The sequence below is a fragment of the Collinsella sp. BG-O-102 genome, assembly GCF_023656745.1.
Classification (GTDB): Bacteria; Actinomycetota; Coriobacteriia; order Coriobacteriales; family Coriobacteriaceae; genus Collinsella.
In genome coordinates this window covers 57,218-99,730 of the sequence record NZ_JAMOKO010000010.1, presented here as the reverse complement: position 1 = coordinate 99,730, position 42,513 = coordinate 57,218, and the positions used below count along the sequence as shown (strand labels likewise).

Sequence of the window (42,513 nt, the reverse complement as noted above, 5' to 3'; positions counted from 1 at the left end):
CTACGGGGCAGGGGCTGACGGCCGTCCGGGGCGGTCGGCCAGCGACCACCGGTACGGCTCAATCGTATAGCCGTGCAACGGAAAAGAGCCGCCCTTTCGGACGACTCAAACTGTAATGGGGCTTTTTTAGCTGCCCCAAGCTGGATCAAAGGATGATTTTTCTGGGACGGGGATTTAATAATCATTAGGTACTCAATGATTATTAAATCCCCGTCCCAGAAAAATCATCCACACCGTCCCAAAAAGACTGACTTGGCACCGCGCCACGAAAACGGACCATCTACTACGTTCGACCGGCATGGGTCGACTATACAGGTGTTTTTAGAAAATCGGCAAGCCGTCTACCTGCGGTTTTAATTTCGCGAATTTCGGAATGATTGAGGGTAGTCGACTGAATGTAGTAGATAGGCCCCTTTCGTGGCGACCGGCCCGATTCAAGGCTCAAGATGGCCAGCTTCGGCTGGCCATCCTCAAAGTTGCGGTGGAATAGTTCCTGGAAGAGGCATCTAAACCGGAAAACAGGAACTATTTCACCGCAACTGAAGGGGGCGGGGCGGTATGACCGGTCTAGCGCAGGGAGCGCAGGCCGCCGGCATCCTTGTCGAGCACCGTAAAGCGCACGGCATCCAGGTGCTCCAAGATGCTGATGGCGCGTTTGCGCGACACGCCCAGGGCCTCGCGCAGCACGCTCGTGGTGGCAGCGCCGCCGGCTGCCTCAATGGCGGCGGCGACGAGCTCACGCGCATGGGCCTCGGCGGCAGCGGACAGGGCAACGTCGCGCTCGACCTTAACGATCGAACGGTTAAGCGAAAGCTCGCGCAGGGCACGCGTCATGGTGTCGCGGCCGAGCTGCAGCTGTTCGCCCACCTCGGGAAGCGCCGGTGCATCCAGGCCGGCCTCGTCAAGCAGCGCGACGATCTGCTCGCAAGCCTCTCGCACCACACGTGCCGCCGCGGCGGCCGAATGCGGATCGAATACCTCGGCGCCCTCGGCGGCGCACACGCCACGCGAGCAGCCCTCGGCAATCAGAGCCGCGGCAACGGCTTCATCAGCGGCAGGCCACGCAGCATGGGCAACGGCGCCGGGCGTAAAGCCCGTCTCCTTGGGAGCCGCCGCATGCATGGCTGACAGGGTAGCCGCCAGTGCATCCATCGCGGCGTCGAGCACGGAAGCATCTGCATACAGCGAGCCATCCGAGCCAGCAAGCGCGCGAGCAGCGCCCCTCGCCACCAACTCGCGCAACGCCGCCTCAGCCTCACCGGCAACAAGATCGAGCGCCGCGGTAACATCGGCAGCCGCAACCGGCAGCGCTTGCAGCGCCAGCCACGCATCCACAGCGCCCTCAACATCTCCGGCCTCGAGCGCCGCATACAGCGCACGCTCCCCTTCGGCAAGCTCGCGAGAGCGACGGCAGCGAGAAAGCAGCACGCGCCCGCCGCCAATAAGCATCACGGGCGAATAGGACAGCACCACGGCATGATCCCCGGCACGTAGCGGCAGCGAGTTATCCAAGCGCACCTGAACAATACGGGTTTCGCCCACCGCCATGGGGGCCTCGCCCTCCATGAACATGATGCGACCGACGACCTCGGCCGTACCCGCCATCACGTGCACACGCGCACCCGACTCGAGAACACGCGGCTTGGCTCCCTCGCGACCCAAATACGTAAACGTCATCATAAAGCGCATCGTCTGGCCAAAGCGACCCTCCACGCCGAGCATCTCACCGCGATCGAGCGCAGCAACGCCGTCACCAACCAGGTTGAGCGCCACACGCTGACCGGGCAGCGCCCGTTGCGTGTCGCCATGCACTTGGATCCCGCGTACGCGGCAGGCCGTGCGCGACGGCAGCGCGACGAGCTCATCGCCCACCGCAACCGGCGCATCATGCAGCGTTCCCGTCACGACGGTGCCGGCACCCTTGATCGTAAAGCAGCGGTCGATGGGCAGACGCGGTGCGGCATCGGTGAGCTCGGCACGGGCTCGGCAGGCACCCCAGCAAGCGGCAACCTGCTCGTCGAGCGCAGCCAGCAGGTCATCGATTCCCGCGCCGGTCTTGGACGACACAGGCACCATCGGCGCGTCCGCAAACACGGTATCCGAAAGAAAATCGTCCACGTCGAGCTCGGCCAGCTCAATCATTTCGCTATCGGCCAGGTCGCACATCGTCAGCGCGACCACCATATGCGTGACGCCCAGCAGCTCCAGCACATGCACGTGCTCGCGGGTCTGCGGCATAACGCCCTCGACGGCCGAAACCACCAGCACGGCCACGTCGATACCCGTGGCGCCCTGCACCATGGCGCGCAAGTAATGCGCGTGGCCCGGCACGTCGACCAGGCCAACGATCTTGCCACTCGGCAGCGCCAGCTCGCCAAAGCCCAGCTCCACGGTCATACCGCGACGGCGCTCAACCTCCAGACGGTCGGGATTCTTGCCGGTCAGAGCCTCAATCAGTGCCGACTTACCGTGGTCGACGTGGCCCGCCGTGCCAACGATAACGGGACACTCCACCAGCGCCTGAACCTCACTCATCGTGCAACCGCCTTCTCGACGCACGTTACGAGCGTCGATGCCGCCGTCTCGATATCGCGGTCGCCCACGAGCGTGCGCACATCAAATAGGATGCGATCGTGCGAAGTGCGCGTAACGACCGGCGTGTCGAGATCTTGGACGAGCGAGCGCTTGAGCGCGTCGACGGACAGGCGCCCGTCGACCGGGCAGACGGCCACGCACATCGTGGGCAGCTCGACGGTAGGCAGCGAGCCGCCGCCGGGAGTCGACGACTCCTCGACGATCTCCACCTGAACGGCGCACGGGCAACCCGCCTTATCGAGGCCCGCCACCATCAGATCGCGCAACTTGCGTGCGCGACGCTCCAGATGGGCCTGCGGAAGCGTGAGCATATTGAGCACCGGTACCTCGCGATGGGCCACATCCGCCCCATCCATGTAAATGCGCAGCGTGCCCACGAGCGCCGCCAGCGCGAGCTTGTCCGGGCGCAGGGCACGCATAAGCGGATGCGACCCGCAAGCCTGGACCAGATCGCGACGACCCATGATGATGCCCGCCTGTGCTGCACCGAGCAGTTTATCGCCCGAGCACGACACCAGATCGAGCCCCGCCGAAACCGAAGCCGGCGTGGTTTCTTCGCCGCCGCGCACCAAGATATCGTCGGGCAACAGCGCGCCCGAGCCCTGGTCCTCGTAGAACAGCAGGCCATGCTTGTGAGCAAGCGCCGCAAGCTCTCGAGAGCCCACCTCCTCGTGAAAGCCCTCGATGCGATAGTTGGAAGGATGGACCTTAAGGATCATCGCCGTATCGGGCGTGATGGCTTGCTCATAATCTGTCAGGTGCGTGCGGTTGGTAGCGCCGACCTCGACGAGTTTGGCGCCCGAAGCCGCCATGACATCGGGAATGCGAAAGCTGCCGCCGATCTCGACAAGCTCGCCGCGGCTGACGATGACCTCCTTGCCTGCGGCATGGGTCGCCAGCACCAGCAGCACCGCGGCGGCGTTGTTGTTGACCACAAGCGCGTCCTCGGCACCGGTGAGAGAGCGAATCAGCTGTGCAGCGTGCTCCTTGCGCGACCCGCGCGAGCAGGTGTCCACGCTGTACTCGAGCGTGCTGTACCCGCGCGCAACCTCGGCCACGGCCTTGGCCGCCGACTCCGCGAGCGGGGCGCGGCCCAAGTTGGTATGGATAACCACACCCGTGGCGTTGACGGCGGGACGCAGGCTTGGCAGCGCGGAGCGATGCGCACGCCACTCGATGGCCGAAGCCAGATCGCGCTTAGAGCGCGGGGCGGCGCCGGCGCGAATGGCGGCGCGCTCCTCGTCGAGCTCGGCCGTGACGGCGGCATGCACCACCGCGTCGCAGGTCTCCCCCGCCGCCTTCACCACCGGCCACTCGGCAAGCAGCTCGTTGACGGAGGGAATGGCGCGCAAGCGGGCGCGCACCTCATCGGACATGTTCTGGCTATCGCTCATGTGCGGCCTTTCAAAACCAAAGGTGAATCAATCGTTCGAACGTCAAACTATCAGCCAATTCGATCGGCTGAGTCAATCAATCGTTATTATCCTCGTGCTCCGTGATCTTTTCCACGCGAACGGCGTTTTCCTGGGTGAGCGCGGCACCCGTCAACGGGTCCCAGCGCAGCGGTGTGTGGTCGAGCGGCCCGACGCCCAGGGCCTGAGCGCCACCGGCATCGGCGTCAAACGAACGCCCACCGGGGGCGGCCGAGGTGAAGATGCACGCCGGATGCAGATACGGCGTCGTCTCCACGCGCACGCGGTCGCGGCCCATGTCGCTCACAAGCTCGACGACCTCACCATCGGCGATACCCATGCGAGCGGCGACATCGGCATTCATCTGCACGGCATCCAGGTCCGACCCAGCCTCGGCGGCACCGGCCGCCGCGAGTCTGCGCGAGGTATGTGACTCAAAGGGTCGATTGCCGCTAATGAGGCGAAACATCCCCGGGCTGGGCTCCACCATCGGCGCAATCCAGCCTGGCACGCGCCCCAGGCCGGCTCGCTCCCATACGTCACTTGCCAGCGCAATCTTGCCGCCGGCGAGCGGAATCACCGGCTCGCCCGTGCGCGTCGGCAGCGCCACGCCGGTGTCGGCCCAGCCGTGCTCCTTGAACTCGTCCAGATCGATCCCAAAAGGCGCCACCTGGGCAGCCGCCAGATCGTCAGACGTAAACTGGAAGTACTCGCCCACGCCACACGCCTGCGCCAGACCGGTAAAAATCTCCCGACCGGGACGCGTGTCGTCATGCTGCACAGGCAGCACGGCGTTGCGGTAGAACACGCGCGCATCGTTAGCGCCCACGACCGTGCCTACACCGCGGTCGGCCTCCAGATACGTCACGTCGGGCAGCACGAAGTCGGAAGCGCGCGCCGTCTCGGACCAGCGAATGTCAATCGTCACGAGCAAGTCGAGCTGCTGCAAAATACCCAACCAAGCCTGTGCATTGCCATAGCCCGCACCAGGGTTACTGGCATAGACGATGAGCCCACGCAAATCGCCGGCAAGAATCGACTGACCGATGGTCGTGCACAGGCCGCGCACCGAATCGACCAGTGGATAACGCTCGGACCCCAGCTTGGGCCTGCGCGGCACCGGCGGCGTCGCAAAGCGTGCGGGATCGAGATCGCCCAACACAAGCGGCGTGGGCGGATTGAGCGCACCGCCCTCATGCCCGATGCAGCCCAGCAGCACATCGACCAAGCAAATAGCGCGCGCGGTCTGGGTGCTATTGGCATACGCGATACCGATGCCGCCATGAAAGCCCGCATCCACCACGGCGGCAGGCGCGGCGGCAGCTAGATCGCGCGCCGTGGCGACAATCTCTGCGGCCGGCACGTCGCACATCGACTCGGCCCACTCGGGCGTCCAAGCACGGGCCGCCTGCGCCAGCTCGTCAAAACCCGTGGTATAGCGATCCACGAACTCGTGGTCGTACAAGTCCTCGGCAATCAGCACGTGGGCGATGCCCAGCAGCAAGGCCAGGTCACAGCCCGGGCGCACGCGCAGCCAGCGATCGGCAATAGCAGCCGAGCCGCTGCGCCGGGGGTCGACCACGATGATCTTCGCCCCGCGCCGGCGCGCATCGTTGAGCGCATCGACGGCCCCCATCGTCGACGAATCGACGATGGAACGCCCCAGGTACATGATGCAATCGGTATGCGCCAGATCGGAGGCGGGACTATAGCCCAGGCTGTGCTCCCAACCGGTAAGTCGGCTTACCTCGCAGGCGCCATCGGCACCGTACACGTTAGGCGAGCCCAGCGCATGCATAAGGCGATAGGCCCAGTAGCGATCGAACGAGGGAACGCCGAGCGTCATGCCCAGCGCACGAGCCCCATGCTCGTCAACAATCCCCAAAAGACGATCGGCAATCTGGGCAAACGCCTCGTCCCACGAAATCACATCGAACCCCGAGCCATCAGCTCGTCGGCGCATGGGGTGCAAAATCCGGTCGCGCTCGTCAAACGGCATTGCCAGGCGATGGCGCCCGCGGGCGCACAGGGCACGCGCCGCGCACGGATGTCCCGGCACCGGCAACTCGGCCACCACGTGACCGTCCTCAACGCGTGCCGCAAAGGCGCAATCGGCATAGCATCCCCCGCATGTCGTCACCACGGAGCGACCGTCATGCATAGTTCTCGATGCCATCTCGATTATTCCTTCCAGCTCAGGGGCTCAACCCCACCGCACCACAGCTCTGCCACCAGCTGCCGCGACGCAAAGCCCGCAGCATCTACCGCAGCAAGACACGAAGAGCCTCCCAAAAGGCAAACGCCCCTCGGGAGGCCCGTACGTCATTTCGGCTTATTACGCCTCGGACTTCTTGGCATAGATAAACCAGTAGCCGAGCGCGACCAGAACCGCGCCGCCCACGATGTTGCCCAGCGTGGCAGCGGACAGGTTAAACGCAATGCCCGCAGCGTTGAGCGCATCGGCGCCGGCGACCTTGGCGCCATAGCCGCACGCGTGCATCACGGCACCCATGGGCAAAAAGTACATGTTGGCAACGCAGTGCTCAAAACCGCAGGCCACAAAGGCGGCGATGGGCAGCAAAATGCCCACAACCTTATCGACCACGGTCTTGCCAGCGGTACCGATCCACACGGCCAGGCACACAAAGATGTTGCACAGGATGCCGCGGAAGAAGATCGTCACCCAGTCGACCGTCACCTTGCCAGCGGCGACACTCACCATGGAATTGGCGACCGCCTCGCCGTTGAGCTTGTAAATGCCGGCCATGTACACCAAAAAGACGATGAACAGGGCACCGACAAAATTACCAAGCCACACGACGACCCAAGCCTTGAGCATCTGGACCAGGGTGATCTTTTTGCTCTTGAGCGCGCAGACCATAAGTGAATTACCGGTGAACAGCTCGGCGCCGCACACCAGCACGAGCACCAGGCCCAGGCAAAAGCACAGGCCGCCCACGACACGCTGGGCGCCCCAGCCCAGCGTGCTGTCGCTCAAAAACACCGTAAAGAACAGGCCGCCGAAGGCGATAAACGCACCGGCGAACATTGCCAACAGAAAGGCCTTGGCGACCGGCAGGTTAGCCTTGGTCACGCCGGCGGTCTCGGTCTTGGCCTCGATCGCGGCGGGCGCCAGGCAATCGGGAGCGGGGTACTCCACCTTGGAATCTGCCATGTCAATCACTTCTTTCCTATTCAGCAGAGGCAAGCGCTGCTATAGCTCCTGCCCCAAGCGAACAAAGTGGGAAAAGTCGTTGGCGGCCACGGCGTCGTACACGGCGTCGACGGCGTCAAAGACCTCCGGGGACATGGGGTTATAGAACTCCGTATCACCCGGCTGAATCCCTATGAAGACGATATCTTCGCACGATTGCTCAATCTCTTCGATCAGAATCGACAAAGGGAGCGAATGCGTGGTGAACATCGACTTGCGGGCCACGTCGCGTTTGTCGAGCAGGCGGATGGCGCCGACGGGCAGCGCCATGTCAGCGGCATCGACCAACACCAGGCGCGGCGGACGCTCGCGCTTGACCTCGATGATGTCATCCTCGGGCGTTTGGCCGCCGTCGATGGTGTACCAACCGGCGATGGGTGAGTCCTCCATCTTTTTGGAGAGCACGGGGCCGGCGGCATCGTCGGCACGTAGCACGCTTCCCGCCGTGAGCACGATACCCGCAAACGGGGCGCCGTTCACACGACCATCCACAACGCGACCCATTACTGCAACCTTCCCGTCAGATACACACCCGACACATCGCGCACGCGCTCAACCAGATCGCGAAACTTCATTAAGAACGCGACCTGCTGGGCATGCAGGCCAAAGTCGTTATCGAACACCGAGATGCCGGCCTTGGCCGACCCACGAAAACCGCGTTCGTCGAGCAGCGCATCGCAGGCCTCGAGCAGCGACGGCACCGCCGCCTTGTCGAGCTGGCACTCGCCAAAGGAGCGGATGGCCTCAAACTTGGTTTTGGCCTCCCCCTCCGGCAGCGCGTCGACGAGCGAATAGAAGACATCCACCGGCACCGACAGGCGCGGCTCAAAGCAGTCGAGCACGCCAGTGTGGTGGCCCACGGCGAGCGTGTAGTACAGCACGTCGCAGGCCTCCTGGGGAACGTCTTCTTCGGTCTCCACAAACTTACGCGTGAGCTCGTAGAAGACCACCTGGTCGGGCGCATGGCCCAGGCAGGGGTCGGCGACGCCCTCGGCGGCCTCGTCGCTTGCGCGCGAGGCATCGCCAAAGGAGCCGCCGAGCATGCCGGGGCCCGCAAAGTAACCAGAGCGGTCCGTGAGCTCCATCTAGCGACCTCCGGCCAGCACCAGATCCTGCAGCGCCGAGTACACCTCGACGCGGCGCGGATCGTCCTGCTTGTCGATGAGCAGCGCCATGGCACCGCGGATATCGCCCTTGGGCGCGCCCTCGAGCGTATCCATAAACTCGTTGGCCAGGTCGCGGCCGTAACGGTAGCCGCTCATGGCGCGAGCCTCGCGCTCGATGGCAACGCGCAGCTTGTACGGCACGCCGGGGTGCAGGATATCGGCCTGCTCGCCGGCGGCCTCCACCTTGGTCTCGGCATGGAGCTTTTGGTCCAGCAGACCGAGCGCCATGGCAAAGCCGTAGATGGTCTGCGCGGGGCTGGGCGGGCAGCCGGGGATGTAGACATCGACCGGCAGAATCTTATCCGTGCCGCCCCAGACGCAGTAGTTGTCGTAGAAGATGCCGCCGGTGCAGCCGCACGCGCCATAGGACACCACGATCTTGGGATCGGGTGCGGCCTCAAAGGCGCGCAGGGCCGGCATGCGCATGGCACGCGTCACGGCACCGGTGTACAGCAGCACATCGGCGTGACGGGGCGACGGGACGACCTTAATACCAAAACGCTCGACATCGAAGACGGGCGTGATGGAACCGAAGATCTCGATCTCGCAGCCGTTGCAGCCGCCACAGTCAACACGGTAGACGTACACCGAGCGCTTGATCTTCTTAAGAAGGGTCGCCTTGGCCTTCTCGATGCTCTCGTCGAGCTCGATCTTGGTCGGGCGGTACTGAAGCCGCTCGGGCAAAAGCGTGGGTTCGGCCATGGTTACTCCTCCTTCGTATCAAAATCCATGATGATGCCCTCGACCGGTGCAGGACCGGCGGGAATCTCGGGCGCATCGGGGTTGAGCTCGCGGTCGATATAATCCGGGTTCACGCCGTGGCCGCCCAGATACTCCATGCCGGGGCCCTGGGGCTCGCCGGACGCAAGCGTCTCGTTGGCAGCCATGCCAGCAGCGTTGCCGGTCTTTACGGCCGAGGCGGCGCGCAGGGCGTCGAGCTCGCGCTTGCACTCCTGGCACATACCGACGGTACGGGCAGCCTGCTCGGCCTCCATGCCGCCGGCCTTTTGCAGCAGGCGCTTAGCGTAGTCGATCTCCTTGTGCGGGGCAAACGGCTTGCCGCAACGCGAGCAGTGCTCGAGCGTATAGACGCTCTTGCTGGTGAGGTCGTCCTTGCTCATGACGGCCAGCTCAAACTCCTCGGTGAGCTTGATGGCCTCCATGGGGCAGGCCTCCTCGCAGCGGCCGCAGAAGATGCAGCGACCGTAGTCGATCGACCAGGTGATGGTATCGGCCGCAAGGTCGGTGTCCATGCGAATGGCATCGGCCGGGCACGCCACGCCGCAGGCACCGCAGGCGATGCAGAGCTCGGCGTTGTGCTCGGGCTTGCCGCGCATGTCCTTGTTGGTGGGGAACGGCGCAAACGGGTACTTGACCGTCGCGTCGCCGGCCTTGGCGTTGACCTTCCAAAGCTTCAGCATATTAGAGCGCCTCCTCATCGAGCGGAGCGGCCATGGTGCCCTCGCCCGCAAGCGGCGACTTGTCGCGCCAGACGTTCTCGAACTGCTCCTTGTCGAGCACGTGGTCGCGCTTGGCGGCGACATCGGTCACCGTCACGCGGTCGGTGCAGGAGTAGCACGGGTCGAGCGAGCCGACGATCAGCGCCGCGTCGCCCACGGTGTTGCCGCGGAACATGTAGCGCAAGACCGGCCAGTTGCTGTACGTGGCGGCCTTGGCGCGCCAGCGGTAGCACTTCTGGTTGTTGCCGAGCATGGCCCAGTGCACGTCCTCGCCGCGCGGCGCCTCGGTGGCGCCGATGGCGTACTTGTGCGGGGTGTACTCCCAATCCGTGGTGAGGATGGGGCCCGACGGGCAGTTCTCGAGCATGGTCTCGATCATGTCGATCGAATCGTAGACCTCCTGGATGCGAACGGCGGTACGGCCGAAGGCATCGCAGGTGTCGGCCGTGGCGGCGTGCATCTTTTGAACGTCCGGATCGGCGTAGCCGTCGAAGGGATGGTCAAAACGCACGTCGCGGGCATAGCCCGAGCCACGCATGAGCGGACCGACCGGCGAGAAGTCGCGTGCGATCTTGCGGTCCAAGATGCCGATGCCACTCGTACGCTCAATAAAGTTGGGCGTGGAGAGCAAGACGTCGACGAGCTCCTGAACCTCGGAGCGCAGCTGGTGGATGGTCGTGAGCGTGGAGAGCTTCTGCTCGGCCAAAATGTCGCGACGCACGCCGCCGATCACGTTGAGGCCGTAGGTCTTGCGGTGACCGGAGAGCTTCTCGGCCAGGTCCATGGACTTCTCGCGGACGCGGAAGAACTGCTGGAAGCCGGAGTCGAAGCCTGTGTAGTGCGACGCCAGGCCGATGTTGAGCAGATGCGAGTGCAGGCGCTCGACCTCGAGCATGATAGCGCGGATGTACTGGGCGCGCGGCGGGACATGAATGCCCTGGGCGCGCTCGACGGCCTCGGCATAGGCCACCGAGTGGGCGCAGCCGCAGATGCCGCAGATGCGGTCGGCGAGGAACGTCACGGCGTCATAGTTCAGGCGCGTCTCGGCGACCTTCTCCATGCCGCGGTGCACGTAGAACAGACGGTAGTCGGCGTCGACGATCGTCTCGCCCTCGACGAACAGGCGGAAGTGGCCGGGCTCATCGGAGGTAATGTGCAGCGGGCCCATGGGGACGAGCGTGGTCTCCTTGCCCTTAGTGTCGGCCAAAAACTCGTAATTTTCCATGTCGCTCGCGGGAGCGGGACGGAAGCGGTAGTCCATGGAGTCCTTGCGCAGCGGGTACAGGCCGCTGGGCCAATCGTCGGGAAGCACCAGGCGGCGACGGTCGGGCAGACCCTCGGGAATCAGGCCGAACATGTCGCGAAGCTCGCGCTCGCCCCAAACGCAGGCGGGGACGAACGGCGTCACGGACGGGAACGTCATCTTGGCGGGATCGACCTCGGTACGCACGGTCACCCAGCCGGGGTCCTCCCCCTCCATGGAGATGACGTAGTACACGGCGTAACGGCCGCACAGACTGCGCTCATCGTTGCCGATGATCACGGGAATCCAGCCGTAGCGCTCGTAATACAGGTAGTGGACGGCCTCGGGCAGCTTGTCCTGCTTGACGGTAATCGTCAGCTGGTCCTCGCACTGCCACTCGACCTTCTCGATGCAGCCCGGAACGGCGCGGCGCAGGGCCTCGACATGGCTCTCGCAGCGACGGGCATACACCTTGTTCTCAGTTTCAATCATTCGTTACTCCACCTCGCTCTGAGCGGTCTCGGTACCGAACACAGCGCGGTACATCGGCGTCGCGTGAAGTTCCTCGGTGCTCTGCTCGAGCACGATGCCGGTCGCGGTCTCCACACCGTGCACGAGAGGCAGCGGGGTGGCGATGCCAAACCACAAGATCATGACAGCCAGGATGATTTCGGGGATAAGCATGAGCGCCGGGGCCTCATGCTTGCCCATGCCCTGGGGCGCATGGCCGAATACCGACTTGAGCGCGATGCGGGTGAGCGCGGAGATGGCCACGGTAAGACCGAGGGCGACCACGACGACCAGCCACATGGGACCGGCGGTAACACCGGCGACAAAAGTCAGGAACTCGGAGATAAACATGCCAAAGGGCGGGAAGGCACCAAGACCGAGCAGCGCCAGGACGGCGAGCGCGGCGGTTGCGGGGGCAACCTCGACGACGCCCTGGATCTTGGCCAGGCTACGCGTGCCAAAGGCGTGCTGGATGTTGCCGGACACGCAGAAGGCAAGCGTCTTGGTAAAGCCGTGGAACACGCAGTGCAGCAGGGCCGCGGCGATACCCAGCGGGCCGCCGATACCCAGGCACAGGGCGATAACGCCCACGTTCTCCACAGACGAATACGCAAAGCGGCGCTTGAGGTCGTCCTGGCGGAACATAGAAAGTGCCGCCACCAAAATGGACAGCGTGCCGAAGATCAACAGCAAAAGCTGCGGATACTCGGCGCCCACGGCCTGGATAGTAAAGCCGTAGAAGCGCATGATCACAAGCATGGCGCACTTAAGCAGCACGCCCGAGAGCAGGGCCGAGACAGGGCTCGGGGCCTGGGAGTGGGCATCGGGCAGCCAAGTGTGCATGGGGAACAGGCCGGCCTTGGTGCCAAAGCCGATCACGATAAACGCAAAGGCGAGGCGCATGAGCGTCGGGTCGAACTGGTCGGCATACGGCAGCACGCACGACAGGAATGCGGCCTCGTGGGCGTTGGGAATCACGTCGGCGGCGTTGGCGTAGATCAGCAGCGTACCGAACAGGCCGAAGGCCACGCCGGCGGTGCAGACCATCGCATACTTCCAAGAAGCCTCGAGGGCCGTCTTGTTCTTGTAGATACCCACCAGGAACACGGTGGAAAGCGTGGTTGCTTCCACGGCGGCCCACGTGAGGATCATGTTGTTGGACAGGCACGCGAGCAGCATGGTAAACACGAACAGACTAAACAGTGCAAAATACTGCTTGGCGCGCTCGGCGGGCATGGAGCCCTCCTCGATATCGGCCTTTACATAGGGCAGCGAGAACAGCCCCGTAAGAAAACCGATAAAGCCGATGAGCAGCACAAAGATGGCGCCCAGCGAATCGAGGTGGAACCACAGGCCAAGAGCGCTCGCGGTTTCGCCGCTCATAAGGACGTCACCGGCCGTCATAATCGACAGCACCAGGACGGCTGCGACGGAGACCAGGTTGAGACCGGCAAACACGTTATAGGACGTGTTCTTGGGCAAAAACGCCATAACCAGCGAGAACACCAAAGGAGTCGCGAGCAGGGCGAGAATCAACGTTTCCATGGACTACCCCCTCAGCTCGGACAGGTCGCGCGCATCGAGCGAGTGGGAGTCGTCCCAAATGCGACGCACGACGATGGACATGATGATGACGGCAAAGATGGCGTCGGTGGCGATACCGATCTCGATGATCTCGGGAGCGGTGGGGGCCAAAAGCGCGAGCGTCACGTGGCTGCCGTTTTCCATAAGGCAGTAACCAAAGATCTGCTTCATGATGTTGCGCTGCGAGATGATGCAGGTGAGGCCCACAAAGAAGTGAGCGAAGCTAATAGCGAGCGCAGGCGTTGCGACCTCGGCCGTGGGAAGGCTGATCTGCGTCACGACGGCAAAGCAAATCGCGACCTCCACGGCGATGATGCAGATGGCCCACGCGGGCTTAAGGCCGGCCTTGAGTGATGCGTCGCTCGGCTCGCCCATCTTCTTGTATGCGCGGTTGAGGATATAAGGGACCAGGACGACCTTGGTGATAAAGGCAGATCCGGCCCACATAAGCAGCTCCTGCGCACCGGTGGTGGCACCGAGCGTAGCGAGCAGCCCCACGAGCACCAGCGACTGCACCGCATACCAGTTGATGGCATGTTTGATGTTCTTGGAGACGACCACCATGGTGGACGTGACGATCAGAAGGCCGCCAAGGATGTTGACGATCGAATAACCCATGTCGTTCTACCTCCTAACCGATCCAGCTGGCCGAAAGCGGGCCGCTGACGATGACCATGATGATGAGCACGATGAACACGAACGCCATCGCACGGGGGAGCGGGGCTCCCGCAGCGACCTCTTCGCTCGGCTCGCCGGGCAGGCAATAGCCCATCCACTTGAGGAACCAGGCGAAGGTGGCGACGGTCTCGGCGACCATGATGCACACGAGCACCAGGATCGCGACGTTGCCGGCACCTACAGAAAAGCCGCCGGCGATGATCTGGAACTTCGAGAAGAACGTGTTCATGGGCGGCACGCCGGCAATAGCGAGTGCCGCGACACCGAAGCCCACGCCTGAGATCGGGTACTTCTTTACGATGCCGCGAAGCTTGGGCAGCATACGCGTGCCGAGCGTAAAGGAGAACGAACCGGCGATCAGGAAGAACAGCGTCTTGGCGAAAGCGTGGTTAAAGATGTGGCAGACGGCGCCATCGAAGGCCAGCTGGCTGCCAAAGACCGAAAGGCCCAGACCAAAGAACACATAGGAGAGCTGGGCGATCGTGGAGAAGGCCAGCAGACGCTTCATGTCCTTTTGCGGCAGGTACATAAGGAAGCCAAAGAGCATGGTGACCATGGCGTCGATAATGGCGACCCAACCCACAATCTCGGGGATCTCGCCGGCAGAGACGAGTGCACGCGCGAACACGCACACGCCGACCTTAACCATCGAGGCGCCATGCAGGTAGGCCGAAACAGGCGTCGGCGCCTCCATGGCCGAAGGCAGCCACATGTACATGGGAACCTGTGCGGACTTGGCCCAGGCCGCAAACAGCACGAGCAAAAGGACGATAGCCTTGAGCTTGGCGTCGAGGCCGGCAATCGCGGTAATGGCGAAGGTACCGGTATGGGCAAACACGATGGCGGCGCCCAGATACAGGCCGAGCGCACCGATATGCGTAATGATCAGAGCCTTCATGCCGGCCTTCTTGGCCGTAGGCGTCATGTAGTAGCTAATGAGGCCCCAAGAGCACGCACCCGTGATCTCAAAGAACACGAGCTGGCCCAAAAGGGTCGAGCTGTACACGAGACCGGCCATGGCGCCGATGAAGGTCGCGAGGTACGCGTAGAAGCGACGACGCGGTGCGTCGGGATGCTCACGGTTATTCTCGCTCATATAGGGAATCGAATAGATCACGACAAGCAGGCCGATACCCACAAAGGCGGGCGCGAGCAGCGTGCTCATGCGATCGAAGGTGAATCCCATGACGAGGGTCTGCCCAAACGAGATCAGGGGGACCTGCGTGTCGGGCATGCCGGCGCCAGCGAAATTCGCGGCGAGGGCGATGGTGCAGACCGTCGAGACGGCGGCACCCAAAACGCTGAACCACTTGGCGTACGGACGGGGGAACAGGGCGACGAGCACCGAGGCCACCATCGGGGCCGCGATAGCGACCAAGCCGAGAAGGGACAGACTGACTGCAAATGACATTGTTTCTCCCTTCTCCTACACGCCGACGACCACGAAGACAAACGCCAGAACGGCGATGCCCACGACGGCCCAGGTCTGATTGCCAAGCACCTTAAAACGCGAGCGCGAGCAGGAGTTCTCGATCACGCCGCATACGACAAAATCGATCAGGCACTTCACCAGGAAGATGACTGCACCCAGAACAGCGGCGGCGCCCACGGTCGCGGGCTCGCCCCAGGGGACGAAGATCGCGCAGAACCAGGCGACGACCAGGACCTGCTTCATGGACATGGCGAGCTTGGCCATCGCAAGCGACGGGCCGGAAAGCTCGGCGAGCGGGCCCTCCTGAAGCTCCTGCTCGGCCTCGGCCTGATCAAACGGCAGCTTGCCGAGTTCCATGTAGCAGGCAATCGCAAAGGCGATGCCGGCGAGGATCACGGCGACCGGCGCGTCGATGGCGCCCGTCATGATGTGCTGACCCATGGTGGCGATGTCGGTGGAACCGCACACCAGGGCGGCGGCAAACAGCGCCAACAGCATGGACGGCTCGATGAGCACGCTCATGAGCAGCTCGCGGACGCCGCCGATACCGGCGTAGGCGTTGGACGAATCCACGCCGCAGAGGGCGAAGAAGAAGCGGGCGAGCGCCAGGCTGTACATGATGGTGATGGCGTCACCAAAGACCGGGATGGGGCTTTGCGCCGTAAAGAGCGGCAGGCCCATCGCGAGCATAAAGGCGACGGCGAAGAACAGCGGCGGCATAATGCGCAGCGCAAAGCTCGCGTCCTCGCTCTGGGACTCGGGGCGCGCAAAGAGCTTGGCCAGGTCGCGATAGTCCTGCATGATGCTGGGGCCGCGACGGTTGTGCATCTTGGCGCGGATCACGCGGCCGAGACCGGAGAAGAACGGCGCGACGGCCATGACGACCACGCCCTGCAGAACGGCAAGTACGATGTTGTTCATGCTCTCCCCTCCTTAACCCATTTGCACGGCGAGCACGAGGAACACCACGAGTGCCGCGACGATGTAGCAGATATAGATGCTGTAGTTGCCACCCTCGAGCTTAGTCGCGAGGTCGGCGAGCTTCTCGACACCCTTATGCGGGGCATCGACGAGAACCTTGTCGGGTACGGGCTCCACAGCCTCGGCCACACCGGTGAGCTTCTGGAAGAAGTGCGCGATGGACCAGCAGACGGCCGTGCAGCGGTCGCGCAGCGTGTAGAGCGGCTGCATAAACCAGGACACCTCGGAGGCAAAGGTCGTGGCCACGACGGGCATATGCTCGTTGGGAGCATAGCCACATGCCCACGGCTGGGACTTCTGCACCTTGCCGACGGTCTTGAGCTTGCGATAACCGCAGGCAAGGCCGACGAGCACCACGAGCGCAATGGCAATCGCGGGCGTGGAGGTGGCAGCGCCGGAGTACTGGTTCATGAGCTCCATGCCCTCGGCGGCAAACACGCCACCGTACGGATGCAGCACGGACGCGGCGACATCGACCAGCACGGGCGCGATCACGGGAGCGCCAATGCCCAGCACGACGCAGATGGCCGCGAGCAGGCCCTGCGCAAACACCATGGGGGCGGGAACCTCCTTGGCATTAGCCGCGGCCTCGGAGCGGGGCGCGGAGGCAAAGGAGACGCCATAGGCCTTGACGAAGCACGTGACGGCCAGCGCGCCGGTAATGGCAAGTGCGACGGCAGCGAACACGGCCACGATCATGACGGCCTTGTCACCCTGCATGGCGGCGTTAAAGAGCGACTGGTAGGTAAACCACTCGGACACAAAGCCGTTGAAGGGCGGAATGGCCGAAATGGCAAGCGCGCCAACGAGGAAGCAGATGGCCGTTGCCGGCATACGACGGAACAGGCCGCCCATCTTCTCCATATTGCGCGTACCCGTGGAGTACAGCAGCGCACCGGCGCCCAAGAACAGCTCGCCCTTAAACATCGCGTGGTTAAACGTGTGGTAGAGGGCGGCCATCAGGGCTAGGACGGCGATGCCGACCGAGTTGAGCGCCATGGCGGCCATGGAGGCGCCGACGCCGAGCAGAATGATGCCGATGTTCTCGACGGAGTGATAGGCCAGCAGGCGCTTGATGTCATGCTCCTGCAGGGCGAAGGCCACGCCGAGGACCGACGAGATCGCACCGAAGACCATGACCATAAGGCCCCACCAGACCTGAACGCCCGAGGCGGAGAGCAGGTCGAGACCCACCTTGAGGATACCGAAGATACCGATCTTGATCATGCCGCCGGACATGAGGGCCGACACGTTGGACGGCGCCTCGGGATGCGCCTTGGGCAGCCAGCCGTGCAGCGGGATGATACCGGCCTTGGCGCCAAAGCCAAAGAAGGCGAGCACGAAGCAAACGGATGCGACCGCGGGGCTAAACTGCGTGGCGCGGAAATCCGCAAAGGCAAACGAGCCGCCGGCGAAGTTGGTCATGGTGAGGAAGCTCGCCATGATGAGCACAAAGCCCACGTGCGCGATCACAAAGTAGAGCCAACCGCCATGGATGGAGTTCTCGTTCTCCTCGATCACGACCAGGAAGTACGAGGTCAGCGACATGAGCTCAAAGGCGACCAGGAACCAAAACACGTTGTCGGCGGTGATGACGAGCATCATGGACGCCACGAAGGTGTTAAAGAAGAAGCCGGCGCGGCCCTTTTTGCCCGGGTACTCATCAAAGTAGTTGAGACCGTAGATCGAACCGGCAAACGCGAGCACCGAGATGAGCGCCACGAACAGGCCGGACAGCTGATTGAGCAGCAGCTGGAAATGGGCAAACGGGAAGAACACGATGGTGTCGACCGACGTGACATCGCCCAGCACGGCCTGGATACCGGCCACAAACGAAAGCACCGCGGCGACGGCGCCGATAAGGCAGCCGGCGGTCTTGGCGGCGTTATCGGCCTTGATCAGCAGAACCGAGGCGAGCGCACCGATGCACGAGACGGCAAGCGATGCGATAAACAGCGTCATGCTATCCATTGTTTACGCTCCCTTCTGCTTTCTCGGACAGGCCCTGGGCCACAGCGGTAACGTCGACGACCGGACCGTTTTCGATCGAGCGCAGGCGCTTGGCCTCGTCGAGCTCGCGATCGGCCGCGCCACCCATGACGGTCAGCGCCTTGGTAGGGCACGCCGCCACACAATGCGGGCCGTCCGGATCGAATGCGCACAGGTCGCACTTGACAGCGCAGGTGTACTGACCAGGAGCCCACGTAAGCAGGCTGCTCAGGGACTTAGGATACGAAGGCGTCGGGTCGCACATGCCTGCGACACCGGCGATAGACGTGCCATCGGGATGGATGGCTCCGAAGGGGCACGCGATGGCGCACAGCCTGCACCCGATGCACTCCTGCTCCTTGACGTGGATGCGGTCGCCATCGTGCTCGATGGCATTCACCGGGCAGACCTCGGCGCAGGGGGCACCCTCGCAATGGTGGCAGGCAAGGGCGGCCGAAATACCGCCGGTCTTCACGAGCGCCAGGCGCGGCGTATCCTGAAGACCCTGCATCCGGTGGGCGTCGGCACAGGCGGACTGACATGTTCCGCAGCCGATGCACCTCTCCGGGTTGATGTCGATGAAGCGGTTCATCCCCACTTCCTTTCAAAATAACGGGCCGGACTCCCGAACGTACGGGACGCCCGGCCCAAAAAGCCAACGAGAACGGGACTACACGATTTGGTTCACGTGCGTCTCGTCGTCGAACTTGGCGGCACCGGGCTCAACGTCCTGGGGAGCGGCGGCGTCCACCAGAGCCTGCTTGAGCTCGGTGTACTGACGCTCGACCTCGCCCTCGGCCCAGACCTGGTCGGCGATAGCGTCGACCTGGCAGGCGGAGAACTTGTCCTCGGGCGTGTGCGAGACCGGGTCGACCTTGTGAATGGTCAGCTCGTTGCACTTGCCGATCCACCACTGATAGGTCATGTAGACCGTGCCCTTGTTGATGCGATCGCTCACGTCGGCACGGCTATATACCTGGCCGCGGCGGCTGTGAATCGAGACGATGTCGCCATTCTTGATGCCGCGCGCCTGGGCGTCCGCGGGATTCATGCGGACAAAACCGGGCTCGTCGGCAAGCAGCGCCAGCGTCTTGCAGTTGCCGGTCATCGAGCGGCAGCTGTAGTGGCCGACCTCGCGGACGGTGCACAGGATGAGCGGGTACTCATCGTCGGGAAGCTCGGAGGGCGCCTCCCAATCGTGCGCCATCAGGTTGGCGCGGCCGTCCTTGGTGGTGAACTTGCCACCAGCGAACATGTCGGGCGTACCGTGGTCGTTCACATCGGTGCTCTTGACGGGCCACTGGGCGTAGCCGCCCTCGGGAGCCATCTTCTCGTAGGTCGCGCCCACAAAGTTGGGGCACAGGCTAATGCACTCGTTCCAAATCTGCTCGGTGTTGTCGTAGTGCATGGGATAGCCCATACGCGTGGACAGGTCCGCGAAGATCTCCCAGTCGTGACGGCACTCGCCCTTGGGCGGAACGGCCGCGTCAAAGTGCTGGAAGCTACGGTCTGATGCAGTAAAGACACCCTCGTGCTCGCCCCAAGAGGTAGCGGGCAGGATGACGTCGGCGAGCATGGTCGTCTGCGTCATAAAGATGTCCTGGCAAATGAACAGATCCAGCTCGGAGAGCGTCTTGCGCATGCCGGCCGAATCGGGCTCGGTCTGCACCGGGTCCTCGCCGTAGTTGTAGAAGCAGTGCACCTTGCCCTCGTCGACCAGGTGGCCCAGGTCGGTGAGCTTGTAGCCCTCCTCGAGCGGGAGCTTTTCCTCGGGCACGCCCCAAGCCTTGGCAAACTTGGCACGCACAGCCGGGTCGGTGACTTTCTGGTAGCCAGGATACAGGTTGGGCAGCATGCCCATATCGCAGGAGCCCTGGACGTTGTTCTGGCCACGCACGGGCGCGAGGCCGGAGTTGGGTTTGCCGATCTGGCCGGCAACGCAGGCGATGGAGGCGATGGTGTGCACCGTCTTCAGGTTCTGCTTCTGCTGGCATACGCCCATGCCCCAGCCAATGATGGCAGAGGGCTTCGCCGTGGCGTACATCTCGGCAGCTTGGTGGATCAACGCAGGCTCGACGCCCGTGATGTCCTGTACGGATTCGGGAGTGTAGTTCTTGATGGTCTCCCACCACTCGTCAAAGCCGTTCGTGTGCTCGGCGACGAATTCCTTGTCGTAGAGGCCATCGTTGACCAAGCAGTTGGCAAAGGCGTTGAGGAACGCAACGTTGCAACCGTTCTTGATCGGAAGGTAGAGATCGGCGATACGCGCAGTTTCGATATGGCGCGGATCGGCGACGATGATCTTGCAACCCTTTTCTTTGGCTCGCACGATACGCCTTGCGACGATGGGGTGCGAATCGGCAGGGTTATAGCCGAAGAGGAAAATGCAGCCCGCATCCTCCATACCGGGGATGGAGCATGACATGCAACCTGAACCAACCGTGTCCATCAGACCGAGGACAGTAGGGCCGTGTCAAGTACGGGCGCAGTTGTCCACGCTGTGGGTGCCGATGCACGCACGCGTAAACTTCTGCATGACGTAGTTCGCCTCATTGCCGCCGCCTCGCGAAGAGCCGGTGGTCATGACAGCGTTAGGACCATATTCGTCAATTATGGCCTGCATCTTAGATGCGGTGAAATCCAGTGCCTCGTCCCAGCTTACGCGCTCAAGATCCGCGCCCTTAGTGCGGCGGATCATCGGGTGCAGTACGCGAGGAGTCAAGATCTTGGTGTCGTTGATGAAGTCGTAGCCGCTCATGCCCTTAAGGCACAGCTCGCTCTGGTTGGTGATGCCGTTGAGCGGTTCGGTGCCCACGACCTGGCCGTTTTGGACCAAGAGGTTAAACTGGCAACCGGCGCCGCAATACGGGCAGATCACTTTATGCTTCTCCATGACACCCTCCTTCCTTTCTCTGCTACCGAATACTCGGTACTTATTTGACAATCATTGGGCCTGTCGCCCGACGCTTACGCCTCGTTTTCGATGGTGGCGCGGGCACGCTCGGCAGTCAGTTCCGCCAGGCGCTCCTCGTCTACCAGGGTGAGGCCCTTGGTCGGGCACGCCTCGGCACACGCCGGACCGCCGGGACGGTCCACGCACAGGTCGCACTTGAGCACGAAGCTCTTGGTCTGCGAACCCACGCGCACGTCGCCCATCAAGACGGGGACCTGCGTGGTCGCCACGCTCACGGCGCCAAAGGGGCAGGCCATGACGCAGCTCTTGCAGCCGATGCAGTTGTCCTCGTTGACGCCGATGCGATGTTTCTTTGGATCAAAGAACAAGGCGCCCGTGGGACAAGCCTTGGCGCACGGGGCATCCTCGCAGTGATGGCAAGCCACCGGTGCGGAAATCTCGTACGTACGCGTCACGCGCAGGCGCGGCGCGGCGATGTTGCCGGGAATATCGTGTGCCTCGATGCACGCCGCCATGCAGGTTTGGCACCCAATGCAGCGCGAAGAATCGGCTACGACTCGTTTATTGCCCATGTTGTTCACTCCCTCCTGAATCCCATGCCGGAGAGACCCTGTCGACGTTGACCCAAGCCGCCCGTGGCCTGGCATCGACGTATCGAGTGCATGCGGCGAAACAGGCACTTCGATAGAATTCCTCCAACGATATACAGGTTAAATATACGCAGTTGCAGGGGGCAAACTTGAGCATAGGCCCTGCAATACGGGTGTATTGCAGGGGTTTTGGCAGGTTGGAATTATTCTCTAGAAGCTATAAAGGTGAGTGTATTACATGCGTACATCCAAGGGAGATTTCACGCTCGTTTATAAAGGATGTAATACGTTTGATATATATTTCGCGCTCATTAACTTGAGTGAAATAAAGTAGTGGTTATAAGATTGGTTATTAGCTAATGCTGTATTTGACCATTCATATTGCACGCTCATTAAGGGGGGCCAGTGATGTCATCGACTCAAAAAAGAGCCATCCTGCAGGTGCGCATTCGCGAGGAAGACAAGCAGCATGCCGAGCGTCTCTACGACGCCATGGGCACATCGCTCGCCGAGGCCGTTCGCCTTTTTGTCGCGCAAAGCATTTTGATGCGCAAGCTCCCCTTTCAGCCGGTCGCCGTGCGCTCAAAGGACGGCACCGCCGCCTATGGATCGCTAAAAGCATATGGTGACCCCAATCGCCGCGCCGAGGAGCGCAATGCCTGGATTGAATACCTTGCTACAGAAAGCGACGATTCGGTTTTGGGTCCCGAGGAAGTAGATATCCATGAGTAGCACCATCATCGACGAGACCGTCATCCTACGCTACCTGCTTAACGACGACGAGGTCTTGTCACCGCGCGCCGCCAAGGTCATCGCCACGCGCACCGCTCGCGTCTACCCCGAGATCATCACTCGCGTCGCCGTTACGCTGCGTGACGTCTACAAGGTCCCGCGTGTGGAGATTGCGACGGCCATGACCAAGCTGCTCGATGACGTCATGGTCGACGAGCCCACCGTTGTCTCCCTTGCCGTCAAACTCTTCGGCAAGACCCATATGGACTTTTCCGACTGCCTCCTCGCAGCCCGAACCGCCATCTACAACGATGATGTCGTGAGCTTTGGCAAGCCCATCATCCAAGGCATGATCGATACCGCCGCCAGCGCCAAACCGCCGCCGACGCTCGCGACCGCGCCGCCGAAGCCCGCAGTCACAGCACCGACTCCACCATCGACAAGCTCCGCCACCAATCCCGCCACTAGCCCCATCCCACCCTAAGTTGCGGTGAAATACAGACTGATTTATGCCTTTAAAGGCCTCAACAGTCCGCATTTCACCGCAACTTATTGAAGGTGGACCGCGAACGATTTCGCTATCGGGATTCGGCGTAGGGTTTTGTTGTCGGAATGCCGTAACCGCGCATCATGGCACCGAACGATTCTACGTCGTAGGTGTCCGAGAGTTTGAAATGAATGATGTTGTGGCCCATGGCGCGAAGGTTCGCGTCGCGCATGAGGGCCGCTCGATACGTTTTTGCCGCCGCCTGCTCGGGATCATTTTGAGCCTCGTCTTCAAACTTGCCTAGCCCATGCAGCTCTGCCAGCGTCCATGAGCCGTCTGACATCTGCCAGCCATAATCTGCTAGATAATAGCCAGCGTTTCCCGGTCGCGTTATCTCAACTTGAAGCTCGGGCGCGACAACCCCAGCGAGAATCATCGCTGCTCTCGCCTCAGACTCGCCGCCATTGTCTGACCTGCCGTCCATATACTCAAAAACGTCAAAAGCACGCGCGATGCCATGCAACCCTCGGCAATTTGCCTGCGCATATGCTCGCAGCTCTTCGCGTTCGACATCGTACTCACGGGCCAAGCCATCGACATAGCCCAGCGCATAGCGAAAGGCGCTCGTTCGGGCGATATCAACAACCGTTCGACATGGATCCGTCAGTGTAAACAGACCTAGCCGCCACACTTCGCCCGCCCGCCAGCGTTTGTATTCAACGAACTCATACGTATCACGCCTTGTAGACCGTGGCAGCAGTACTTGCACTTTATCCAGAAGCGTATACGCCGAGCCGATGCCGTAGAGCAGCGCTGCTGTCGATCCGCAAAACACAGCATCCGGTTCAACGACCGCAATAGCGGATGCCAGCTGAAAGATGCGATCTTCAACCCCAAGATTATTCCAATAGACCGGATCCGCATACACGTGGTTGTAAAGACGAAGCATGAGCTCTTCCTGCATAAGCTCACGCGCACGGCGTTCATCCCAAGGATCAATTGTTATAAGCAGCTGTCCATCTTGATGAATTCCAACGGCCGAGAATAGCATCCTTGCATATGACTGCGGAAAATGTTTGCCTTTATCGAGCATGGCCAACCCCATAACCATCACGGCGGAGAGAATACCATTACGCTATCGCATGCTTCCGTCCGCAGGCCTTGCCAAAAGCTGACCAAAAGCTTGACGCCGCAGGTCAGAGCTTCAAAAAATATTTCCACTCTCGGTAGACGGTCGCTACGACCCTCCCAACGGCATCAAAATCCAACCTTACAAATAGTTGCGGTGAAATACGGACTACATGGGCCATAAAAGCCGAAAAACAGTCCGTATTTCACCGCAACTTAGAAGGGGATGTGGGGTCCCGGCATGCATATGAAAACGGCTCTGGCACCAAATAGAGCCAAAGCCGTTTAAACTATCCTATGGAGCGGGCGACGGGAATCGAACCCGCGTCATCAGCTTGGAAGGCTGGGGTTCTACCATTGAACTACGCCCGCAAGATATGGTCGGGACGACAGGATTTGAACCTGCGACATCCTGCTCCCAAAGCAGGCGCGCTACCAAACTGCGCCACGTCCCGAAGGTGTTGAGCAGCTAAGGTCTAAACCTTGCGTGTCCCAAAGCGAAGGAAATTATAGGGGAGACTCCCCGCCTGTGCAAGCGCAGAAACACTAGCTCCTCGAATGTGCGACAAACTGGCTATGGGCCAGGCCGATCACAAACGCCACTACGGCGACTGGTGCCCACGCAGCACCGATATCTGCCAGCGGCAACGCATCGAACGGCAGCCACGCGCCAGCAAAGAACGCATCGCGGACCGAAGTGATCACGCTCTGCACCGCGACCACGCCGCCGACCCAAACCCAAACCTGCGGATGTGCGTCGCAAAAAACATGCACCAGGCCCATAAGTACCAGCACAATGGCAACGGGATACAGTGCATTGAGCATGGGCACCGAGAACATGAGGATCACATCGAGGCCCACGTTGGAGAGCACGCACGAGAACGCCGCGAACACAAAGGCGAGAACCGCAAAGGGACGGCGCATGGCCTCATCGGAAGCCTCCGCTCCCCCTTCGACCACATACGTCTCGCAGAAGTAGCGTGAGCAGCAGCTGATAAGGCCGATGCACACATTCATGCAAGCGAGGAAGAAAATCGCAAAGACCACGACCGTGCCGGCAAGCCCAAAGTGCATGGAGGCCGAACGAGCGAGGATGGCGGCGCCGTTGGTGGCATCGGGCATAACCGTGCCGAGCTGCATGCCGGCAAGGCCCAAGCCGCAGTAGATGATGGCCATGAGCACGCCGGCGATCACACCGGAACGCGAAATCTCGAAGGCCACGCGCTTATCGTCGGTAACGCCGAGCTCATGAATGGTCTCGGCGATGATGATGCCAAAGGCGAGCGACGCAAGCAGGTCCATGGTCTGGTAGCCAGTCAAAAAACCCTGCACGGCGGCACCGGCATTGTAGGGAGCCTGCGGCGCGGCAGCGGGACCCAGCGGCGAAATCACGGCAGCACCCACGACCAGCACGATGAGCGCAATGAGCGCGGGGCCTGTAATGCGGCCGAGCACGCGCGTGATGACACCCGGGCGCAGCGTAAGCGCAAACGCGACGACGAAGAACCCAACGGCAAACACCAGGCGAGCCGTATCAAGCGAAACGCCCTCGGGCAGCAGCGGCACCAGCATCTCGAAGGCCGTGGAACTCGTGCGCGGAATAGCCAGGCACGGGCCGATGGCCAGATAGACCGCCGCGACAAAGAACTCACCAAACTTGGGGTGCACGCGGCCGGCAAGCTCGCGCGCCGTGCCGGCGAGCGCGACGGCGATAAATCCCATGACGGGCAGACCGATGGCGGCAATCAAAAAGCCGATCATGGCAAGTGGCGTGGCCGTGCCGGCCTGAAGTGCCAGCAACGGCGGAATGATGAGGTTACCGGCGCCAAAGAGCATCGAGAACAGCGCAATGCCGACGGTAACGACATGGTCGGAGCGCAGACCGCGCGGGGCGGATGAGGCCATAGGCACACCTTTCGGGTCGAAACAAAAACGGGACGGGCAAAAGACCCGTCCCGCAAGTATATACGCTCTAGCAGGCTAAATCGCGCAAAGCGTCAATCGCAGTGTCGACTTCCTCGTCCGTGTTGAAATACCCAAACGAGAAGCGGACGACGCCCTGGCGCTCGGTCCCCAGCGCGCGGTGCATGAGCGGAGCGCAATGGGCACCGGGGCGCGTCGCAATCCCTAACCCTTGCGTGAGCGCGTCCGAGATCTCAGCCGAATCGATATCGCCTACGTTGAGCGACACGATCGCCGAGCGCGACGGCTGGTCAAAGGCGCCGTAGAGCTTGATTTCTGGAATCTCACGAACACCGGCGAGAAAGCGATCGGCCAGGGCGCGTTCGTGAGTCGCAATCGCTTCAACTCCACCCTGAGCCTCAATAAAATCAAGGCCTGCGGAAAGGCCCGCTATGCCATGACCGTTGAGCGTGCCCGCCTCAAGGCGCGTGGGCCACTCAAGCGGCTGCAGCGCATCAAAGCTGTGCACGCCGGTGCCGCCCATGGCCCACGGAGCCACGTCAACGCCATCCGCCACGGCCAGGCCGCCGGTGCCTTGAGGTCCCATGAGCCCTTTGTGGCCGGTAAAGCACACAACGTCGAGCCCCATGGCGTGCATATCAATATGCGCCGTGCCGGCAGACTGAGAGGCGTCAACGATCACCAGCGCACCGGCCGCATGGGCCATGGCCGCCACGCGCGCAATGTCGACCGCGTTGCCGGTCACATTGGAGGCGTGCGTCACCACCACAGCACGCGTGCCCGGCGTGACCAACCGCTCGAGCCCGTCGTAGTCGAGCACGCCGCTCGCATCGCAACCCGCATGCCCAACCGTCACACCCTGCTCCGTCGCCAAGCGATTGAGCGGACGTAGCACGGAGTTGTGCTCGAGCACCGTTGTGACCACACGGTCGCCGGGGCGCACCACGCCATTGATGACGGTGTTGAGCGCCGCAGTGGAGTTGGGCGTAAAACAAACATGGTCGGCCCGATGGCAACCCAGCAAGCGTGCAAGCTTGGCACGGCAAGCGTGAATCGTACGAGCGGCATCGAGGGCACCCGACGTGGCGCCGCGTCCGGCATTGCCGAGCGAGCACATCGCCTGTGTCACGGCATCGATCACCGTCTGCGGCTTGTGCATGGTCGTCGCCGCGTTATCCAGGTAGATCATCGCACGACCTCCCACATATCAATCACGGTATAGCCCTCGGTAGGAACACTCGCCGCGGCGAGTTCGGCGCGCAGCAGCTCCTCATCGGCAGGCGACGCCTTCCACGCCAGACCGCAGCCGGCAGCGACCTCCCCGGGCACGGGAATCGTTCGCCCGGGAAGACCGCGCTCGATGCACAGGGACTCGCAACCCATGGCGGCCGCCGTGGTGGGAAACGTGATGACAAGCGCCGGGCGCTTCTCCCTCATGGCAACTCCAACCAATACGCTACGGGCGCACGACGCGCACGGCCTGCTCCATCTTCTCCACAATCACGTACATGTTGGTGACTTCGCCCACCGCGAGCTGGTCTTTAATGCCATAGTGGTCGAGGCAGGTGCCGCAGGTGAGAATCTCGACACCCTGCTCGGCCAGGCCCTTCAGGTCGTCGAGCACCGGCGAGCCCTCGACGGTGAGCTTGGCGCCGCCGTTGTAGAACAGCATGGTCGCGGGCAGCTCCTCCTGCTGCGTCACGGCAAAGATGAAGGCCTTCATGAGTTTGTGGCCCAGCTCGTCGTCGCCACGGCCCATGCAGTCGGTGTAGACGGAAATGACGAGCTTGCCCTTGCCGGCGCTTGCGTCGCAAAAAGCGGCACCGTCCTGCTCGGGGTCCACAACGGCCACGGCGCCAGAGGTCGCCACGGTCACGTGCCACTCGGCGTCCGAGATCTTCTCGACCGAGGCCGCGCAGCCCTTCTCCTGCGCCATCTTGGAGATGTTCTTGACCGCGGTCTCGTTATCGACCGAGGTCACCACGGCACCCTCGCCTTCAAGCTGCTTCAGGGCTTTGAGCGTCTTGACGACGGGCAGCGGGCAGGCATCGCCCATGGCATTGACTTCAATTTTGGTAGACATAGCAAAATCCTTTCGAAAGAACCGTTCTAGAGAACGGTAAACAGTTACATAAACGTGCGGGCTAGCGAACAACGCGAACGGCAGGACCGCCCGGCACCGGCTCGCACACGCGGCCGATTGTGGCGGCAACGCGCCCCTCGGCATTCAGGCGACGCGCAAGCTCATCCACATCCGCCGCGGGCGCCGCGATAAGCAAACCACCAGACGTCTGCGGATCGTACAGCGCGTCGAGCATACCCGACTCCAGGTCCTCGTCGGCAGCCACACGCGGGCCAAAGAAGTCCTGGTTGCGGTAGGAGCCCGCGGGGATAATGCCCAGACGCGCCATATCGAGCACCTGGTCAAAGAGCGGTACCGCCCCCGACGCAAGCTCAACCTGCACGCCCGAGCCCTCGGCCATCTCACACGCGTGCCCGATCAGGCCAAAGCCCGTAATGTCGGTGCAGCCGTGAAGTTCGAGCCCCTCGGCCAGACGAATCGGCGCCTCGTTGAGGATGCGCATCGAGTCAAACATGGCCGCGGCCTCGTCCTGCTCGATGAGCTCGCCCTTAATGGCCGTGGTGATAATGCCCGAGCCGATCGCCTTGGTCAGCAGCAGAACATCGCCCACGCGTGCGCCGCTGTTGGCGAGCATGCGGTCGAGCGCGACAAAGCCGCTCACAGACAGGCCATACTTGGGCTCGTCGTCGTTGATGGTATGGCCGCCCGCGATGGAGCAACCCGCCTCGACGCACTTGTCGGCGCCGCCCGCCAGAATCTGACCGGCAACCTCGATGCCCAGACAACTGGGTATGCAGAGTAGGTTCATGGCATGGCTCGGCCGCCCGCCCATGGCGTAGATGTCCGACAGCGAGTTGGCCGCGGCAATCTGGCCAAACAGAAACGGGTCGTCGACCATCGGCGGGAAGAAGTCGATGGACTGCACAAGCCCCAGGTTCTCCCCTACGCGGAAGACGCTCGCATCGTCAGAGGTATCGAACCCCACGAGCAAGTTGTCGTTATGCACATTTGGCAAGTCGCCCAGAACCTGGGCGAGGGCTCCGGGAGCCAACTTAGCGGCTCAACCGCTCGCGGCAGTCATAGACGTAAGCTTAATCTGATCGTCAGCCATCGATACCTCCTCTCATCGGTCAATCATTTTCTCCCAGTATACGCATGAATGCGAGCCTACGGCGGATGCATTAATTGAGCGCCTGTGCGCGAATCGCCGCGCCGATGGCACCGGCGAAGCGGGCCTGGGGCGAGGTGGTGACCGGCGACCCCAGCAGCGCCGCCAGCCGCTCCACAACGTAAGCGTTCTCGCACAAGCCTCCCGTCAGGTAGTACGGAGCATCCGTCGCCTGCCCGGCCATAGTGGCCACGCGCGAGACCACGCTGTCGATCACGCCACGCGCAATGTTCTCGCGCGGCTCACCGCGACCGATCAGGCTGATAACCTCACTTTCGGCAAACACCGTGCACATGCTGCTGATCTTGGTGGGCTCACCGGAACGCGCCAGGACGGCCATCTGCTGCTGGGAAATGCCTAGGCGGTCGGCCATGATCTCCAAAAAGCGCCCCGTGCCGGCAGCGCACTTGTCGTTCATGGCAAATTTGGCCACGCGACCGCCCTTGATCTGAATGACCTTGGTGTCCTGACCGCCCACGTCGATCACGGTGCCGTGGTCGCCAAACAGGCGCACAGCACCGGTACCGTGGCAGGTAATCTCAGTCACGACCTTATGCGCACAGGGCACGGCGACACGACCGTAGCCGGTCGCGATCACGCGCACGTCGTCGGCAGCCACGTCATAGCCGGCCGCGGCAAGCTCGCCGCGCAGACGCTCCGCCGCATCGACCGAGGAGAACCCGGTTGGCTGCACGCACGTCCACGCCACCGAACCCCCTCCATCGACCACAGCAGCCTTAGCCGCCGTAGACCCGATATCGATCCCGATCCCTATCATGGCTCTCTCCCAATCTAAACATCAAAGGTAGCGGCGCGTTCAGGCGCCTTAGCTCTAGGTTTCTCAGGTACCGGAGATTGCCCCGAAAGAGGAGCGCAGCGTACATTGGGTACGCAAGCGACGGTTTGAGGAGCAAGATCCGGTGCCTGAGGAAGCTAGAGGGTTTCGATGAAGGCGGCGATGCGGGTCTCGATCTGTCCCATGTCGCCGTTGCTGTAGTCGGTCTCGATCTTCATGTACGGAATGCCCGCACCCTCGACAGCCTCCTGCATGCGCGCACTCTCCACGTTAAAGGTGTGGCACGCCTGGAGCACGCTCTCCACTACGCCATCGACGTGATACTTCTCGCACATGGCCAGCGTGTTTTCCATACGACCGTCGTTGGGCGTCATGACCGAGCAGTTAATGTCCAGGTAGCGGTCGGCGATGGCGCGCAAGATGTCGGGAGCCTCCGGGTCGATCATCATGGCCGCCGTGCGCTCGCCCGAGCAGTCGTCCATGCACACGACCACACCACCGTTGGACTCGATGGTGCGACCGATCTTGTTGATCACGCCGCCCACCGGGCAGCCGGTGATCAGAATGCGCTTGGCATCCGCCGCAACCGGGCGCTCGCTCGCGTCGTAGGCCTCGCGCAGCTTGACAACCTTTTGCTCCAGCTGCTGCGTATAGGCCTCGATATCAAAGCTAAACGTACCGGCAAACATGGTGCTCATCAGGTCGACGCCGCTCATGGCCGCCGGCTGGTTGGCCTGCAGCGCAAACATCTCGAGCTGGGCCGCACGCAAGCGGTTGCGACGACGGACGGCAGCGCGCAGATCATCGTCGGTAATCGCGATGCCGTAGAAGTTCTCGAGCTCCTCCTTGAGCAGACGGCACTCCTCGTACCAGCCCTCGCGCTCGTAGGCTCGATCGCGGCCCTGCGGAAGATGCAGAATGTGCGTGCGCTTGAGCTCGTTGAGCAGCTCGTACATCTTCTTCTTGCCGTCGCAGGTGGTCTCACCGATGATCATGTCGCTAAAGTACGTAAACGGGCACTTTTGCGAATAGGCAAAACCATACGTAGACTTGATGAGCGGGCACAGGTTTGCCGGCAGCACCTTCTCGGCCTCGGGAATCACCTCGTCGGACGTGCCGCACAGCGCCACGCTCGCAGCCCCCGCGGCATCGATAATCTCGAGCGGCGTGTAGCTGCACAGAAAACCGACCAGGCGATTACCCGCCTGCTTATAATCCTTGACGCGAATAAACGCCGCCTTGCGTTGCTCGTTGAACTCCTCAAACGTGGACGGCAACGGCTGCTCAATATTTTCCGACATATAACTCCTTAACAAACCTTTTAACCAACCAAGGAAACGGCTTTCCCAGGTGCCCGAGGTTGCCGTGAAAGAGGAGCGCCGCGTACTTTGGTATGCAAGCGATGGTTTGAACGGCAAGATCGGGTGCTTGGGGAAGCCGCTGGACCGGATAGCCCTAAATGGTTTCCAAGAAAGCCTCAATCCTGGTTTGCAGTTGGCCTGCATCCTCGCCGGCGTAGTCTGTCGTGATGTGCATAAACGGAATGCCTGCCTCCTCGGCAGCCTTCTCCACGGCAAACGACTCCATCTCGTAGAGCGTGCAGAACTGCAGAGCCACGTCGACGATGCCGTCGGCATGTAGGTCCTGGGCCATCTGGACAATGTCTTTCATACGCTGATCGTTGGGCGTAAAGACGGCGCAGTTGATCTTAAAGTAGCGCTCGGCGATGGCGTCGAGCATCTCGTCAACCGTCTCGCCGGACTCGTCGACCAGGTCCTTGTAGTAGCGCGAGCCCGTGCAGGACTCCTCGCCTACCACAACGCCGCCGGCCTTCTCGATAAGGTTGAACAGCTTCCAGTTGGGCACGGCCATGGGCGTACCGGTGTACAGGATGCGCTTGGTCCCCTTGGGTGCCACGCCCTCGCTGGCCTCGACACGCTGCTCGCACTCAGCCGCCATATCGTTGATGGCTCCGGTCAGACGCGGTGTGTCATCCATAAAGGCGGCCTGAACGGTCAGCAGGCTGTCGAGACCGCTGATGGGCGCAGGGTCGGCAGCGCGGGTCGCAGCGAGGCGCTGCAGGGCGCGACGCTTCTCATTGACGGCGTGGATGGCAGCCTTCAGACGCTCGGGCGTAATCTTGACGCCGCACTCTTCCTCGATCTTGGCGGCGAGTTTCTTGACCTCGGCCTTCCAGGTCACGAGCGTCGACTCGTCGTGCACGTTGGGAATATCCATGACGTACATGTTCTTTTGCGTTGCAAAGAACTCGTAGGCCTTCTTCTTGCCATCGCAGGTGTTCTCGCCTACCACCAGGTCACTCGACTCAATGTAGGGGCAGACCTCGCCCAGCTTAAAGCCGGCAAAGCTCTTGATAAGCGGACAGGTGTTGCGCGGCAGGTGCTCCTCGACCCTATCGGCTGCCCAATCGGCACCAGAGCACAGACCCACGGGGATACCGTCGCAGGCAAGTACGATCTCCTCGGGCACGTACACGCAGAACGAACCCACGATCTTGGTGGCCTCGCCAGCCTCCTTCTTGTCGAGCATCTCCTTAATGCGGCCGCTATGGATGTTGGTGGCCACAAAGTCCAGGTAGGACGTGGACTTGGGGCGATTGTTCTGCGTCAGGAACATATCGCCGTACATCTGGCCCACGGCGCCCAGCAGCATGTCGTGGTCGGCAAGATTCATGCCGAGGCTCTCCCACATCGGATGGAAATCAAATTCTTCAGCCATGACGGTTCCCCTCTCGAACCAAAAATGGATAACAGCGGTATCGATGCACGACGGACGGCGATTGCCCGGCCGTGCTCAAACCCGGAATTTTAGGGAACCTGCTTTGCGGTCGATTATTTAGTTGTGCGTCGTCTCTCCCGGAGCCGTGAACATACCTGCTCATATGCGACTCCGAGCCATATACAGGGCGCGCGCGGCAACGCGGCGAATATATGTCATCTGCGGCATGTGCGCACCCTCCTTTACCAGTTGAGGTCAACTATATCAACGGTCGCCGACCATGCGAACACCGTTGACATTCGTACGACAGCGTCGTGTGCCATCGCTTAATAAATAATTATCTTAATTGATAAGAGTTTGTCATTCCTCATTCGGCGAACGGCAAAAACAAAGCCGCCGAGGCTTATATGCCCCGACGGCATTACCCGGCGCTATCGACAAACCAAATGGATCCTGCTGGCATCAAAATGCATGCGCAGCGTCTCGCCTGCTTGCGGCAGCTCGTCGACAGGCACGCCCACCTTGTTGACCTTCCACTGCAGACGTGTGGGCGCATCGACGCGCGGCACGTCCAGCAGCACCAGCCGCTCAAAGCGCGAATCGCTCACACGGGCCACGTGCAAATCATAGCTGTTGCGTCCCCGCTCCGCGCGATTGTCAACATGGAAGTAGCTTGCGCGAATGCCCAGGTACGCTGCATTATCGGGAACCTCGCGACCCACGTTAAAGGTCATGCCCCAGTCGAGGGCCTCAACTTCTTCGTCGCCGATCTTGCGCGCCCGGCTTGTGTTCTTGCAGCCCGTCAGGCGCAGTGCCGCCAGCGTCTGCGGACGGCGGACCACGTCCTCGACAGAGCCGATCTCCTCAACATGCCCGTCGTGCATCACGCAGATGCGCTGGCACAGGCGGCACGCCTCGTCGATGTCATGGCTCACGTAGAGCACGGTGCGGTTACAGACGTCGAACAGGTCGAGCATGTTCTGCTCGAGTGCGCTCTTAAGATAGGAATCGAGCGCGCTCATGGGCTCGTCGAACATAAAGATGCCCGGATGCGCCGCCACCATACGGGCAAGCGCCACGCGTTGCTGCTGCCCGCCCGAAAGGCGCGCGGGGTAGCGGTCGGCAAAATCGGCTAGACCGAAAATGCTCAGATAGCGCTCGGCGAGCTTTTTGCGTGCGGCGGCGTCGCCCGCATCCTTTACACCGGCGCATACGTTATCGGCCACCGTCATGTTAGGAAACAGCTGATAGTTTTGGAACAGCAGGGCGCATTTGCGCGCCTGTGGCGACAGGTTGATGCCCGCCGCCGAGTCAAAAAAGGTCACGCCGTTGACGACGATCTTGCCCTCGTCGGGCGTCTCCACACCGGCAATGCAGCGAAGTGTGCAGCTCTTGCCGCAACCCGAGGCACCGAGCAACGCCACGCGCTCCTCGCCGGCCTCAAGCTGCATGTCGAGCATAAACCCGGGATAGTGCTTTTTTATATCCAGAACGAGCGACATGGCCTATCGACCTCCCTTTGCGACCGTGTCATCGCGCATAAGCTCGGCCAACGCCTCGCGATCGATGCGCAGCGCATCGCCGCCGACTGGGTCGAGCGAATCGCCCTGTCCGGCGAGATCTTTGGCCTGCTTGCGCTCCGCGCGGGAAAGGCCCCGCTCGCGATACTTTTGCGAGTGCGCCGTGTACATGTTGATAAACAGGATGACCAAGAAGCTAAAGGCGATCACGACGACAACCCAAAAGAGAGCCACCGACGTGTTGCCGCCCATCCACTCAAAGTAGATGGCGATGGGGATGGTCTGGGTAATGCCGGCATAGTTGCCCGCAAAGAACAGGGTGCAGCCAAACTCGCCCATGGCACGCGCGAAGGCGAGCACCGTGCCGGCGGCAATCGAGGGCCAACCAAGCGGCATCATAAGCTTGGTGAAGATGCGACGTTCGGGCCATCCCAAGGTTCGCGCGGCGTCGAGCATCTGCGTGTCGAGGCTCTCGAAGGCACCGAGCGCCGTACGGTAGACCAGGGGAAACGACACCACCACGGCAGATATCACCGCCGCGGGCCACGTAAAGACGATCGAGACGCCGTGCGCGATAAGCCACTGGCCAACATTGGTCGATCGACCAAATAGCATAAGCAGCAAAAAGCCGCACACCGTAGGCGGCAGCACCATGGGAATCGTAAAGACCGAATCGAGCAGGCCCTTGATGCGACTCGAGGTACCCATAGTCTTCCACGCTGCGAACAGGCCCAGCGCAAAGGAGATCAGCAGGGCAAGGCCGCTCGTTTTTATGGACACCCAAAACGGGCGATAGTCGATATCGCCCAAAAAGGAGACCAGAGAGGTCAAGGGCCCCTGCTCATCCCGTAACACGACAGACGATGCCTCTACCATTTGAGCGCTATCAAGCCAACGCGCGCCGCCCTTGGCATCACCCGAGGCTGATGTAATCACCACATAGCGGTCCCCATCCGCACCGCGCTCGTCAAAGCCATAGGTATACCCGCCGGCATCAAACGTTGTTTCCGACGTGACATACCAAGGAAGATCCACGTCCCCTAGCTGCGCACCTCCCATGCAGTTTGCGCTGTCGAGCTCACAGACGAGGGCCTTGAGACCCGATACGCACTCGTTGTCCTGCGGATCCAATCCATACTTCTCGACCGCCTTAGGCGATATCCACACCACAACGCGATCGGCAGCGGGCGCCACCACAAGGTCCACGTCCTCGTCAACGGGAAACCGGTAGCCCTCAGGCTGGCCCTCCATGGCACGAGCGGTCCCCTTGGCCAACCGCTCAAAACCCTCGATCCCATAGGAAAGCCCATGAGCGGTCGCAGCAACCTGGGCCCCGTCCTCAGCGTCCCCAGCAAACGCAAATCCCGGCACCCAGCAAAGCGCGAAGGTCAAAGCACAGGCTACAAGCATGCGGAATCTATTAAGCACGAAAAGCTCCAAGCGAATACAAGGACGGAGTGAAACACAAAACGATGGAATTATCGCGCCAAGCCGCACTACGCGGAAAGCTCAAAGCCGTACTTGGCCCAAATCTTCTGGGCCTTCTTGTTGGTCAGGCAAAAGTCGATAAACGCCTTGGCCTCGTCGGCGTGCTCGGAGCTCTCGGCAACGGCACCCGGGTACACGATGGGCTTGTGCGAATCCTCGGGGCACACGAAGGCCTCCTCGATGCCGTCATATCGGAAGATGTCGGAACTGTAGACAAAGCCAGCCACGCAGTCGCCCGTAGAAACGTAGGCGGCAGCGGTGCCGACCTTGTCGGCCAGCGCGACCTTGTCGGCGATCTCGAGCACGTACTCGCCGTCATCGCCCTCGGTGCCGGTGTAGAGGCCCACAGAAGCCAGCGCCTGGTTGGCGTACTTGCCGGCGGGAACGGTCTTGGCGTCGCCAATGGCGATCTTGCCGTCCAGGTTCGCGACGTCGGCGATGGCCTCGACCTTGGTGTCGGAGCCCTCGGCGCGAATGATCACGAGGTCGTTGACGAACATGTCCTCGCGGGTATCGGTATCGACGAGCTCGGCGGCCTCGGCGTCGTCCATGGTGCCCTTGGAGGCCGTGATGAGCACGTCGACGGCGGCACCGACGCGCATCTGCTCGACAAGGTCGCCAGACGCCTTAAACTGCGTGTCGGCAAAGGTGGTGCCGGTCTGCTCGGTGTAGAGCCCCTGAACCTCGGGCAGGGCCTTCTCGAGCGAGTTGGCGGCAAAGACCTGCAGCTCGACAGCCTTCTTCTTAGAGAAAGACTTGGCGGAGCCGACATCGGAGCCAGCGGGCTCGGACGTCTTGTTGCCCGAGCAGCCGGCAAGGCCAAGGCCGGCGGCAGCAGCAGCAGAAAGCGAGACAAAACCGCGGCGTGAAACCATATCGAACATATTCAACCCTTTCGAACGCTATGCCCGGGCACCCCGCCGCAGGCTTTATTCTGTTACTAGATTATACTTACGCGCGAATAATGATAGTGAGAAATTATTCTCGCCAGAGAATATAGTTTCGAGTTGCCGTGCACCTCGGCGTCGCTTCGGCGGAAAACAAAGGCGGAGCAGCCGTTCAGGTCGCCCCGCCGCAGGTAAACCGCTTAGTTGGTATGTCCGCCGCCCGCTGTCATCTGAGCCGCATGCTCCAGCTGGTCTGCTATGGCCTCCCAGCTTTCGCGGGCGGCCTTCGTAGAACCGGGAAAGTTTACGACAAGCGTATGACCTCGTTGCATGCAAATAGCCCGCGAGAGCATAGCGCGGCGCGTCTTGGTCATGGAGTACGCACGGATTGCCTCTGCAATACCCGGCACATCGCGGTCGCAGACGGCACGCGTCGCCTCGGGCGTCACGTCGCGCATCGAAAGTCCCGTGCCGCCACAGGTGAGCACGACATTGGCGTGGCACTCATCGGCAGCTTCCACAATGGCATCACCGATCTCGCTGGCGTCGTCGCGCACGACCACATGTGAGACGACCGTCCAGCCCTGCGCCTTGATAAGTTCCTCGAGTGCGGCTCCAGCCTCGTCCTGAGCAAGATCGCGCGTATCCGAGCACGTCACAATCGAAATTTTCAACTCCATAGTTTTCCTCCTACAACACCGTGCCCTCGGGCAGGTCGACACGCACGACATCCACGACGTCGCCCGCCTTGAGCTCGCACGGTCCTTCGTCAATACGCAGCAGGCAGTTGGACCGCTGCATCGTGCCGAGCAGCGCCGAATTCTGCGTCTTGGCCTCGGTCACCAACAGCTCACCGGTCTCGGGGTCGCGCAAAACCGTGGCGCGATCGAAGAAGCGTCGGTCCTGGCGCTTCTTCACGCCGTGTGTGAGCGTCGCCTGCTGCACGGGACGCACGCCCTCGGCAAAGCCGCGCATCTTGCGAATCGCCGGACGGGCGAGCATCTCAAAGCCCACATACGCCGCCGCGGGATTGCCCGAAAGCCCTAGGTAGGGCTTGCCCCCGAGCAAGCCAAACGTGATGGCCTTGCCCGGACGCATCGAGATGCGATCGAACAGCACCACGCCCTCGCGCCGGACGAGCGCCGTCACGTAGTCGTAATCGCCCGCCGAGGCGCCGCCGCTCGTAATGACAAAATCGCACTCTCGCGTGGCGAGATGCACCAGCTCGGCAATCGCCTGCTCATCGTCGGGCGCAATACCGTAGAACACGGACTCGGCGCCGGCATCGAGCGCCTCGGCCATCAGCGCCGAGGAGTTGGAATCGCGAATCTGACCGCGCGCCGGTACCTTACTCGGTGCGACCAGTTCCGTGCCCAACGAGATGATGCCCACACGTGGGGCAGCGTGCACCTTCACGCTCGCGTATCCGGCGCTTGCCAGCAAGCCGGCGCCCGCCGGAGCCACGACCTCGCCGGCATGCATCACAACATCGCCAGCATGGGCCTCCTCGGCGGCAGAGCGAACGTTCTCCCCTACCTTGGCAGGCGCCGAGAAGCGAACGTGCGAGCCCTCGTTGCCGTCGCCATCGAGTACGTCGACGATCTCGTACTTCACCACGGCATCGGCACCCTCGGGCACCGGCGCGCCCGTCATGATGCGGACGGTCTCGCCCGCGCCGATTGTGCCCTCAAAGACATGGCCCGCGGCCTCGTGTCCTACGACGGAGAGCGTCACCGGAGTGTCACCGGCGGCCGCAGCAAGATCGGCTGCGCGCACGGCATATCCGTCCATAGCGCTGTTGGCAAACGGCGAGATGTCGATATCGGCCACCGCGTCCTCGGCCAAGGGAAGACCGGCGGCCTGCCACACGGGAATCTCGACGAGATCGGTCGGAGCAACGTGCGACAAAACAATCGACTGCGCGTCCTCCAGCGGAATGAGTTTCTCTGCCATATGCACCTCTTAATGCCACGGCGCACAACAGGGGCGCCGATTCTTTATGCTTGTCTCAGTATAATCCCCCGATGCACGACCGCGACTCGGCCTGCACCCGCAAATACACCTGTCGGTTGCAGGCCGCGAAACAGAATGGAAACCAACCCACCGGCTCGTCGCGTTTACCGCGTTTTATAATGCTTGCGTTGCAACCTAAAAGAGGAACGTATGGCTCATAACGACAAACCCGAAAGCGCAAACGAAGCGCAGGATCATCCCCAGCCGCTCGACGATGGCGGTTTTTTCTCCCTGAACGACGTCATCATGGCAGGCAGGCATCAGCTCACCCGCTCCGAGCATCTCTTGGCTGTCGACACGCGCCGCAACGTCCGCAACCTATTCGCGAGCGCCAAGTTGCTCATACTTGTCGTCATCGTCTCTCTCGCCATGGGCGTTGCCGCTTGGGCGTTTTTGGCCTCGCTGAATATCGCGACCGATTATCGTGAGCACCATGCGTGGATTTACGCGCTGCTTCCCGTTGTGGGCGTTGCCACCACATGGGTGTACAAAAACCACGGTCTCGCCGCCAAGCGTGGCAACAACCTGGTCATTGACTCCGCCCTGGGCACACGCCTCATCCATATGCGCATGGCCGTCCTCACCTTCGTCTGCTCCACGCTCACGCACCTAACGGGCGGGTCGGCCGGTCGCGAGGGAGCCGCGGTGCAGATTGGCGGCACTATCGCCAGCAACATCTCGAGCCTCGCCCACCTCAAAAAGCATGACCACCACGACCTCATGCTCGCCGGCATCTCGTCGGCCTTTGGCGCCGTATTCGGTTCGCCCCTTGCCGGAGCTTTCTTTGGCATGGAAATGTGCTTTATCGGCAAGATCGACTACACCGCAGGTATCTACTGCCTGGTCGCCTCGTTTACCGGCTACTTTACGTCGCTTGCCTTGGGAACCGAGTACGAGGCGAATGTTATCGCCAGCGTTCCCAACATGACACCACGGACGGTTGTCATCGTAGTCATCAGCGCCATCATCTTTGGTCTCACCGCACGTCTCTTTGCCTGGTCGGTTCGTACCGTCAAGAGCCTGTACGGCCGCTTTATCACCAACTATATTGCTCGCGCACTCGTGGGCGCGCTCGTGGTGCTCGCGGCCTACGCGATGCTCGACGCCTGGAAGTATGCCGGCCTTGCCACCTGGCTCTCGGGCGCCGGGTTCGCCGGTAACACGACCCTTGCCGACGCAGCCATCAAGCTCGTGGTGACGGCGCTCACCCTGGGCGCCGGCTTCCAAGGAGGCGAGGTCACACCCCTGTTTGGCATCGGTGCGGCGCTCGGCGGTTGGATCGGTTGCCTCGTCGGAATCGACCCCAGCTTTCTGGCGGCGCTGGGCATGCTCGGCGTGTTCTGCGCCGGCCTTAACGTACCCATCACCACCTGTATGATGGCCATCGACCTGTTCCACGGCACGGCTGCCGGGTTCTTTGTCATCGTAGCCTTTATCAGCTACCTAACCGGCGGACACCGCGGCGTGTACCCCGCCCAGCGTATCATCTCACCCAAGCGCCGTTCGCTTATTGTGGATGAGGGCGGTACGGTAGCGGATGCTATCGAGCGCCACAACGACCTGATAGAGTAGATGTAATAATCGCCGTGCAGCCACAATCAGGGGCAATTCGACCTGAGCGCGACCGCACCGTCATGTCACACGCCGGGAGTCGCCCCATGCACGCAACTGATTTTGGTCGCACGCTCATCATCGCCAACCCCGCCGCCCAGTCTGGTGCGGCGCGCGAAGTTGCCGAGCGCCTTCAGCGCTTTTTGGACATGACCGCGCGCTCATCCCAGTTTGACCTGGTGCTTACCGAGCGCATGGGACATGCCAAGGAACTTGCCGCACGGACCCAGGGCTACCGCACGGTTATCGCACTCGGCGGCGACGGCGTGATCCACGAGGTCGTCAATGGACTCATGACGCAGGATGAGGCGGTCCGTCCCGCCCTTGCCGTCCTACCCGTAGGCTCCGGCAACGATTTTGCCCAAACGCTCGGTATCGACGATTTCTCCGGCAAAGATTTTGGCGCGCTGCTCACCTGCGAGCTGCAGCGTCAGGACATCGGGCGCATTCGCTCGTGGAGCCCTGCGGGCGGCAGCGGCGAGGCTGCCGTTGAGTATTACGACCAGACGCTTTCGGTCGGCATCGATGCCGCCATCGGCCTGGGCACCACCGAGCTGCGCAAAAAGACGGGCTTGACAGGCGCGCCGCTCTACACTCTCTCGGGACTTGAGCAGTTTGGCCTGCGCTATCGCAACTACCCCATGACGGTCAGCTTTGACGGCGCGCCCGCCGAGCGCGTGCGGGCGATTATCATGGCCATCCAGCTGGGGCCCACCTATGGCTCTGGCTATCGCATCTGTCCCAACGCCGACCCGTGCGACGGCATACTCGACGTCTGCTACGCCTGCGGCCCCGTCCCCCGTGCGGTCGCCCTGCCCATGTTCCTTTCGGCCAAGGACGGCCACCATACCAAGCTGTCGCCGGTTCGCATGCATCGCTGCCGTCATGCCGAGCTCACGTTCGAGGAGCCCGACTACCCCATCCAGGCCGACGGCGAGCCCATCGTCGCCTCGCGCATCGAGGTGGACATCCTCGCCGGCGCTCTCCACGTCTGGCACCCCACCCACTAGCCATCCCTAAGTTGCGGTGAAATGGGGACTGTTTATGCAGCTAAAGCCGCAAAACAGTCCCCATTTCACCGCAACTTATTGAGAAGATCATTCCTCCCCGCCTGGCTTGCGACGGTTGGCCTTTTTAATGGCGTTGAAGTGCTTGTCGTTGAGCCTGCGCTGGCGCGATCGCTGAGGCACCTTGGTCTTTACGCGTCGGCGCGGTGGACGCCCGCGACGCTCAAGCTCAGCGCGCAGCTTACGCAGGCAGCTACTACGGTTCTGGAACTGACTGCGGCTCTCGCGCGCCGTCACGACAATCCCCGAAGGGATATGTTTCATGCGCACCGCCGAGTCCGTCGTGTTCACACCCTGTCCGCCCGGACCCGTCGCACGAAACACCTGCACCTCGCAATCGCGTGCCAACTCCTCGACCGACATCTCGGCATAGCGCGCATACTCGCGCCATCCCATCTTGTTCTCATCCATATCAACACCTCCCCTCATACAAAAAATGTGACAAAGGGACAGTCCCTTTGTCACATCGCATACCAATCGCTTGTGTTGCACGCTTAGGCGAACGTGATCTCGCCGTTCTCGCAGTCCATTTCGGCGATACGGGCAAGGCTCTCAACGCGGAAGCCGCGCTCGCGGAGCTTATCGCCACCGCCCTGGAAGCCCTTCTCAACGGCGATGCCAATGCCGGCAACCTCGGCGCCCGCAGCCTCGCAGATCTTAATAAGACCCTCGAGCGCGCAACCGTTGGCCAAAAAGTCGTCGATGATCAGAACCTTGTCGCCCTCGGACAGGAAGCGCTTACCCACGATAACCGGGTACTCCTTCTGCTTGGTAAAGGAGTAGATGGTCGTGGCATACTGCTCGCCGTCAAGGTTGATGGACTGGGCCTTCTTGGCAAAGACCACCGGCACGCCGCCAAAATGCTGAGCTGCGATGCAAGCCATACCAATGCCCGAAGCCTCGATCGTCAGGATCTTGTTGATCTCGACGTCCTCGAACAGACGGGCCCACTCGGCGCCCATGTGGTCGAACAGTTCAACGTCGCACTGGTGGTTGAGGAAGGCATCAACCTTAAGGACGTTACCGGCCTTTACGATGCCGTCATGGCGAATACGATCCTCAAGCTCCTGCATGGCGCAACCCCTTCTCGCGGCAACGATACC

Annotated in this window: 37 protein-coding genes, 2 tRNA genes and 1 pseudogene; 4 read left to right on the top strand and 36 right to left on the bottom strand. The window is 61.9% G+C overall.

Going from position 1 to position 42,513, the window contains the following annotated elements; all coding sequences use genetic code 11:
• Positions 1-567: 567 nt before the first annotated feature.
• From selB to NBH09_RS06550, 18 genes and pseudogenes are all read right to left on the bottom strand, one after another.
• Complete coding sequence (gene selB, locus NBH09_RS06630; protein ID WP_250787425.1) at positions 568-2,535, bottom strand: selenocysteine-specific translation elongation factor; 1,968 nt, start codon at positions 2,533-2,535, stop codon at positions 568-570.
• Complete coding sequence (gene selA, locus NBH09_RS06625) at positions 2,532-3,989, bottom strand: L-seryl-tRNA(Sec) selenium transferase (protein WP_250787422.1); 1,458 nt, start codon at positions 3,987-3,989, stop codon at positions 2,532-2,534. Before selA ends, selB begins: the two co-directional genes overlap by 4 nt.
• 76 nt (positions 3,990-4,065) lie before the next feature.
• Positions 4,066-6,183: a molybdopterin-containing oxidoreductase family protein gene (locus tag NBH09_RS06620; RefSeq protein WP_250787420.1), complete on the bottom strand. Its 2,118-nt coding sequence runs from the start codon at positions 6,181-6,183 to the stop codon at positions 4,066-4,068.
• A 159-nt stretch (positions 6,184-6,342) separates the two neighbouring features.
• Positions 6,343-7,182 (bottom strand): formate/nitrite transporter family protein, encoded by an 840-nt coding sequence (locus NBH09_RS06615; RefSeq protein ID WP_250787417.1) that lies wholly within the window; start codon positions 7,180-7,182, stop codon positions 6,343-6,345.
• Between the two features lie 39 nt (positions 7,183-7,221).
• Positions 7,222-7,725 carry a hydrogenase maturation peptidase HycI gene (hycI, locus tag NBH09_RS06610; RefSeq protein ID WP_250787416.1) on the bottom strand — a complete coding sequence of 168 codons (504 nt, stop codon included), beginning with the start codon at positions 7,723-7,725 and terminating at the stop codon, positions 7,222-7,224.
• On the bottom strand, positions 7,725-8,306 hold the full coding sequence (locus tag NBH09_RS06605) for a formate hydrogenlyase maturation HycH family protein (RefSeq protein WP_250787415.1): 582 nt from the start codon (positions 8,304-8,306) through the stop codon (positions 7,725-7,727). Before NBH09_RS06605 ends, hycI begins: the two co-directional genes overlap by 1 nt.
• Complete coding sequence (locus NBH09_RS06600) at positions 8,307-9,089, bottom strand: NADH-quinone oxidoreductase subunit B family protein (protein ID WP_250787413.1); 783 nt, start codon at positions 9,087-9,089, stop codon at positions 8,307-8,309.
• Positions 9,090-9,091: 2 nt separating this feature from the next.
• Complete coding sequence (locus tag NBH09_RS06595; protein WP_195239662.1) at positions 9,092-9,808, bottom strand: formate hydrogenlyase complex iron-sulfur subunit; 717 nt, start codon at positions 9,806-9,808, stop codon at positions 9,092-9,094.
• A gap of 1 nt (position 9,809) precedes the next feature.
• The gene (locus tag NBH09_RS06590; RefSeq protein WP_022095197.1) at positions 9,810-11,582 is read right to left on the bottom strand and encodes a hydrogenase large subunit; all 1,773 of its coding nucleotides are present in this window, start codon (positions 11,580-11,582) and stop codon (positions 9,810-9,812) included.
• 3 nt (positions 11,583-11,585) lie between these two features.
• Positions 11,586-13,145 (bottom strand): hydrogenase 4 subunit F, encoded by a 1,560-nt coding sequence (locus NBH09_RS06585; protein WP_250787412.1) that lies wholly within the window; start codon positions 13,143-13,145, stop codon positions 11,586-11,588.
• A 3-nt stretch (positions 13,146-13,148) separates the two neighbouring features.
• The gene (hyfE, locus tag NBH09_RS06580) at positions 13,149-13,802 is read right to left on the bottom strand and encodes a hydrogenase 4 membrane subunit (protein WP_022095199.1); all 654 of its coding nucleotides are present in this window, start codon (positions 13,800-13,802) and stop codon (positions 13,149-13,151) included.
• Positions 13,803-13,815: 13 nt separating this feature from the next.
• Positions 13,816-15,273 (bottom strand): hydrogenase 4 subunit D, encoded by a 1,458-nt coding sequence (locus NBH09_RS06575; RefSeq protein WP_022095200.1) that lies wholly within the window; start codon positions 15,271-15,273, stop codon positions 13,816-13,818.
• A gap of 15 nt (positions 15,274-15,288) precedes the next feature.
• Positions 15,289-16,215, bottom strand: coding sequence for a respiratory chain complex I subunit 1 family protein (locus NBH09_RS06570; RefSeq protein ID WP_022095201.1), 927 nt, complete (start codon positions 16,213-16,215; stop codon positions 15,289-15,291).
• 12 nt (positions 16,216-16,227) lie between these two features.
• Positions 16,228-18,246 (bottom strand): hydrogenase 4 subunit B, encoded by a 2,019-nt coding sequence (hyfB, locus tag NBH09_RS06565; protein WP_215673407.1) that lies wholly within the window; start codon positions 18,244-18,246, stop codon positions 16,228-16,230.
• A complete protein-coding gene (locus NBH09_RS06560) occupies positions 18,239-18,856 on the bottom strand; it encodes a 4Fe-4S dicluster domain-containing protein (RefSeq protein ID WP_022095203.1) in 618 nt (205 codons plus the stop codon). The genes hyfB and NBH09_RS06560 overlap by 8 nt, the downstream gene beginning before the upstream one ends.
• A 78-nt stretch (positions 18,857-18,934) precedes the next feature.
• The gene (gene fdhF / locus NBH09_RS06555) at positions 18,935-21,022 is read right to left on the bottom strand and encodes a formate dehydrogenase subunit alpha (RefSeq protein WP_465038248.1); all 2,088 of its coding nucleotides are present in this window, start codon (positions 21,020-21,022) and stop codon (positions 18,935-18,937) included.
• Positions 21,008-21,157, bottom strand: a pseudogene (locus tag NBH09_RS10120) (hypothetical protein); the annotation flags it as partial. The pseudogene NBH09_RS10120 and the gene fdhF, both read right to left, overlap by 15 nt.
• Before the next feature lie 74 nt (positions 21,158-21,231).
• Positions 21,232-21,750 (bottom strand): 4Fe-4S dicluster domain-containing protein, encoded by a 519-nt coding sequence (locus tag NBH09_RS06550; RefSeq protein WP_250787411.1) that lies wholly within the window; start codon positions 21,748-21,750, stop codon positions 21,232-21,234.
• A gap of 426 nt (positions 21,751-22,176) precedes the next feature.
• Between NBH09_RS06550 and NBH09_RS06545 the strand changes: the two genes are divergently transcribed.
• Positions 22,177-22,500, top strand: a complete 324-nt coding sequence (locus NBH09_RS06545) for a type II toxin-antitoxin system RelB/DinJ family antitoxin (protein ID WP_250787409.1) — start codon at positions 22,177-22,179, stop codon at positions 22,498-22,500.
• Positions 22,493-22,984 carry a type II toxin-antitoxin system VapC family toxin gene (locus NBH09_RS06540; RefSeq protein WP_250787408.1) on the top strand — a complete coding sequence of 164 codons (492 nt, stop codon included), beginning with the start codon at positions 22,493-22,495 and terminating at the stop codon, positions 22,982-22,984. The genes NBH09_RS06545 and NBH09_RS06540 overlap by 8 nt, the downstream gene beginning before the upstream one ends.
• Before the next feature lie 94 nt (positions 22,985-23,078).
• Here NBH09_RS06540 and NBH09_RS06535 read toward each other — a convergent pair whose 3' ends face one another.
• The 16 genes from NBH09_RS06535 to NBH09_RS06460 form a co-directional block, all read right to left on the bottom strand.
• Entirely contained in the window at positions 23,079-24,080 is a 1,002-nt protein-coding gene (locus tag NBH09_RS06535; protein ID WP_250787406.1) for a hypothetical protein, read from the bottom strand.
• 333 nt (positions 24,081-24,413) lie between these two features.
• Positions 24,414-24,487: transfer RNA gene (locus tag NBH09_RS06530), tRNA-Gly, on the bottom strand.
• 6 nt (positions 24,488-24,493) lie between these two features.
• Positions 24,494-24,570: transfer RNA gene (locus NBH09_RS06525), tRNA-Pro, on the bottom strand.
• A gap of 91 nt (positions 24,571-24,661) precedes the next feature.
• A complete protein-coding gene (gene brnQ / locus NBH09_RS06520; RefSeq protein WP_250787404.1) occupies positions 24,662-26,020 on the bottom strand; it encodes a branched-chain amino acid transport system II carrier protein in 1,359 nt (452 codons plus the stop codon).
• A gap of 67 nt (positions 26,021-26,087) precedes the next feature.
• Positions 26,088-27,227, bottom strand: coding sequence for an aminotransferase class V-fold PLP-dependent enzyme (locus NBH09_RS06515; protein WP_250787402.1), 1,140 nt, complete (start codon positions 27,225-27,227; stop codon positions 26,088-26,090).
• Positions 27,224-27,475 (bottom strand): putative Se/S carrier protein, encoded by a 252-nt coding sequence (locus NBH09_RS06510; RefSeq protein WP_250787400.1) that lies wholly within the window; start codon positions 27,473-27,475, stop codon positions 27,224-27,226. The genes NBH09_RS06515 and NBH09_RS06510 overlap by 4 nt, the downstream gene beginning before the upstream one ends.
• A gap of 19 nt (positions 27,476-27,494) precedes the next feature.
• Entirely contained in the window at positions 27,495-28,121 is a 627-nt protein-coding gene (gene yedF, locus NBH09_RS06505) for a sulfurtransferase-like selenium metabolism protein YedF (protein ID WP_250787398.1), read from the bottom strand.
• Between the two features lie 61 nt (positions 28,122-28,182).
• A complete protein-coding gene (gene selD, locus NBH09_RS06500; RefSeq protein WP_250787396.1) occupies positions 28,183-29,232 on the bottom strand; it encodes a selenide, water dikinase SelD in 1,050 nt (349 codons plus the stop codon).
• 70 nt (positions 29,233-29,302) lie between these two features.
• Positions 29,303-30,067, bottom strand: coding sequence for an acyl-CoA dehydratase activase (locus tag NBH09_RS06495; RefSeq protein ID WP_250787395.1), 765 nt, complete (start codon positions 30,065-30,067; stop codon positions 29,303-29,305).
• A gap of 155 nt (positions 30,068-30,222) precedes the next feature.
• On the bottom strand, positions 30,223-31,386 hold the full coding sequence (locus tag NBH09_RS06490; protein ID WP_006234128.1) for a double-cubane-cluster-containing anaerobic reductase: 1,164 nt from the start codon (positions 31,384-31,386) through the stop codon (positions 30,223-30,225).
• A gap of 154 nt (positions 31,387-31,540) precedes the next feature.
• A complete protein-coding gene (locus NBH09_RS06485; protein WP_250787394.1) occupies positions 31,541-32,824 on the bottom strand; it encodes a double-cubane-cluster-containing anaerobic reductase in 1,284 nt (427 codons plus the stop codon).
• A 431-nt stretch (positions 32,825-33,255) separates the two neighbouring features.
• Positions 33,256-34,326 (bottom strand): sulfate/molybdate ABC transporter ATP-binding protein, encoded by a 1,071-nt coding sequence (locus NBH09_RS06480; protein ID WP_250787392.1) that lies wholly within the window; start codon positions 34,324-34,326, stop codon positions 33,256-33,258.
• 3 nt (positions 34,327-34,329) lie between these two features.
• Entirely contained in the window at positions 34,330-35,772 is a 1,443-nt protein-coding gene (gene modB, locus NBH09_RS06475) for a molybdate ABC transporter permease subunit (RefSeq protein ID WP_250787390.1), read from the bottom strand.
• Positions 35,773-35,840: 68 nt separating this feature from the next.
• On the bottom strand, positions 35,841-36,716 hold the full coding sequence (modA, locus tag NBH09_RS06470) for a molybdate ABC transporter substrate-binding protein (protein WP_250787389.1): 876 nt from the start codon (positions 36,714-36,716) through the stop codon (positions 35,841-35,843).
• Between the two features lie 203 nt (positions 36,717-36,919).
• Entirely contained in the window at positions 36,920-37,399 is a 480-nt protein-coding gene (locus NBH09_RS06465; protein WP_250787388.1) for a MogA/MoaB family molybdenum cofactor biosynthesis protein, read from the bottom strand.
• A gap of 10 nt (positions 37,400-37,409) precedes the next feature.
• Complete coding sequence (locus NBH09_RS06460) at positions 37,410-38,672, bottom strand: molybdopterin molybdotransferase MoeA (protein ID WP_250787387.1); 1,263 nt, start codon at positions 38,670-38,672, stop codon at positions 37,410-37,412.
• Between the two features lie 210 nt (positions 38,673-38,882).
• Here NBH09_RS06460 and NBH09_RS06455 point away from each other — a divergent pair, with 210 nt between their 5' ends.
• Together NBH09_RS06455 and NBH09_RS06450 are read left to right on the top strand one after the other, a co-directional pair.
• On the top strand, positions 38,883-40,304 hold the full coding sequence (locus tag NBH09_RS06455) for a chloride channel protein (protein ID WP_250787386.1): 1,422 nt from the start codon (positions 38,883-38,885) through the stop codon (positions 40,302-40,304).
• Positions 40,305-40,390: 86 nt separating this feature from the next.
• Entirely contained in the window at positions 40,391-41,353 is a 963-nt protein-coding gene (locus NBH09_RS06450) for a diacylglycerol/lipid kinase family protein (RefSeq protein ID WP_250787385.1), read from the top strand.
• Positions 41,354-41,440: 87 nt separating this feature from the next.
• Here NBH09_RS06450 and NBH09_RS06445 read toward each other — a convergent pair whose 3' ends face one another.
• Together NBH09_RS06445 and NBH09_RS06440 are read right to left on the bottom strand one after the other, a co-directional pair.
• Positions 41,441-41,821 carry a peptide chain release factor family protein gene (locus NBH09_RS06445; protein ID WP_416378167.1) on the bottom strand — a complete coding sequence of 127 codons (381 nt, stop codon included), beginning with the start codon at positions 41,819-41,821 and terminating at the stop codon, positions 41,441-41,443.
• Positions 41,822-41,904: 83 nt separating this feature from the next.
• A complete protein-coding gene (locus NBH09_RS06440; RefSeq protein WP_250787384.1) occupies positions 41,905-42,483 on the bottom strand; it encodes a xanthine phosphoribosyltransferase in 579 nt (192 codons plus the stop codon).
• Positions 42,484-42,513 lie beyond the last annotated feature (30 nt).

What these genes read in the sequence shown, in the direction of transcription:
- selB (WP_250787425.1), bottom strand. Translation starts at nt 2,535, where the DNA reads ATGAGTGAGGTTCAGGCGCTGGTGGAGTGTCCCGTTATCGTTGGCACG.
- selA (WP_250787422.1), bottom strand. Translation starts at nt 3,989, where the DNA reads ATGAGCGATAGCCAGAACATGTCCGATGAGGTGCGCGCCCGCTTGCGC.
- NBH09_RS06620 (WP_250787420.1), bottom strand. Translation starts at nt 6,183, where the DNA reads ATGGCATCGAGAACTATGCATGACGGTCGCTCCGTGGTGACGACATGC.
- NBH09_RS06615 (WP_250787417.1), bottom strand. Translation starts at nt 7,182, where the DNA reads ATGGCAGATTCCAAGGTGGAGTACCCCGCTCCCGATTGCCTGGCGCCC.
- hycI (WP_250787416.1), bottom strand. Translation starts at nt 7,725, where the DNA reads ATGGGTCGCGTTGTGGATGGTCGTGTGAACGGCGCCCCGTTTGCGGGT.
- NBH09_RS06605 (WP_250787415.1), bottom strand. Translation starts at nt 8,306, where the DNA reads ATGGAGCTCACGGACCGCTCTGGTTACTTTGCGGGCCCCGGCATGCTC.
- NBH09_RS06600 (WP_250787413.1), bottom strand. Translation starts at nt 9,089, where the DNA reads ATGGCCGAACCCACGCTTTTGCCCGAGCGGCTTCAGTACCGCCCGACC.
- NBH09_RS06595 (WP_195239662.1), bottom strand. Translation starts at nt 9,808, where the DNA reads ATGCTGAAGCTTTGGAAGGTCAACGCCAAGGCCGGCGACGCGACGGTC.
- NBH09_RS06590 (WP_022095197.1), bottom strand. Translation starts at nt 11,582, where the DNA reads ATGATTGAAACTGAGAACAAGGTGTATGCCCGTCGCTGCGAGAGCCAT.
- NBH09_RS06585 (WP_250787412.1), bottom strand. Translation starts at nt 13,145, where the DNA reads ATGGAAACGTTGATTCTCGCCCTGCTCGCGACTCCTTTGGTGTTCTCG.
- hyfE (WP_022095199.1), bottom strand. Translation starts at nt 13,802, where the DNA reads ATGGGTTATTCGATCGTCAACATCCTTGGCGGCCTTCTGATCGTCACG.
- NBH09_RS06575 (WP_022095200.1), bottom strand. Translation starts at nt 15,273, where the DNA reads ATGTCATTTGCAGTCAGTCTGTCCCTTCTCGGCTTGGTCGCTATCGCG.
- NBH09_RS06570 (WP_022095201.1), bottom strand. Translation starts at nt 16,215, where the DNA reads ATGAACAACATCGTACTTGCCGTTCTGCAGGGCGTGGTCGTCATGGCC.
- hyfB (WP_215673407.1), bottom strand. Translation starts at nt 18,246, where the DNA reads ATGGATAGCATGACGCTGTTTATCGCATCGCTTGCCGTCTCGTGCATC.
- NBH09_RS06560 (WP_022095203.1), bottom strand. Translation starts at nt 18,856, where the DNA reads ATGAACCGCTTCATCGACATCAACCCGGAGAGGTGCATCGGCTGCGGA.
- NBH09_RS06550 (WP_250787411.1), bottom strand. Translation starts at nt 21,750, where the DNA reads ATGGGCAATAAACGAGTCGTAGCCGATTCTTCGCGCTGCATTGGGTGC.
- NBH09_RS06545 (WP_250787409.1), top strand. Translation starts at nt 22,177, where the DNA reads ATGTCATCGACTCAAAAAAGAGCCATCCTGCAGGTGCGCATTCGCGAG.
- NBH09_RS06540 (WP_250787408.1), top strand. Translation starts at nt 22,493, where the DNA reads ATGAGTAGCACCATCATCGACGAGACCGTCATCCTACGCTACCTGCTT.
- NBH09_RS06535 (WP_250787406.1), bottom strand. Translation starts at nt 24,080, where the DNA reads ATGCTCGATAAAGGCAAACATTTTCCGCAGTCATATGCAAGGATGCTA.
- brnQ (WP_250787404.1), bottom strand. Translation starts at nt 26,020, where the DNA reads ATGGCCTCATCCGCCCCGCGCGGTCTGCGCTCCGACCATGTCGTTACC.
- NBH09_RS06515 (WP_250787402.1), bottom strand. Translation starts at nt 27,227, where the DNA reads ATGATCTACCTGGATAACGCGGCGACGACCATGCACAAGCCGCAGACG.
- NBH09_RS06510 (WP_250787400.1), bottom strand. Translation starts at nt 27,475, where the DNA reads ATGAGGGAGAAGCGCCCGGCGCTTGTCATCACGTTTCCCACCACGGCG.
- yedF (WP_250787398.1), bottom strand. Translation starts at nt 28,121, where the DNA reads ATGTCTACCAAAATTGAAGTCAATGCCATGGGCGATGCCTGCCCGCTG.
- NBH09_RS06495 (WP_250787395.1), bottom strand. Translation starts at nt 30,067, where the DNA reads ATGATAGGGATCGGGATCGATATCGGGTCTACGGCGGCTAAGGCTGCT.
- NBH09_RS06490 (WP_006234128.1), bottom strand. Translation starts at nt 31,386, where the DNA reads ATGTCGGAAAATATTGAGCAGCCGTTGCCGTCCACGTTTGAGGAGTTC.
- NBH09_RS06485 (WP_250787394.1), bottom strand. Translation starts at nt 32,824, where the DNA reads ATGGCTGAAGAATTTGATTTCCATCCGATGTGGGAGAGCCTCGGCATG.
- NBH09_RS06480 (WP_250787392.1), bottom strand. Translation starts at nt 34,326, where the DNA reads ATGTCGCTCGTTCTGGATATAAAAAAGCACTATCCCGGGTTTATGCTC.
- modA (WP_250787389.1), bottom strand. Translation starts at nt 36,716, where the DNA reads ATGTTCGATATGGTTTCACGCCGCGGTTTTGTCTCGCTTTCTGCTGCT.
- NBH09_RS06465 (WP_250787388.1), bottom strand. Translation starts at nt 37,399, where the DNA reads ATGGAGTTGAAAATTTCGATTGTGACGTGCTCGGATACGCGCGATCTT.
- NBH09_RS06460 (WP_250787387.1), bottom strand. Translation starts at nt 38,672, where the DNA reads ATGGCAGAGAAACTCATTCCGCTGGAGGACGCGCAGTCGATTGTTTTG.
- NBH09_RS06455 (WP_250787386.1), top strand. Translation starts at nt 38,883, where the DNA reads ATGGCTCATAACGACAAACCCGAAAGCGCAAACGAAGCGCAGGATCAT.
- NBH09_RS06450 (WP_250787385.1), top strand. Translation starts at nt 40,391, where the DNA reads ATGCACGCAACTGATTTTGGTCGCACGCTCATCATCGCCAACCCCGCC.
- NBH09_RS06445 (WP_416378167.1), bottom strand. Translation starts at nt 41,821, where the DNA reads ATGGATGAGAACAAGATGGGATGGCGCGAGTATGCGCGCTATGCCGAG.
- NBH09_RS06440 (WP_250787384.1), bottom strand. Translation starts at nt 42,483, where the DNA reads ATGCAGGAGCTTGAGGATCGTATTCGCCATGACGGCATCGTAAAGGCC.